This window comes from Clostridioides sp. ZZV14-6154, from assembly GCF_020657785.1.
GTDB lineage: Bacteria > Bacillota > Clostridia > Peptostreptococcales > Peptostreptococcaceae > Clostridioides.
In genome coordinates, this window is the sequence record NZ_JAGWCY010000001.1 from 634387 (window position 1) to 690780 (window position 56394).

Genomic DNA, 56394 nt, shown 5'->3' on the forward strand with positions numbered 1-56394 from the left:
TATAGTTCAGACTATATCTTTATCAAATTTAGAAATTCGATAGCTACTGTTCGTGGACATTTCAACATATAAAAATACTTTTACTTAGTATACTTTGTCTAGTCGTTACACGTTCTAGTCGTTTCCAAACTAGCTTCGCTCGGTATTCCCATATTAAAAAATTAACTTAGGGTTCACCGAATTAAATAGCTTTTACATGGGCAATACATTCACCCATGAGTTCAACACTTGTATTAGAATTAGTTATTGTTGCTGCCATTACGTCGACAAATTCAGTTGTATCATTTGCCGTTAAACCCAACGCAGTTAAACCATCCGTCACTATATCCATTCTGTTATACACTAAGCTCTTTATCTTAGCTTCTATATATTTCTATATAGTTCAGACTATTTCATCACCCTCGACTTTACGTTAGGGTGTGGGATTTCGTGGACTTTCATCATATCCATAAGGACTTAGATTACTAATCTAGTCGTTAAGCCTTTTACCTATTTCTAAATAAAGTGGCAATAGATTACCATATCCATTAAGGACTTAGGCTTCCCTATTTTAACCCCATATTTTTTACTATAAATCTCTCTATAGCTGTCCAATATACTTTAGACGTTAGTGCCAAATCTGTTCCTCCTGCTGCTGCCAAGTTAAGAACGTCAGGAATTGCTTTTATCATTTGACCAGACTTCCAGCCTGCCATCTTGCTTTATTATCTAAGCTCTTTATCTTAGAACTAAGGTTTCTCTTAGAGTTGGACTATCTCTTTACCCTCGTCTTTACGTTAGGGTAGTGGATTTCGTGGATATTTCAACATATAAAATTTAAATCTACTTAGCTTACTTTATCTAGTCTCTAAACCTTTTGTTTGTTTCCAAAACAAATTGGTAATTGATTAGCATATATAAATTTATATTTAGCTTTCCAATTTTAACCCACTATTTTTAACTATAGATTTCTCTATAGCTGAGCATGTTATATACCCATATAATAAAAAGCGTTCCCTGCGTCTGTTGCTGTAAATGAAGTTTCTCTCCCAAGTTGTCTAGCTTTTGCAGTTAAAGCTTCCATTTCTTTTCCTGTTGCTCCACTTACAGCTTGTGCATTTTTCATACTTTGTTCAAAAGTAGCAAATCCTTTTACAGCAGAACCTACACCAATTCCACCTATCAAAGCTCCTGCCACAGTAGCCAATTGAGCAAATTTACTAATAGCTCCACTCACAAAAGAGTTTATTTTCCCCGTAAGACCTCCAAGTGCTGAACTAGCTTCATCTCTAATCTTAACCACTGCTTCATATCTCTTGCCCACAAATTCTTGTAATTTATTTTTAGTTCGAGAAATAGTATTTATAGCTTCATCAGCTTGAGACTTTATTTTTATGATAGTATCAGCTTTTAAGTTCTGAATCTTAGCTTTCACTTTATCTATTATAGAACTAGTTTCGTCCTGCCCTCGAATTATCACGGGAGGTACAGGCTTAGCAACTTCTTTTATCTTATTATTAACTTTGTTAACAGTAGAACTCGCATTATCTGTAGCTTTCAACCTTGCTGTTACTGTCTTTCTAGCTTTATTAACATTATTACTAGCTCTATTGGCTACTGGACTCGCGTTATCTGTAGCTTTTATTCTAGCTGTAACAGTTTTTTTTGCTTTATTCATATTGTTATTAACTCTATTTACAACACTTGAAGCTTTATCTGTAGCTTTTATAGCAGGATTAACTTTTATTCTATTAAGTGTCTGCATCCTTTTTTCTGTCTGCTTCATGTATTTTTCCATAGCACTTAGTTTGCTTTTTGTTTCTCCGTCACCTTTTGCACTTATGACAACATCAATATGATACATTTCCTTTTTAGCTATTTCCCTCACCTACCTTTCTACACATATTTATTTTTTCATAGCTTTATTCTCTTGCTCTATTTCATTTTGAGTAAATACTTTCATTAAGCGTTGAGACATTAAATTTTTCTTAACATAAACATCTGGGGGAACATGATGTTTAACAAAGATGTTATTTAAAACAGTCAGTCGTCCCCCCATTTTTATTAGTTTTTTATATCATCATCACTTATCTCATCATAAAAGCCAGATAATTCCAATATTTGGTCGCTTATTTTGCTTAATTCTCCAGCTAAGAATTTTCTCTTTATAAATTCTCTAGCATTTGTTACTTTCATAGCATCAAGTAATTTTTGATTAGAAAAATTAGGTTTTACAGTTCCTTTTTCTATTAATGCTAGAGTAAACTCATCATCATTTAATTTTTCTTCTCTTCGCCCTTGGACCTTTACAATTTTAGTGCAATCTTTTCTTATTTTACTAATCTCTTTTTCTGTTAATGCTTTCAAAGTAATTGGTATTCCTAATCTATCTAAAAACACAGTTCTCTGAGGTACTGGTGAATCCTCCAATAGCTTTGCTATTATTTCATCCTCTTTCATCTTCAATCTATCTTCATTTGTTTCTTCTATTTCTTCATCTAAATCATTATCTTCTACTTCATTTTCTAACTCTCTTTTATATATCTCTGACATACTATTCCTCCAATATTTTTAATTTTAAAAAGCTACAAACAAAATTAATTGTTCATAGCTTTGAGTGCAGCACTGTTTTGTTTTAAAGCTCATTTAATAAATCATATCCTCTATAACTTCCTTCTAGCTCTATCTTTACATCTTCACCAGCTTTTGAATTTATAAGCGGTATTTTCTTTAATCTACAATTTTTTAATCTAATACTTTCATATCCCAGTGTTTGTGAGTTTGTTAATTTATATATTATTTCAAAAGATTTAAAACCTAACTTTGCGAATTTTGAGCTTACTTTATATCCACTTAAAGAGAATGAACCCTTAGTAGTCCCAACTCTTGATATTTCATTTTGACAACCTAACAGTTTGATACTTTGCTCATCTTGCTCAAAATCAGCTTTTATTTCTTCCATGTATAGCTCTTCTACACCATCAATAAGTATAACTACATCGGAACCATTCAGAAAACTGGCTTCTTCTATATAATCATCATTATACATAATTTATAACCTCCTTTATCCTAGGTATCCTGTACCATATATTTTTTTCATCACATCAACCTTAACAGCATCCCATTTCCAATAAAACTCATCAGCTTTGGCAGTTGCTTGAAGCTCTGTATCTATATCAACATTAAATTCAGATATAATACCTTGACTCATCAATTCTTCAAAATATTTCTTCAATGCACATATAACAGTTGTTTGACCTGTTGCATCATTAAATATCTTACCTACAAACTCTTTTCTTTTTAATGAAGTATCTTTATTTATAGTGTTAATAAACATGATATTAGAGATATATCCCATTGCTTCGTTTTTATCGTCTACATACTTTTTAAATGTGTTTACATCATCAACTATAATCACATCTCCATCATCAAAGTCTAAGATTAAAGTACCACTTTTCAAACACTCTTTAACTTCTGATTGACTTAATCTTGGTTCTACTTCTTCAAATATAGTCTTGGCATTACATATACTTCCTGTTATACCTTTGCTTACTGCCAATGCTCCTATATAAACAGCTACTTCACTAGGTGTATATTTTATTCCCTCATAATAAGCTGAACTTCCAATGTTAACTATATTTTCATCATTAAAACCTTTTGATTTATCATTTATCTGTTTTATATTATCCTCTTTTTTCCCACCTAGAAATAATAATATATCTTTTCCTAGCTCCTTATTTTTAGCTACCCACGCCTTTGTTGTTTCTTGCAAAGCTTCGTCAGCTACACCATCAAGTACAAAGCTATCAAAACTATATCTTTCAAATTCTTCTAGTGCTTTTAGATAAGACTCATTAGTAATAGATGTGCAACCATCATTACCACCTTCAAGTGCTACATTTACTAAGTTTGCTAGTGTTGTATCACTATCAGCTACTTTAGTTGCAATTACATATTCATTATCTAAGTTTGAATTTATTTCCAGCACTATTTCATCTATAGTACCTTTAATACTTGAACTGAATAACTGTTTAGTATTTTCAAAGAATATAAAGTCTTTCTTATCTGCATCAACTAAATTAGATTTTATTGTTACATTAAAGTTTCTAGCTGTTGGATACTTAGTTTCTAGCTTAATTACATCTTTTGCACTATTCTCTGTAGCATCTTTTAGTGTTAATGTACCCTTCTTTTGATTTCCATCTACAAGCCTATACAACAAGAGTTCCTTTACATTCCCTAACAAAGCTAATTTACCTAATTTGTAGGCTGAATAACTCATATCATCACCAAATAGAGTTTTAAGCTGTCTCAAATCATTTTTTATTGTTACAACCTTGCCAACTTCTCCCCAATTAGCCCTAATAGGCATTGCTAATCTACCCTTTAAACCTGTGTTTGTAGACTTTTCTGCTTGTGTTTTAAAGCGATTGTAAAAACCAGGTATTTCTTTTTTCTCTTTTTCATTCCATGTTCCAGTTGCCATATACTATTTCACCTCTCTTTCTAAAAACTCTTTTATTGCTTTCTCAAACTCTGATTTTGTAAGTTCTTCTTTCTTACAATTAAATAAAGCACCTGCAACTACTTCTTTCTTGTAGCCAAGTGCTTCACTATTTTTTAAGAAATCATTTTTCAAATATTTTTCTTCTTGCTTACTTACATTAATCTTTTTATTATTTGTTTCAGCCAATCCTTACACCTCCTATTTTAAATTTCCATTACTATAAATTTTATCCATAATAGGACCTTCTCTTTTTATCTTACCTATCATTTTGAACACAACTGTTAATTGTCCTGTTGTAAACATGTCTGATTCCCTATCCTCAACTACGCTAACAAGAGTTAAATACATATTCTTATCTTCTCTAAGCCTTACTCTCTTATCTATTATTAACTTAGTCTCTAATTCTTCAAGAAGCTTAACTATTTCATCTTTATTTTTACTTACAACATGACATTTCATAGTTTTAGTAATCTCAATCAAATGATAATTTATTCTTTTGTTTTCAACATTTATAGTTCGCCATAATGCGCATGGAGCTATAAAGTTTTTCTTCCAATTATCTTTGTAACTCTCGATTTCTAATAAATCTTTTGTGTACTTAGATAGAGCTTCTACCCATCTATCATTAGTTATATCCTCTTTATCATCTAAAGCTATTACACTAAATCTCAGACACCTTATTATAGCTTCCCATTCTTCGTCTATAACATCTTGACCAACTGCACCCTCATAAATACAAGTAAATACCTCGTTAGATGTATTATCTGTTATAGTTTTAAAATCTAAAGTTTCTATGACTTCTTTTGTAAGTTCATCTAGTTTATTAAATGTAGTCCTTTTCTCATATAACCAAATATTTATAGTCCTTCTAAAACCTATAACATTGCCTTCATTGTCAGCATCTTCACCTTGGACAATTACAATATAAGGTTTTATAGTTTTTTTATTAGGGACAGTTGGTTCATAACAATCTTTAATTCTTGGTATGTTCTCAATTAAGGCTTTTCTTATTCCTGCTCTCATTTATTTACTCCAACGATTAAACATTTCACTAATTACTTTCTTTTCTATAGACTTATCAATATCTTTTTTTACTATAAAGTCACCATTTAATTTTATTTCGTCACAAACAAGTTCCACTTTTATTATTGGTATACTGCAACCCTCAAAATCTAAATGTACAGAAGTAGCCTTATTAGAGAAGTCTACACCATCAATAATAAGCTTTCCTATTCTTTTTTCTTCACAATAATCAAGAGTAACATTTGTTAATTTCATATCATCTAAATTATCTTTCAATTTTAATCACTCCAATGTTTTTCTAATGCTTTACCTATTTTAGATATATTCTTACTAACTGTAGACTCTAAAGAATGTGTACCTTTGACGCCAGGATGTTGTACTTGTTTTACAGGATGTGAAGCTCCATTCCAAAATAAAGCTTTAGCATTTCTTGGTTTTATAATATGAGGTGCTGAACCTTCCTCTAAAACATTTCCATAGTCAACACCATGACCTAGACGAACAATATATTGGTTACCTCCACCTAGACTAGTTCCTGTTATACCTTGTCTTGCATTCCCTGTCCTATCAGTCCATTTTGCACTATTCTTAGCTTCTCCTTCTAACATAAAAGCTATATTCATACACAAAATTGGCATTGTAGCCTTTTTCTTATCAATTTCATTTATAGCTTTAGTAAACACACTCATAATAAATCACCTCTAATCTAGCTTTTCAAGACCACATATATAACCACAGATTTCACCTTCAACTACAATAGGATTTACATAGTTTAGTTTCATAGTGCCTTCAATACATTTAAATGTTATATCACTTTCAGTATTCAATCTTAAATCAGCTTCTTTATCTGCAACCATACCAAAGTTTTTATTTTTATAAGCTGTACCAATAGTTTCACTACTTATTACTGTATCATTAGTTTTTTCGGGATATATAACTACTGTTAGTTCTTTTACTTCATTTGTAATATCAATAGCTCCATCCACTATTTGTTTAATTTCCTGCTCTATAGTTATTGTTTGAGGATTTAAAGCTATTCCTCTATTGATAGTCTTTATTATCTTATCAGCTCTTAACTTTCTCATTGTCCATCAGCTCTTGTCATAGATGTTTTATATCCTGTGTTAGTTGTTTCATTCTTTGATTTTTCTTCTAAATAGTCAGTTTCATATATATCTGCTAGAGTCAACCAATATGAGCTGTTGCTAGACTTAGTTTCAATAGGACCTATTTTTATTTCATCGTCTGTAGCACCTTTTAATAAACAACCTCTCCATGAAGCTTTTAAAACATTATTCTCATTAGATTCTAATAACATCACAAGTTGTTCATCTGTAAAATAAGGATACTCTTCTTCTTGCAAATTGAGTTTTAGTTTATCTAAATCAGTAATAGACATATCTACTCACCATCTTTATTAAGAAGCTCATTATTATTCTTTTCTTCAACTTCTCCTATAACTTCTATATATCTCTTTTCTTCCATAAGCTCTTGGTCAGCTTTTCTAATCTTAAATATATCATCTATTTTGTAACAGTCATTATCATATTTTAAGTAAACTAAAGCTTTTACTTGCATTAAATTCTCTTTCTTTTTAGCCATAATATCACTCCTTTTTAAGATGCTACTGTAGCAAAGAAACAATCATCTGCTCGTTCAAAACTTGGTATTCCTACCATAGACACTTTTGTGTCGATTGCAACAGGATCTTCCTTAACCATAGTTGTAATCGCTATACCAGTTTTTACAACTTGTGTATCTAACTTTCCACTACCATATTGACTGTCAAATTCTTCTGGAGTAGTACCAAATATAGTTTTACCTATAGAACCTTTTGGAATCAAGGATACAAGATTATCTTCATAATAACTCATAGGATTACCTTTCTCATTTAAGAAAGTTCCATTTAGAATCGCTACTTCTAAATCTAACTTTTTCTTTAAAAATGAAATATAATCTTCATCAGTAATTATAATTTCTCCAAAGCTTCTAGTTTTCAAATCTTTTGTTATAGCTTCATTTTGAGTTATATATCCGAAGGTCTTTTCAGTTAATAACATTCTTGTTGGTTTTTCTAAGCCTTCATTAACAAATACTTTTTGCCATCTTTTTATATCTCCCACTATATCAGCTTTAGAATCACTCCACATTGCACTTCCTGTTAAAACTTCTTTGTGGTTAGTTGGTATATCATAATCAACAACAACATCTCCATCATCAGTTATCATTTCTATTTCACCTTTTTGCATCAATTGCGCTCTCATTCTTGTCATTTGTACTCCTGCTCCATCAACTAGATTCGCATAATTTTCAAAAACTGTTTTAGTCAAAAATTCTACTAAATTTTGATTGTTAGCTGTTTGATATATAGTTAATTGTCTTCTGTCATTTTCATCAATTCCAACAGCTTCTTTAAAGAATGGCATTTCTTTTTTCTCTATAGATACATCTGCTTTTAATGCTCTCACCTTTGCTGCTGAATTAAATGTACTCATTCTTAATGCAACTGGATTTTTCTTACTACCCTTCGCTATCTCTATCTCTGTAGATAGCTGCTTTGTTACTGGAAATAAAGCTTCATCAATAGTTACTCTTGGTGGTAAATTTTTAATATATAAAGCTATTTCCTTTGAATTTATAAAGTTTTTTAATTCCATTAGTATTTTCATCCTCCTATTATATAAATAATATTCTTCCTGCTACTGCTTTTTCAGCTTCAGCAGTTATTTCTTCATTTGTGTATTCTTTTAATCTAGCTTTATTAAGAAAGCCATGTACTAATATTGGTAATATTTCTGTTCCTTCTGAATCATTAAAATCAACTTCATTAAATAGCACACCATAAGTTGTTGCATCATTTGCAGGTAACCCAGCACTATTTACCAAAGTACCTGCTGGTAATACTCCATCAACTAATTTACTTTGTACATCAGTCTTTTTTACCTTGAAATTTAAATTGATATGATGTTCCCCTGCTATATCTCTAATGTCTTTTTTACCTACAGAAATGGTTTTTGAGCTTTGTCTCATCTTTTATTCCTCCTTATATTTTATTTAAAAAAGCTGTCTAGTTTTTCTGTAGCCTTACTTGCTTCTGCTTTTTCAGCCGCTAATCTTTCTCCTAGACTCTTTTTCTCACTTCCTTCTACACTTGATGTAGTAGAACCTAAGCTATCAAGTGGTTTACCATCTATTTTTATTTTTATATTTTCTTTATCTTTAAATAAATAACTATCACTTTCTTGATAAGCTTTTATCTGTTCATCTAATCCAATGAAATTACCATCAATTAATTTAACATTTTCTTTATTTATCAGTGCTGCCAAAGCTTTTGGATTTCGAGGGTTATAACTTTCAATCGCTCTTTCAAAAGCTGTATTAAACTTTAAAACCTCAATTTCTTTTTCTGCATTTTCTTTAATTTCTTTATTTGCATTTTTAAGACTTTCAATTTCATCTGATAACTCTTTGTTATCTTTAACTTTGCCTTGTAAATCATTTAGTTGCTTATCTCTATCCCCTATTTGCTTTTTATACTCTTTAATCTCTTTATTAGCATTTTCTAGTTCTGTCTTTTCAACGTATCTAGGACTTTTAATATTATCTAAAAGAAGCTTATTTTCTTTATCTTTAGATAATTTTTCATAAACTTTTTGTCCTTCTTCATCTCCAAGTAACTTTTTAAAATACTCTAACATTCAATTTCCTCCTTTAATGATTTTCGTAAACTTTTTACTACTTCATTTGTTACAAGATTTAAATCAAACATATTAGGTATTGATATTTCATCTGAAACAAGTTTTATTATATTTTCATTTATTATTAATGTATAATGAGAATTATAATTTTCTCTTAAAAAATCTACTACTGGATTACAAAGGGATTTCAATTTATATAACTCTAACTCTTTCCTTAAAACATTCTTTTCTTTCTTTTCATTATTTAACTTTCCTTGTAAACAGTTTATTTCTTTAGATTCTCTTACTAATGATTTTATTCTTTCTTCTTCTGACTCCATACTTTATACCCTCCTTATAATTAAGCATAATAAAAGCACTCATTAATATTTAATTAATAAGTGCTCACTTTATTTTTGTATCAATTCTTTTAACTTTTCTTTGTACTCAGCATAACTGTTGTATTCGTCATAGTTGAATCCAGGTGCATTTTTACCATACTTTTCTTTATATAATCGTCTCAACTCTAACAGCTTTTTATCTTTTCTCATTTCTTCAAGCAATCTAAATCCCTCCTAACAATTCGTTAAATATTTTATCTAAGCTATTTAAATGTTCTTTAATAAAACTATTTATTTCTTTATTATTCTGATATTTTAGTGTAAATAAATTAGCGAATATTTCTTTCTCTTTATTTCTGTTTTTACTCCAATACTTTTCGCTATGAGTTGCTAATAAATCCTCAAATTCATTATTGGATAATGCTCCTAGTATGTCACTAATAAATTCATTATTGTACAGCTCGTTAGAATTAGTATATATACTTTGCAAGTTTTCAATATTCTTCATAACATATATAGAGCTACTTTCAATAGCTTTTTGGAACTTAATATTATTATAACTCTTAATTTCTTTTATATCAATTCTATGTGCAAACTCATGAAGTAAAGCAGCTTCTTTATTATATGATTTAAATTCCCTGATGTTTGGATTAATACCAACTAAATCAACCTTAGTATAATAAATAAAAGGTATTTTTTGACTATTATCTATTATTATTCTGTTTGGATTTACATACTTATTGATATATTTTTGAACCTGTTTAGGTGCTTTCTTTGACTTATTCTTGATTGAATTAGTAATGTTCTTTTTAATTCTATCCTCTTTACTATTTGCAGTTATTTTATTCTTTTTATTTCTTTGTTTCTTAATGATTGGAGCGCTATTATTTTGATGTATTATACCATCAAACCAACTATCAAGAGTATCATTATCTCCACCCGTTGCCCAATCATTCATCATCTTAGAAGCTTCATTGATTGGTACAATTACTTGAACTGGATAACACAAACAATTAGGGTGTGGAATAGGATACTTTTCGGGTGGAAAAACTCCCTCACCTAACCCAAAACGATTTTGTTCTGCATACTCGTCACATTCATCCTCCCCCCTCCACTTTACTTGTCTAATATAATGTTGTGAGCTTAAATTCCATTTTAGTCCTACGCAGAAAGGATTCTTTATTGCATTTTGAACACTTGTTTCTACAAAGGCATGTGTTATAGAGGTTCTAGCAAGTCTTTGAGCTTGATAAGATATACTTTTATTCATTCCAACTTCTAGCGTTTTAGCTTCTGTTTTTCTAGCTGGATTAACATAATTATCTAAGTTCTTTGCTAAAGTCTTTGCATTAGCACCTCTTGCAACATTAGCTTTTATCAATCTATCAATATCTTTTCTATTTTTATTACTATAGCCCCAAATTCTACTATCTAATGACCTTTTGTCTTTATAAAAGTTACCTGCAACTATTTTTTCCACAACGTTAGTAGTTGTCTTTATACACATAACATCACATGCAAGGTTCATAGCTGTATTTGGAACTATTGATTGATAGTAATACATCTGCAATTCTTTAGATATATTAGAAGCTTCTATTACGCTTTTTTCTGTAATAGGTACTAGTCTTTGTTTTAACTCATTAATGTACTTCTCGATTGATTTATTTAGCTTTTTTAAGTATTTAGTACTTAGATTTAATTCTTTATTCTTAGCAATGTCATTTAAAATGATTTTACTAGCATCTTTGTAGACATTTAATATCTCTAATTGTACTTTTTCATCTAATAATAAAAGCTTTTTTCTAGCTTCAAGAACTTTTTTTGTATAAGAGTTGTCTTTCATATTAATACCTTGTTATTCTTCAGTATTCTTATTAGAATTTTTATTATTAGATTCATTATTTAATTCTTCATCAATATTATCAATCTCTATATCTGCGTCTTTTCTGAACTGGTCTTGCTCTACTGATTGTATTTTTTCAATATCTTCTAATACTTCATTAAAAGATGTTTCATAATCATCATCACTGCCAAAGTCTTTTATATAACTTCTATGACTTCTGACATTATTGTTAACTTCCTCCATTGCTAAACGCTTGTTGTCTTCCTCATCTTCGGGTATTGGGAATTTCTTTTCTAAAACTATTAAATAGTCTAGTTTAGTCCAAGTTTTATCATAGTTATTATAACAATTAAGTTTGTCACACGCTTCGATTATTAAACTAATCAATAATTTAATACCTGGTTCCCAATCATTCCACTTCTCGTAACATCTAGCTATTAAATCATAATAAATATACTTCAAAGCTTTTGCGCTAGGAATGTTAAGAAGCTGTTCGGGCTTTGGAATACTCAATTTATCTGACATACTATCTTCAAGCCTTTTTAAAAACATATTAATTGGTTCAGCACTAGGAAATGAACTTTCAACCCTTTTTGCTTGTGCTTGTTTACCATTTTCGCTTGAATCATTACTTTTTAGTGGCATCAATGCATTAGGAGCTATTTTGGTTTTATTTACAGTTTCCTCAGTAGCATCTATAATAGCAGTCTGACCAAACATTTGAAATCTTAGAGCGTCTGAAAAATCAGAAACCCTTCTGTTAAGTTGATTTTGAAGTTCTTTTAACTGTGTTATGTCACTTTGACCTCTTGTATTTATTAGGTCGCTTTCATTTAAAAATAAGATACATGGTATTTTTGTAAATATTGTATTGCATGTTTCAACACTAATAGGATTACTTAAATCTTTTTCTTTGAACTGTTCTATTTTAAACTTACATACATCATTTTCTAAATAATAAGTATATCTATTGTATAAATTATCATCATCCATTTTACTTATAAATCGAACCACTACAACTTTAGTTAGATTACCTTTCATATCAACTTCATAATTAAAGTCGCTTGAGTCATGATAATATAAACTAATTGGCTCTTTTTTGTTGGCTTCAACTCTCAAAAGTACCCTTTTAGTTACTGTTGCAATCCTAAAAGCTTTTAATGTTTCGCTCCAAAATTTATTATCATCTAATATATCATCAATAAAAATTCTTAAATTCTCACAATCTTCCTTGTCTTTTTTATCTCTAGCTTTAAATAACAAATTAGGTTCTTTTCCTAAAAAAAATCTTGCTTGTTTTTTAATTAATGGCTCTATTTTATTATCAATTAATTGTGTTGGAACATAGTCCAAATCATCATTTACAATCCAACTTTGACCTAACAAGCTTTTATCAAGTTTATTCTTATCTTCTTCACTAATTGCACCTTTGTAAAAAAAATAATCTTCTTTTATTCTTCTCATTTCTTTTTTTTGTTCAGATGTCAAACCAAGCAAAGTATTTTTTACACTATCCACTAGAATATAATTCCTCCTTTCTTATTATATTGATTTTGTATATTATTTTTCTTCAATCCTAAACCTTTGTTATAAATATCATTACTATATTTTAATTCTTTAATATCTGATACCTCATAACCATCAAGTGCATACCATATAGCACTAAATGTATGAGGGTCTATATTAAATTCATCATATATCAAGTTTCCATTTTTATCTGTAGCATATGTTAGGTTCTTTAACTCTTTTATTGTGTGTTTACACTCACTTGAGCAATAAATCTTTTTAAATCTCTTAATCTTCTTAGTATTTTGTAGTCTACTTCCAGCATATTTCTTAGCACCAAATATATTAAAACCTTGTTGTCTAAAATATTTTATAGTCTTAGGTTCAGCAACATCAGCTTTTATTAGTTCTTGAGTATCTTTAAATTCTTTAATATCTTTAACAGTCACATCATCTGTAGTTTGGTTCTTATAATACTCCCAGTAAATATATAGATATTTGTTCTCATGGTCTATAGCTAATCTTAAAAGTGCATTATATGATTTCTCAAATCCAAAATCGAATCCAACTTTATAATATCTTTGTGGTATATTGGATATTTTATTTATAACTTCTTGATGCTCCATAACTTCAAACTGTGGCAATACTTTAGTTCCGTTTACACCAAACCTTCCTTTCCTTGCTATTCTGTATAAGTCGTAGTCATATTCTTTCATTTCATCAAGCTGTTCAATATAACTTTCTGGCAGAAAAAAATTATCATCTGCAACTGAATGATGATAATATGTATTATTCTTTGTTACTATTCTATTTTTATATAACACAGTATCATCTAATACAAATCTGTCTTTTTCTTCATCTCTAAAAAAATGTTTATAGGTCCAGTTATCTTCGCCAATTGGGTTAGTTGAACAAATTATATGATTGGATAAACTGGGGTGTCTTAAACGTCCCAAAAGCTCTTTAAAACCAGTGTATTTAACTTCCGAACACTCTTCTAGCCATATTATAGATACACCATTTATTGATTTCAGTTTAGCTGGATTATCCATTCCTTTAAAAATTATCTTACTTCCATTAGGAAAAATAACTCTCATAGGACTTGTTTTAAATGATAATATATATCCTAAACCCATACTTTCTGCAACTTCTTCTAATAAAGAAAAACAACTATCTCTCATTGTGTCATATACTTCTCTTACCACTAAAGCTTTTCTTTTTTCTTCAAGAAGCTTAATGATTAATTTAGTTGCAACATGATAACTCTTTGAACTTCCATATCCTCCAACCAAAAAATAAAATTTGTAATCCCAGTTAAATATAAAATCATAAAAATGGTCATTAGATATAAATTTACTTTCCATTTTCTCCACTCGCTTTCATAACTCTTACAGTTATTTCTTTGTCTGTATCATCTTTATTTAGGTTATCAACTTCACATTTTAACTTCTCAACTCTAGCTTTCTGCTCCTCTGTAGCCAAATTCCAATCCTTATGAATCATTTCATCATATTGTTTAATTAAACTCCTAAGTTCACTCATAGCCCTACTCTGTGCATTAAGAAAAGATACTTGCCTATCCCATGCAAATTGGAATTCCCATTCATACTCTTCTTCCTGTGAATTAGTAGATGTCTTTTCTGTTTTTCTATCACTAGTTTTAACCTTAGACTTTTTAACTTCCTTAATCATTTCTTCTTTATCTTTAACATACATTATCTTCTGTGCTCTTATTATTGCTGCATATTGTATTGTTATCTGTTCCCAAAGAATATCAAATTTATCTTTGTTTTTTATCTCATTAATTAAGTCTTGGGTTTCTTCGGGTAAGTATTTTGAGAAGAAACCAAACTTTTCAGCATTTTTATTACCAGGTGGACCAGTGGCATTTTTATTACCTATAGGAGCACCTCTCTTTTTGGTTGCAACTTTTTTTGGTTGGTTGCAACCTTTTTGTTTCCAGTATCTAGTTGCCCATGATTTTACAGTTGATAAACTTACATTATGTTTTTCAGCTATTTCCTTGTATTTGAGTCCTTTTAAGTAATCTTCGTGGGCTAAATCTGCCTTTTCATTCATACCACCACCTCGTTTGTTTGTCGTTTTGGGAACAAAAAAAGAACTCCGGTTAGAGTTCTTTAGTTAATATAGTAATTAGTATAGTTACAATTATATTCCTTTTCTTTTTTTTCTATGATTTTTTCTATTTTTTCCTTTTTTACTGTATAATCATCTTTAAGTTCATTAAAACTTTTTTTAGTTGAATTTTTTAACACAAAGAATATTATTATATTTCCTATAGAAAACCCCAAAAATTTTATTATAGTGATATTTATACTTGAAACAGTCAAAAATTCAATTACGACAGCAAGTGCACATAAAAGAGCAAGCAAAATACAAAATACCATAAAAAATATAAAGAAAAAAATTTGAACAAAATCAGAAATACTAGATAATTTACCAAATTTTTTATTTATATTGTTCAAACTTGAATTATAATTCTTCCAGTAATCAACCATTAAAATTTTATGTAGTTTTAATGAATCCTCATTATCAATAATATAGAAGATATAGCTAGGTATATAGCAATTCATTAGGCTATTTTTATCATTTAGAAATTCAATAGAAGATATATTGTTATTTTTTCTATATTTATCAATATAAGGTAGCAATATTTCGTTAAAATACATTTCTTCATAGCTTTCTATCTTTTTCTGACTATTTTTATAAAATGTAATTATAAGTGTTATAGCTGTAGATAACCAACCTAATGATTTTGCAAGTTCTTGTATTTGCCCAAAGTCATCCATATTCATCCCCTCCAAAGTATAAAATTCAACTTCAAAGGTCAATATCCTTCAAAAAGTATTCGACAACTACAAAATAATCAAATTTTCACTTTTTAGAATTATTTTTTAGAGAGTGTATTCCATCCATTAATACTTTAGAATCTATTTTTAAATATTTAGAATACATCCAAACAATTGGACTACGAAGCCTACCTCTAGAGCAAGCAATTATTATCTTTTTACTATTGTTATCGCTAATAGATAGGAGCCTATCTTTTATTTTTTTATGATTTTTTATTAAACCATATAAGACAACAATTCCTGCAATGGGTTTATACCTGTGCAGGAAGTCATATTCTTTTTCATTAATAACAGAGATATTATGTTCTAATTTGGCTATACTACCATATTCTATCGATGTACGTACATCAACAACTACTTCATCAACGATTTCACTATGTTTTATTAGATATTGTGGACATAATTTTTTCATGTATACATCTAAAGTCTGCATAAGTATCTCTCCTTAATTCTTTGCATAATATATTAATTTATTATACTATAAAACAAGTCCACTCTTACAGTCGTTTATTAATATAAATTTATAATTATTCTAAAAATATTTTAAATATATCATAGGATTTATATCTTCTAAATTAAGATAAACTACTTCTCTTTTGTTCAATTTAAGACCTCCTGTTTGAATTTTGAATATAATAAAAGAGCCACCTACAAAGATGACTCTTTAAACTAAACACTCATATTTTTCTTTAAACTCTTTTACAGCTTCATTCCAAACTTCCTGTTCTGTTATTCCTTTTTCTCTTGAAATTCTCTGCGCTATATCTCTAATTAACTCAGCACCTTCTAATATCCCCATATTACCTCACATCCTTTTTTTATTAATTTATACGACAATTAAATTCATTTTCCTTCTTTTAAAAAATAAAAGGCTAAGTTTACCCTAACTCAGCCTTTTATGGGGGAGGTATATATTATGTTGCAAGTTCTAAGAATCGAACTTAGATTAAACACCAGTACCTGCATGTTGAGTGAGGTTACCAAGCCCCACTCCTTTAGACATTTGAATTAAATTCCGTTTTAATCCAGCATATCTACATATAGTGTATTAATACCTTTTGAACATAGTTAGAATTGAACTAACAGCGTCCTCACGCCCTGCCTAGTCTGTTCATATAAGCTAGAGTAATCCCTTAACCCTAGCCTAATATATATTTAGTTTTGAGAGAGAAATCTTTCATTTCCACAATACTATTATCTCATGTCTAAAATTAAAAAAACGGCACATTTTCGGCAATTAAAATCATAAGCTAATTTAGTTTGTAATCTAACATTTCAAATAGAGGTTCTTGCTCCACCATTGCCTTTTTTCCAAACAACGCTATTGATATTGAGTTAATAGCTTGATTAGCTCTTTCTCTTAATTGTCTTTCCTCTAAATATACCTTATCAACCATTAAACTCCATTCTAAACCTTCAACATACTTATAAGTTATAATTTGCTTGTGTATAGGTTTTAAATTCCTTATAGCCATATCTATTGTTGATTTAATTATCTCTATTTCGTACAATTCAATTTCTTTTTCTGTTATTAAGTCTGATATATTAACAATAGCATCCTCAATCATATTACTAGTTTTGTTTGTTTTTCCTGTTTTGACACTATCATAACTTACACCTTTCATTAAATCCCCAACTGAATTATCTTTTAACATTTGTATTTCTTTTTTTAGTTTTATTATATTTGCATTTAATTGTTTATAATTAGAAAGTTGTTTCTTAGTTGCATTAAAAAACTCTTTTTTAGTTTTAGACATACTCACACACTCCTATCAATTATTTATGTTATAATAATATTTGTATATAAAAGTTTTATATTTTTGACAAGTGGAGTGTGAAAGCACTCCTTTTCTCTTTTTAATTAACTATTTGAAGTTTTCCTCTTTAAAGATGAAAAGTCTACTCCTCCTTTAACTTACTATTGATAATTGACTATTTAATAATCTTATTTCTTCTTCAATAACTGTAGGTAACTTATAATTATCTACTATTTCCAGTACCTTATCTAACTGACAACGCTTTATAGCCTTATAACTTTCTACTCCAAATTCTCGCTTAATTTGATGGTATATATCACTATAAACTTTACCTCTTAGAGACTTATTTTTATAAGCCCTACTACCATGTCCACCAAGTGATTTTGTTGCTACTCTCTTAACTTCTTTAACAATACACTCACACTCAACGTTAAAAAGTGGTGCATCATCCATAAAATTCTCTAACTTCTCATTAACACTCTCTATTTTAGTCTCTAAGACTTCTTGTTTCTTATCTAGCATAAATATAGCCTTTAACTCTTTTGATGCACTTAAAAGAGGATTATTTAATTCCTTTCTCATAGAGAAATATCCATCAACTATTTTCTCGTATTGTTCCCAAGCCTTATCATCTTCCAATATCTTTAGTAGTTTTGAATAACCTCTTTCAGATAACAAGTAAATATTTCTTGACTGATTAAAAGATTGTTTACTATATCCAACATCCTCGTAACCTAATCCTTTTGAAGGATTAGCCTTTAAATCACCTAGTCGCTCAGAACGACTCACTTTCAAATCTATAATATCTACATTTGTTTTAAATCTCTTTATATTACTATTAATTAGCTCATTTACATGTTTAAGTTCTCTATTATGTATCTCAGCTATATCCTTTACTAGCATTGCTTTCTTGCCTTTTCCAAATCCACCCTCTATATCATGGAATTTCATTCCCTCAACTTCTAAAGTTCCAAGTACTGTTATTTCTTTATTTATATTTTCATTCATAATCTATCTCTCCTTTGTCATTTGATATATTCTTTATTTAGCTTTTTCACATTTTTATGAAAAACTAAATCTATACTCTAACGAACCGATTTTTTCGTTGGTTAAATAACATCCTCCAACTCAACCTCAACCCTTGGTTTATCACTATAATATTTCTTACTAACTACCTCTACAATTTGAGAATCGTCTTTATAGGCTATACCATTCAAACTATCAGCTACAGACTTGATTATATTATCTAAATCGGGCTTTTTACTTGGTCTTATTAACCCTTCTATCTTGTCTATAGCATCCTTGTAAGCTTTAGTGTTTACCTTATTTTTCTGTAGTGCTTCTCTATCTTTTTTAGTAATGTCAAAGTAACAAATAACTGTCATTTTCACATTTCCATCAAAGAAATGTTTTACTGTAGAGTTATACATGAGTCTAATCCAATTTTCATAAAGTACAGTTTGTTCGGTTGTGTATGCTTTACTAGTCGATGTACTCATTCTAGGACGTGCTTTTGCCTTTGGTTCTCCATCTATTGTAAAATTAACTTTCATTATCTCTCCTTATTTTTTTATTTTATTCCTAACTCAACATAACCATTTCCAAGCTTAATAAAATACTCAACCTCTTTGTTTACTTCAATTCCTGTAAATTTTTTATCCTTAAACGACTGTAATATAACTGTATCTCCAGCTTTAAAATCTGTTGTATATTCTACTTCGATTTGTTTTTTATTCTTGATTACATCTTTAAAAGTACTAGAAGATATTTGCAATTCATGTATCATATAATCACCCTCAAAGTTTATATTTTATTTCTTCTACTTGTATGTTTTCATCATCTGTAAACCATTCTCCAGCACAATCTAGTGATGCTTCTTTAACAGCTAATTTAACAGCATCTTCTTTATTTTCAGCCTTTACATCAACAAATATATCTCCTGTAAATGGTATCTTTACTTTATATTCTTTCATAATTTCCACTCCTTTTATAAGTCAAAGTAAGTCTATAAACTTCTAGTTTCATTCACAAACTTACCTTGACTACTTAAATTATTTAAACCTAGACTATTTGTTTCCTTCACTTTCCATTTTAATTAATAATTCTTTTATTTCAGTAGCTTCTTCTTTTATACATTTAATAGCTAGTTTAATTTCTTCTTTTAAGCGAATATTTAATTCTTTATTTGTAAAAGTAAGCGGTATTTTAGTACCATTTTTTCTTACAATTGATATATTTATTTTTTTACACTCTTCTATTTCCTTTAAATATTCTCTTAATTCTTTTTCATCTTCTTTCGCTCTCTTTATAGCCTCAAGTATAGGAATAACAGCTACTTTATATCCTTCTGGAATATCATTTAAATTTATTTTCATTTTTAAATCTCCTTTTCTAACCAATTTTTATATGTTGTATCACAATCTTTGCTTTCGCAATCTACCTTATCATTTATGCAACTACCACAAATCTCTTTCCCAAATTTCTTATACACTTCTCTTTCATCAAGATTTTTTGACTTGCACATTTCTTTATTAGTCATGTGCTCACCTTCTCTGTTTGAAAGAAACTTATCTGTCTTTCATTTTCTATATCTTCATTACTAAATCGCTTTTCTAAGTCATGCACTGTAGTTCCATTAGCTTTAAAAGTCGTTGGGCTATCTTTGTCTAGTTTAAGCATACCCCCCCACAAATCTGGATAATATCTTCTTAGAGTTCTAAGGCTCTCTAAGCTTTGTTTAGGGCATAAGTAACAACCAGTTCGTTTAAATCTATGATGAATCTCATAGTAAAAACCTTTTTCTTCTAAATACTTTAAGCAATCTTTTTCAGTCATTTTCTCATTGTAAAGTGGTGCTATAAAGTTTTTTTCTAGTCTTTTATATCTATTAGGTTCATCATAAGCAATCCCAATGTACCTCTTATGCTCTCCTAATTTATTAAAATATTTATTAGCAGGAGCAATCTTTAATCTACTATTACACCATGCCCCTAGAGTATATGGAAAACCCCATATCTGCCCCTTACGCTTGCCTTTTTCATTTACTGTATAAAAGTATTCTTCAAAGGTTTTTTCTGCTTTAATTCTTGTTATTTTAAAGTTTATTCTTTTTTCAAAATCATCTATTATGTCATAGATTTCTTTAAATTCTAGTCCTGTGTCTATGAAAACAATCTCATTTAATGGAAGCTTTTTTTCTAATATTAGAAGGAGCATTGCAGCAGAATCTTTTCCTCCACTAAAACTTGCGATATACTTCATAAAATCACTCCTTGCACTCTCTAAATGATTCAACTACCATTTTAGTCTCTCCACTAGTATCTTCTGTAAAATCTATTTGTCTCCCATTAAATTCTCTTATATAATCTGCTATATCATATATTCTTTGGCATTTATGTTCTATACAATCGCAAACATCTTTTATATTTGTTTGTTTTGGTATTTCAACTATAACCTCATGTTCCAAAGTCACTTTTTCCTCAAATTTAATTTTATATTTTTTCATTTTAAATACTCCTTTATTTCAGTTTTGAGAGTCACAAAACACTTCAACAATAATTTATATTAAAAGACATTTTGCAACTCTCTAAACTGTTTCACTTAGATATTTTCTGTATATAAAAATCCTTTTAATCTTTCTATTTTTTTGCTTATTTCATCATTCCAAATTTTTATAGCTCTATCTCTATTTAAAGAAGCAACATAACCAGCACATTTGACATCGAGTCCACTTTTATTAATAACTCTTAAATATTGACTATTCCCTCCTACTTTGAATCTACCTTTTGTTTCTTCTAATATTTCAACTTCTTCTAGCCCTTTTGAGCTACATATATAAAGCTTATTCATTACTCTTCCACCTCATTTTCAACCCATTCTCTAATTCCTGCCCTGCATTTTTTTTCGTCATCAGAAACAAACATACAATCACAAGCACAACAGTCACAAATCTCATGTTCAAACAAAAAGTCTATTAATTTATCCTTAAATCTTTTAGCATTTTCTACTTTCTCTATTTTCCCTTTAATGAATTTTTCATAACAAGTTGGGCATATGTGTTTATCCATCCCAAGTACTCCTTTGCTACAATCCTTTTTGTATAGCTCAATACATTCTCCATTATATTTTTCAAATATTTGCTTACAGAAATCACATTGTATAACTTTACTCATTCTTAAACCCTCCTCTTTTTTATTTCAATAACAATTCATCCAAAAAGTCTAAATACACAGTCAATTCCTCATCTGTCATATTATCTAAGTCTGCTGAACCTGTTCCTATTTCTTTTTCTGCTTCAACAATAAACTCTCTATATGTTTGTGTATTGGGAAACTCAATCTCTACATCACATATTCTTTTATCTAAGTCCTCTTTACTCATTCTTAAACACCTCTTTTATTATCGCAATTTTCACACTCTTTTAGATTCAATCTATACTCATAAACTCTTCCAACTATAAAGCTACTTATTATGAGCACAATACTAGCTAAGATATTCACTTTTCAACATCCTCTCCATCTATATAATGCTTTCTTCTTCTCTTTAAAATGTTTTTGTAACACTTTTTATCACATGTATCAATTTCTTTTGAACAATACTCACACAAATCGTTAGACTGTATAAATTCCATGATACTTTCACATTCTTCACAGTTTTTAGTTCTCAGATGATTCTCATAAACTCTACCAGCTATAAAACTTCCTATTAGTAGTAAAATAGTCGTTGAAATATGCATTATATCTCATCCTTTCTATCATCAATTAATATATTGAACCCACAAGAACATTCTCTATAATATGTGTGTTCTTCAACTATTAATTTACCTTCATTGTTTCCTATCTTGTCATTACCACAATTAGGACAATAGTAATACTTTTCTCCAAGTTTTATAATATCTTTTAATTTCATTTCCTATTTTCTCCTTATTTTCTAAGAATTTTTATAATTTAAGTTCTAATGGATTCTTAAAGTCTAATCTATAGTCATAAAGTGAAAAACCATCTTTATCTTTTGATAATGGATTAAAATCTTCATCTAAGAAGCATGAATTAGTAAAACCATCCCCAATCATATATCCACTTTCAACCTTTGAATTTTCTTCTCTTTTAAACTGTATTCTTGCTAAATACAACATAATCAAGCCTCCTTAATTAAAATTATTTTCCTAATTTAATCTTCAACATCCCCTCATATTCGTATCTACTTAATATTTTTATAGCTGTATCAATAGCTTTATTAACAGAACATTTTTTCTTATTTAATATCTTTTCAGCTAACTTAATTACTTGTTCCACATTTGCCAATACCATCTGTCACCTCTTGAATATATCTAGCTTTCCATCCATTTTTAGAAACCTTACCTGTTCTTGCTAAATGAGCAATATAAACATCTGTAAAATATACGTATTTACTTGCTTCAACAGCAGTATTAAATACTTTAGTTTCTCCAGTCACAATATTAAAACACTCTACTTTTTTACCTTTTCTTCCTTGCCCCTCATCATTTACACGCAAATCAATTACATTTGCTTTTTTATTTCTATCCCTTACTTTTCTTAGATTAAATTCAAACATATCTTCTATATCCTTAGTTCTTTCTAAAAATGTTCCAGCATCTACCCAAATTTTAGCCATATTCTACCACTCCAAATCTTTAAATATTATTTCATAGCTGCACTCACCAGCTTCAATAAATATACCTCTACTATCTTGATAAATATTTTCTACTCCAATAATTCTTAATTCTGAATTCTCAAAGAATAATTTACACATATTGCCTTCTCTTAAATCTCCAAAATCTATAAGACATTCTTTACCTGTTAAAAATGAAAATTCTTTTTCTCTTGTTTCAAAGTTAAAAACACTCACTAATTCCATAACTCTTAACCCTATTCCACAAATCTTACAATATCTAGCATCTTCGCTTATATCTTCATTTCTACATTGATAACAAACACTAATATTGTTTTTTCCTGTCTTTCCCAACATTTCAGCTCTCCTCATTTTAAAATACCTAACATTTTATATTGCATTATTTTTGCTACACCTGCTGATAAATGCAATATCTTAAGCCACAACATTTCTCTTTGTAGATACTCCCATCCAGATACTATTTCAAAAGTCCCTTCATATTTTACTCGCTCAAACGGATTGTCTATTTCTGTACTCTCGAACGTTACTTCTTCAGTTCTTGTACCATTTATCTCAAAACTTCCCTTATCAAATTCTAAGAAGGCTTTCTCACACTCATATTTCACTCTTAGACCTCCAATATTTTAACTTCTAGGAAGTTAATAGTTATATTAACTCCCTAATAATTTTTGTATTTTTAATCACAGAAAGTTCTACTGCAATGTGGGCATCCAGTTATAAGTTCTTTACCAGCTATATTAGCATATCCTTTTGAGTTTCTAGTTTCTTTAAAAAACCTTATCTCATAGTTTTGATAAATATTTCTTCCACATCTACAGCAAATCCCATCCTTTGGCGCAAAATGAGGGTAATCTTTTTTCTTTGCAAATCCTTTTTGTAACTTTATACATTTTGCTATTTCTTTATCCGTTATTTTTACTAATTCATTCATATTATTTACCTCCAATATTTTTTAACTTCTAGGAAGTAATATTGTATAGTTACTCCCTAGACTATTTAACTTAATTAAAAAGGTATATCATCATCGTCTATCGCTTGAAAACCTTGTGGGTCTAATCCTGGTGGTACATATTCTTGTTTAGCATTATTATCATTTTTACTAGAAAGTAGTTCTAAAGCATTTACATTAACCTTAGTAATAGATTTCCAGCAACCATTTTCATCTTTGTAATTATCTATATTTAATTCTCCAAAAGCGTATATCTGTTTACCTTTTGTAAGATACTGTACAAGATTTTCCACATGTTTTCCTAACTGTTCACAAGGTATAAAATCAACTTTCTTTTTTCCTTCTCTATCTTTGTATTTTCTATCTACCGCTACCCTAAATAAAATTTTAGGTGTACCCGAGTTTGGAAGATATTTCAGCTCAGCATCTGCAGCCAATCTCCCAACTAAAGTTATTGTATTCATTTTAATAGCCCCCTTTTTATTTTTCTTCCTGCTCTTCTGTGTACTCAACAAAGTAAGTGTAAGTTGTCTTGCTATTTTGTTTCTCCTTACCTATTCTCACTGTATATCCAGCCTTACCAAGTAATTTCAATAATTCTAATCTATCTTGAATATCTAAACTCCCACATTTCTGTGCATATATTCTTGCCATTTTATACCTCCCCTTTCTAGGAAGTGATAATATAGTATTTACTTCCTAGAAGTTTAATTTTATTTAAATTTTTCCTTCTGACTTTTCTTAATAATGTCGTCTAGCTCATCACTTGTATACTTAGTAAATGTTTCATCAAAATTATGAAAGTTAGTTTTTTTAATTTTACTAGGAGCATTAACAACCTTATTACTAGACTGTTTCTTTTCCTGTTTACTCTTTTTCTTCCTCTCAAATTCATTTTGATACTCTGTAAGTTCTAAACTAGTTTTTACACCTGCTTCTATCCAGTTATTTAATATTGTTTTAATGTATTTATAATTCTTAACTCCACTGCCTACAGCTTCATCAACAGCTCTTATGATAACCTCAGCTTCCATTCCGTCATCTAAATAAGTCATTAGTTGAAGAAAATTATTTGGAGTAATTACACCTATATAAGATTCGTAATATCTTTTTATGTAGACAGTTTTATCTTGTTGAGATTGTTCATCAATAACAGTAGTAATAACATCATTTTCTTTTAAACCTATTTTCTTTTTAATACTATTTTCTTTTATGTTGCCGATTTCCCGACCTCGGTTTTGCCGGCTTCCGGTTTCACCGACTTCGGTTTTACCAGCTTCCGGTTTTACCGGAGTCGGGAAAACGGCACACGGTTGAGATTCAGCATTTTCAACACTTTCAGAATTTACATTTTGAGATGTATCAAAAATATCATATCTATAGCCTTTCATTTGACCTTTTTCATTCTTTATTTGTGTCCTAGTAACAAAACCTTCTTGTATAAGTTCTTTTAAGGCATTGCTTACCTTTGTCTTGCTATCTTTTCTATAGCTTATTAATGATTTTGCATAAACTTTATGACTACCCGACCTTTGAAACCTTAACATTTGAGTGACTACCCCTATAGCTGAATAAGAAAGATTTTCATTGTCGAGTATTGTATTAGGTACTCTTGTAAATGGGTCATCAAAATTTATATGAAAGTATGTTTCGTTGTTAAAATTCAATATATCACCTACTCTTGATTTTGCTTTTCATAAGCATTACAAATTGTGTCATACTCTTGTTTTGTTAAATCTTTTATCTCTTTTCCAAATCTCTTAAATACTTTTTCTTTTAAACTTTCTTTATCAACATTTGCATTACTTGCTATTGCATATAACCTGCTTAACTGTTTGTCGGTTAATATTCTATTACCTTGCTGGGTATTATTAGAATTATTTTTAACTTCATTTTTTCCACTTACTGCGTCAAAACTATCATTCTCAGTTATGTTAAGTAACTGAATGTACAAATATCTAGTCTGATAGGTTTCTATCCCTCCTAGTGCTTGTAATTCATTAGAACCTTTAAGTTGCAAGTCTCGCATTGGAGAAGTGAATACAATCTGTTCTGTGGGGTTTTCTCCATTTATTAATGTTAGTGTTGCGTAGTCATTTGTAAAGGTTATTATAGGGCATAATTTAACTTCTTCAAGTAGTTCAGTTGCTTGTGGTAAAAAGTCTGCTAACTCAAAATATTTAAAGTTAGAGTACTTATTCTCTCCGCTTTTCTTTAATTTCAATTTACTTAATTTGACTCTAACATCCATCAATTTAATATAAATATTATTCACTTCCAACAAGTTCACCCTCCATGTCTCTTATGTTTCTTTTTAAAACTCCTTCCCATCCATCTATATAATCTCCATATAATCCATCTGATTTTTGTTCTTCTAAATCTTTTTTAAACTGCTCTATTGTCCAATTTTCTTTATGCCTTTTTATACAATATTCTAATCCTGCAATACTTCCTAAAGCTTGCTCTGCTTCAATTCCTTCAAATCTAGTAAACTTTAATAAAAATAATCTATCTTCTAAATCTTTAATTATCTCATTTCTTGTTTTCATTTCTTCCCCCTTATGCTATAATATATAATTATTAAATTTATTTTTTGTTTTTTGATTAGAGCCTCACCCTAGGCTCTTTTCTTATATCTGAACATCTATAGGTATATCTCTTTCAATCTCTTCTAAAAACAATTCAAATCTCTTGTAATCCTCGCTTTCCTTATGTTCTTTTGTTTCAATCTCTGTATTTATACCGCCTAGAATATTTTCAACAGCATACTTTACTCTTTGCCATGCAACTATTTCTCCTAGATATTCTCTCATGTGCATATCATCTATTAAATCTCTCTCCTTACTTCTAAGTTCCTCATAAAGCTTACTATTTTTGCTTATCTCTAATTCAGCTAAATCTAATTGGTTTTGCACCATTTTTTTTACTTTTTTTAAACTTTCCATAACAAAGCCTCCTAGTTTAAATTTTCAACTTCATAATCATTATCTTTAATATCTTCCAATGTTAATGCTTGATACTCCATACAACCTTTTTCTTTATCAAAGTACGCTAAATTCAACTCATTTTCTGTTGCTACTACTACAATGCAATCAATTTCAAAACCGAATCTTTTGCAATTTACTTTTACTGCATTTCCTGCTTTGATTCTATCTAAATCAAATTTATCTACTGAACTATTCATTATTAATTCCTCCCTAAAGTTCAAATCTTCTTTGCTTACATTCTTCCATATAAGTTACACGCTCTATGTAAAACCTTGGTGTAGGCACTTTCTTATGTTTTTTTACAAAATCTTAGAAACCATCTTAGAGTCAACTAAATCACCCCCTTTCTCTTTTTCATTACATTCCTATCTTTTAGTGCATTTTTCATTACATATTCTTCAAAAGAAATTAAATCTATCCTATATGAATTACCTATAGGAATTATAGTATATAGGTTTTGTGCTTCTGCTTCTTTTATCATATTTCTTGCAGTCGTGTCTGAAACTTTTAAGTACTCGCGAAATTCTTTTACTGTAACTAAATTCATCCTCTTAATTCCTTCTCTATCTAAAAACATCTTAATGATGTCTGTTGTATCGTCTCTTTGCATTAATTCTTGTACTAAGTCTTTTGTATCTATGAACTGTAATGCTGTACTCACTTTTATCTCACCCTTTCTATCTTCCAACTAGTTCATCTAATGTAATGTCTAGATAGTCAGCTAATTTTATCAATGTATCTATAGTTGGATTTTTATTTTCTCCTCTTAAAATTGCATATAAATTTCCTGAATCTACTCCTATTTCTTTCGCTAATTTCCACGCTTTTAAATTTCTATCTCTTAAAATTTTATTTATGTTGTCATTAATTGCCATTATTTTCCTCCTTTGATATACTATATTTGTAGGATAAATCCTATAAATATATTTAAAGGTGGTGATACCTATAGCTAAAAATACTAAACAAACGAGTAAAACTGTTGCTTCTAAGGCTAGCAAGATTCTTAAAGACGGAAGATATAGTGCTGCTTCCAAATCGGTTGCTGGTAGTGCTCTATCACAAACTAAGAAAGGCCCTAGAAAGTAGTCTTTCTTTTGACTTCTAATGATAATATGAACTCTTTATTTATTAGAAGTTCCTGCTTACCATCAATAACCTTTACCATATTTGATGGTAAGCATTCTCCTTTATTTTCAAATTCTTTGAGCTCTATGTTCTCGAATTCTTCACCTGTTGCTAGTACTAATTTTTTAATGTTCATTTAACCACCTCTTTTTGAATATTCTGTATTTAATTTTCAAAGTGCTAGTTTTATCTAGTTATCAAAACTACTTAAAGCTTTTTTTATAATAGGTATCACATTTTCATAATATCTAAAAGTTGTAACTTGTTTATTTGAATGTTTAGCCTTATCCCAAACCTTAATGCCATATTCATCTGTTTTCAAATTATAAGCATTTGCTAGACTTCCAACTTTATTAGCTGAAACTCCTAATATTTTACCTATTTCTGTAGCTGAATAAGTTTTTTCATTTGCTACAGGTAATGGTATTAATGCTTCTCCATACAGTTGTTCTGTTGCTTTAGAATACATAATCTGTTTATACTCTTTTATGTCTACATTTTCTGCTATCTCTAGATATATCTTTGCTTCCCTTGCCCTTGCATTTTTTAATCTAGCTTGAGCATTCATGTATTTTATTTCTGATTCATCTTTAGTATCCTTAGTTTTTCTACTATTGTATGTGCCTGTTTTACGAATAGATGGTAATACTTCATCAAATACCCAACTCTCAAATTTTTCTGCATTTGGTAATTCACTATTAGAAATAAGCCTATACATATCGCCTTCCGGTATAATATTTACCTTCAAAACTTTAGAATTACTTTGTGGATGAGGTATGTCGCATTTCGCTACCCACTTACAATGTTTCTTAACTGCATCTCTAGTGTTAGAGTAACCAAGAGCTTTTGCTATATCTGTTGCTACAAAATACGGTTTACCATCAATTTCAATAGTTCTTATCTCACCAAAATTGTAATTTTTAAATATTTGTAGATTATTCATACTTTCCATCCTCCTTATGACTATTTTTATATTCAGATAAATCAAACTCTTTCCATAAAATATCTATTATAAATGAGTTTTTAGTTAATCCTAAGTATTTTGATTTTCTTGTTATTTCTTCATTTAATTTTTCAGGCATCCTAACAGTTATTCTCTTTTTATTTGAGTTCATTTTGCCGTCAACTCCTTTCTTGTTTTAATAATAACACGCCGTCTTTATGCCGTCAATATAATTTATAGATTTTCTACAAATTATTTTTATGATATAATAATGACATCATTTAGACTTTAAAAAGGAGGTATTATTATGTCATCTACATTGCCTAAATACACTTTAAGAATAAATAAAATTTTACTTGAAAAAATTAAGTATATTGCTGAAAGTGAAGGTCGCTCTGCTAATAAAGAGATTGAACAACTAATAAAAAAACATATCGAAGATTATGAACAAAGAAAAGGAGAAATTAAAGTTAGTATTGAAGAATAAATTATATATGGTTGCTAATCACTAATAGTATGTACTCATTTACTGACATACCTTTTTGATTAGCTTTTTCTTTGCATTTATTATATAATTCTTCTGTAATACTCAAAGTATATTTCTTTTTATTATTCATGTAGTCGCTTCCTTTCTGAATATTCTGTATTTAATTTTCAAGGTGCTGTCATGATTTAACTTAACATTGATAATTGTTCTTCTTCTTCCTTTAATAATCTTTTTAGAATGTACTCTTGACCTTTTCCTGTAACTCTTGTTGTTCTATAAGTAAATACACCAGTTGATGTTTCTCTAGTACCTTCTACAGTTTCTAAATAACCTTTTTCCACTGCAAATTGTTTTGGTTCAGTTGAATTTTTAAATACCAAACCCCATATTCTTAATTTTTCATATAGCCTTTTTTCACCGATTATTATCCCGTTACTTTTAGAGATTACTTTTGCTACCTCTCTCACAAGTAGACTATTTTTTGAGGATGCTATTTGATTGATAAATCTATTTTTTTCTTCCAGTTCTCTATTTTTACTTTCTATTTTCCTTTGAGCTACTTGTAATGCTCTTGCCATGATTTCGTCATCTGACATATTATTTGTTGTATATATATATCCTCCTGTCTTTCTTATTGATGGTAGAACTTCATCTGTAACCCAATCTTGAAATCTCTCTGCTTCTTCTTTTCTTGATTTAAATATTAATTTATATACTCCACTTTCAGTAAGAAAATTTTCTCCCGCATTATTTAATTTTCGGATGTGACTATTAGTCACAACTGAATTAGTCAACTTAATCACTTGGTTCTCATTCATTCTAGTAATTGCTTTTCTAACTCCTTCATTACTAATTCCCAAGCAATTTCCACAATGGTATGGATTGAATAATATTTTTCCATTAAACTCAAATACTTCTACTTGCTTATCCTCGAACATCATTAAGTTACTCATATTTTTCAACTCCTTTTTTCTTTAATGTACTTTTAGTACAGTTACTTTTCAAAAAAATATACTCTATTGAAGTATTGAAATAAGCTGCTATTTTCACAGCTGTATTTAGAGACGGTACTCTTTCGCCATTCTCTAAGAAAGCTATATACCTACTTGTAAGACCTAATTCAGCTCCTAACTGATTTCTACTTAGTCCTTTTTGTATTCTAAAATCTTTTAGTTTATTCATTTTTTTCACCTTCTTTTACTTTATCTTATGTACTAATAGTACAGTACTATTAGTACATTGTCAATAGCTTTTTTAAAAAAAATGAGCTATAATTGATAATTAAGAACTAATAGTTCAATATAAATTAAAAAGGTGGCTAAATAACATGATTGGATATAGAATAAAGGAATTAAGAAAAGAAAAAGATATTACTCAAAAAGAACTTGCAACTTTTTTAGGTCTTACTCCTAAGATGATTTCTTTTTATGAGAAGGAAGAAAGATTTCCTCCACATGACATAATTTTAAAATTATCAGATTTTTTTAATGTATCTACAGATTACTTGCTTGGAAAGGTCAATGTAAAAAATATAGACAATCTTAGTGAGTTAGAGCTAATTGAAAATCTAAATTTCTCTGATGATATAAAAGAAGCTTTAAAACTAATTAGCGAATTAAGTCCTTCTAGTCAAGAAAAAATGTTCAAAATAGCAAAAGTATTTCTTGAAGAAGAACTTAATGAGAAAAAATAAGAAAGAGAAGAAAACTATTCTCTTTCTTTTTTATTTTCTTGTTTATAATATTCTTTTAATAATTCTATGTACTTTTCTAACTTCTCACTATTATTTTCTCTTAATTTGTTCAATGTATCCCCTGTGTCAATTAGTAGTTTTTTTGATTTTTCCACACGCCTTCCCCCTACTATCAGAACTTACGTTCTTATTTTTAGTCAAAATTCCCCAATGAATTTTAATAAAATATAACTATGTATTTTCATTTCTAGAAATGTTTTTTAATTATTCAGAATTGTGTTTAGATAATTATCTTACCTTTATAATAATACTTTTATTTTTTAAATGCAATAAAAAAAGCGTAATTGTAATAAAAAAATCGAAATTTGTAGAGAGTTGGAAGTTTTTTCCATTCTTATATATTATTAATCGTCTTTTTAATTATATTTTTTTGTATTTTCTTACTTATATAATATTTTTTATTATTTAATTTTAAAATCTTCGTTTTGCTTTTCATATCATATAAATATAGTATTTACTTTTTAATGCTATTTAATTACATATTTTTCCTAAATACATAGCATTTTTGTAGAAAATTTTATATACTTAAATTGTTATTATCATAAAGTAGAATACACTAGAAATTAATTAAATACAAAAGGAGTAATTTTTTATGAGCATTTTGAATCTATTTAGAAAAAATAAAAACAAAAATAATATTAATTTCAATGAAAAATCAAATAAATCAAAACAAACTTCTAATAACACTATGACATCTTCACAAGAATATAATCCTATTTCTATTCATAATGTAGAGGTAAAAAATGAAATTAACAAAGTATTGAATGTAAGTTATAATGACACAACAAATTTATATGAATTAGAAAAACAATCAAGAGAAAAATCAGATGCTTTATATAATATACATAATAATAGTGTTAATGAGTTTAACCCACAAAGCAATATATTAGAAACAGATACTAAACCACTTACATCAATAGAAAAATCTTTCTTAAAATACATAATTGGAGAAAATATATGTGAACCTTATATAGCAGCTTATTGGACATATGAATATAATATTAACTATTCATACTTAATTTCTAAGTTTTTCAATATGGATTATCTTAAGATTTCAAATTACATTGAAGACCTTACTAAATTAACAGTTTCTGAATTGAAAGAAATATTAAAATCTAATAACATTAAATCAACTGGTAAAAAGGCTGAATTAATAGAAAGGATAGAAAAAGAAATCTCACGCAAAGATTTATCTAATTTTTTTAATAGCTCCAACAAATATTATGCTTTAACAGATAAAGGAAAGGAACTGTTGAAAGATGTGCGTAAATCTGTTACTAAAAATACTGACCTAGAAGACCAGTGTTTAGAATTAATTTATATTGATAAATATGAGGAAGCATATGACTTAATTTGTAAATATGAATCCTCTAAAAATATCCAAAGAGGAATTAATATAAACTGGGAAAATCATAAAATTACACCTATGCAAATTGAGTCTTACAAAGCCATAAAGGAATTAGATATAAATTTAAAAGACACACTTTTAGATAACATAATTAAATCATCCTATATACTTTGTGATATGTTAGGAAATAACTCCAAAACTTCTCTATTAGTAAAACGTTTGGTAAGAGAAAAAATTGATAATATCGAAATTAATAATGCTATAAATAGTATAAATGATGTAATATACAATCACTCTACTATAATATATAGTGAGACTGATAGTAGTAGTAATAAAAATTTACATTATATAGATGTTGTTAAAAATAACAAATCAATACCATTCGAAGTTAATAATAAAAATTACAACTTCAAAATTAACGAAAATGAAATCTACTTTTTTAATATACTTAAAATTAAAATGTACGAAAATGAATTAAAAAATAATTTTGTCTTTGATAGAATGTCAGATGGAGCATTTAATGTATTTGATGCTTCAGACAACTTCATTGGTGAAGTTAAATTGCAAGGCAGAAAAAAATGGATAATGTACATGAAAAATGAATTTGGTTCAGAACATATTTATGGCGAATTAATTCACTTAATCGATGGTATTGATGCTTGGATTAAATATTCAAAGGAATATCTAAAATAATAAAAGAGCTACTTAAAATGATTAAAACTAATTTTAGGTGGCTTTTCCTTATGCTCAAAATACTGATAATATACTTTTATAAGAATGTTATATTATTTTTCTAATTTCTGTTAACATACCTTTATAATCCAACTTCTTTTAAATAACTACCATTTTGTTTTATTTTTACGTTTTTTTGCAAATATATGGAAATTACACATAAAATTTTATATACTTAAATTATTATTATCATAAAGTAGAACAAAAAATAAAAAAGGAGTTTTGATATGAACAATGAAAATGAACAGTTAAAAAGTGATTTACTCATCAACGATGAAAAAATCAAAAATCTTAATTTCAAGATACCCTGGTATTATTCTTTATGGACTATATCCATACTAATTCTTTCTACATTTTCAACATACTCTATATCATTTATAGTTGCAATAATATTCTTATTTAAAAGAAATAAGATAATGAAAAAACATAAAGATAGCATTAGTATACTATTATCTGATGTCGAAAAAATCAATAATAAATATATTTTATTAAATGATGAAATTAAAATGAAAGAAAAACACTTTGAAGATTTATGTGAATCAAATGAAAATAAGTTAAAAGAATTATCCAATCTATTAGACAAAAAGAAAGTTGAAATTGATAAATTTGATTCAGAAAACCAAGATAAATTTAAACTTATCGAAGAACTAAAAATAGAAAAAGAAAGACTTGATAATCTTATAAAAGATAAAAATATACTTAAAGATAATATTAATACTTTAAATTCTCATTTAGAAGAATTAAAAAATGAAAGGGAAGAGCTTAGAGATATAAACACAACTTTAAAAAATAAAAAAGAAGAGCTAAAAAGATTATCAGAAGAATTAATACAGACTGAAGATGAGGTTCTGCTTCAATCATTTGGATTATATAATCCAAAATATGATTTTGAAAACTCTGATGAGTATATGGAAAAATTAAAAGAAATAAGAGAAATGCAAAAACTATTAATAAGAAATAAAACAGGTGTAAAATATTCTGATTCTTGGACTGTTGATGGAAGCATTCAAAAAGGTAGAACTATGACTAATCAAAATATTAAAACAGCTCTTAAGCTATTCAATAGTGAATGTGACATAGCTATGTCAAAAGTTAGTTTTAAAAATATTGATTCTATAGAAAAAAGAATACGAAAAGCATTTACTGATACAAATAAATTAAATACTTCAAATAAGGTTTCTATAAAGGAAAATTATCTTAATTTAAAAATAGATGAGCTTTATTTATATTATGAATACCTTCAAATGAAGGAAGAAGAAAAAGAAGAACAAAGAGCTTTGAGAGAACAAATGAAAGAAGAAGCTCTTGTTCAAAAAGAAATAGAAAATCAAAAAAGAAAACTAAAAAAAGAAGAATTACAATTCAAAAATGAATTACTTAGACTAAAATCAACTATCCCAGAAGATGAAAATGATAAATTAGAATGGGAACAAAAAATTAATTCTATAGAAGAAAAATTAGCTTTATTATCAAAAGATTTAGATGATGTATTAAATAGAGAACAAAATACAAGGGCAGGACATGTATACATAATCTCTAATATTGGTAGTTTTGGAGAAAATGTATATAAAATAGGAGTAACTAGAAGGCTAGACCCAACCGAGAGAATAAATGAATTAAGTAGTGCATCAGTTCCTTTTAAATATGATATACATGCGACTATATTTAGTGAAGATGCACCTAAGCTAGAGTCAGCTTTACATAAAGCTTTTGATAATAAGAGAGTTAATAAGGTAAATAATAGAAAAGAATTCTTCGAAGTTACTCTTGATGAAATAAGAGCAGAAGTTGAGAAAAATTTTGATAAGACTGTGGAATATACAAAACTAGCGGAAGCACAAGAATATAGACAAACGTTAAAAATACAAGAATTAAATAATAAATTAGCTTAAATATATTCAAACAATTATAATTTAATAAAATATTATTTTTGAATATCTGTATCAATTTGTGGTATAATAAAAGCAAGAAGAACTACAATCTATTTATGGTAGAGTGGAGTTCGTAATTTGAAAATTACTTAGTTTTATGGAATCTGATTTTTAAATCAAATTCCCAACCACTCTTAGTGCCAGCTTTGAGTGGTTTTTTACGTTTTTTAAGTAAATTGCTAACTAGACAAACTATTAAACTAACAGATAGTCTTTCTAGTACACTTTGTAAAAAATTATCCATGTATATTCACCTCCCTTCTTAGCGTTGGGAGGATAATTTTTGATACATGAACTCCACTCTATAAATTGTAGGTTGCATCTTCTTGCTAAAAATATTATAACATATAATTCTTACATATTTTACCTATATATTACATTTAAATTTCTATTTTAGCTTATTCTTCTTATTTACACGTATATAAGTACGTTTTATAATATAATTGTAAGGAGTTGATAAAATGAAAAAAGATATATATGTATATCCAGCTATATTTAGCTATGATGAAGATGGTATTTCTGTAGAATTTCCTGATTTACCAGGTTGTTTTACATGTGGAGATACAACAGAAGAAGCCTTAAAAATGGCTAAAGAAGCTCTAGGACTACATCTGTATGGTATGGAAGAAGATAACAATACAATACCAAGTGCAACAACTATAGATAAATTAAACTTAGAGAAAAATCAAATACCTACTTTAATAGAAATATATATGCCGATTCACAGAAAAGCTATAGAAAATTACTCTGTTAAAAAGACTCTTACTATTCCGCAATGGCTTAACAGAGAAGCTGAGAAACATAAGGTTAATTTTTCTCAAATACTTCAAGAAGCTTTAAAAAATCATCTTAACATTCATTAGATATAATTAGAGCAGTTTAACTGCTCTTTTATATAAAACATATAAACTTATAAAGGGAGCGTACATATATGAATATCAAATCAGCTTTTATAAGAAAAAGGGGAGAAAAATTTCATGTATATGTGGAGTATATGGAAGAAGAAACTGGTAAAAAGAAACAGAAAAGTTATGGAAGTTACGAAAAGAAAAAGGATGCTGAGAAACATTTAATTGAAATAAAATCTACTATAAACAATAATAAATTTGTTGCTCCAAGCAATATTACTGTAGTTGATAGATGCGTCAAATATTTAGAAGATAAAAAAATAAATTTCTCTCCTAATACGTTAAAAAACCGAAGAGATATAATAAAAAATCAAATTCAGCCATTTTTTGATGAAATGAAATTAACAGATATTACACCTTCTATATTACAGACTTATATAAACACTATATATAATAAAACTGCATTAAACTCTGCAAAAAATATAGTAGGTTTTTTAAAAGCTGTATTAAAAGAAGCATATAGACTGAAAGAAATACAAGAAAATATATGCGAATTTATAATAACACCAAATAAAAGGGATACTACGACACACAATTTTTACACTAAAGAAGAAGCTAAATCCTTATTAGAAAAATCTAAAGATACTATTTTATCTATCCCTATTTATCTAATGTTAACGCTTGGATTACGTTTTGGAGAAACTGTAGCTCTTAGATGGTCTGATATAGAACTTGATAAGAAAACTATACATGTAAATCAAATTTTAGTATATGTTGATAGTGTTGTAAGTTTTAAAGAACCTAAAACATCGAAATCAAAAAGAACATTATCAGCACCTGATGAATTAATAAGTTTATTAAAAGAAGAAAAGCTAAAACAAAACAAATTAAAATTACAAGGAATATTAAAAAATGAATTAGACCTAGTATGTCTAAACTCAAAATTTAAACCTTGGACTCAACCAAATTTTTGTATACCTTTCAAAAGACTATTAAAAAATAATAACCTTCGACACATAAAGATACATGAATTAAGACATACAAATGCAAGCTTACTTCTTCTAGCTGGAACTAATATAAAAATAATCTCTGAAAGATTAGGACATACAGATATAAAAATAACTATGAATAGATATTCTCATATTTTAGACGAAATGGATAAAGAAGCCTCTGAAAATATAAGTAATGTTCTCTTTAAATAATGTTCAGTTTTATGTCAGTTAAATGTCAGTAATCATCATATTTTTCTTAAATGTCAGTTAAATGTCAGTTATATATATAATAATACATAATAGTAAACAACCGTATTTCACTACTATTTACTATTATTTAATAGTATTTATAACTCAGATTTGATATAATACATATGGTAAAATTTTAATCAATAAAGCCTATATATTACTTATATATTAAAGTTAACAAATTTAAAACTAAGGAGAGCTATATGTTAAAAGCAATAAAAGGAAATATAATTTTTACAAAGACCTCAGATACTTTTACAGTATTTGAAAATAGCTACATTATACTAAACAAGGGCAAAGTAAAAGGTGTCTTTAAAGATATCCCTAAAGAATATAAAAATTTAGAAATCATAGACTACACTGATAAACTTATAATACCTGGTATGAACGACCTTCATTGTCATGCACCCCAATTTAGAAATTTAGGCATGGCTATGGATAAAGAACTTATACCATGGCTTGAAACTTATACATTCCCAGAAGAATCAAAGTATATAGATATAGAATATGCTACAAAGATGTATAAAAAATTTGTAAAAGAAGTCTGGAAAGCAGGTACTACTAGAATAGCTGTATTTGCAACAGTACATAAAAAAGCTTCTATGAAACTTATGGATATTTTTAAAGAAGTTGGTCTTGGAGCATATGTTGGTAAAGTAAATATGAACATGAATTGTCCTGACACTCTACTAGAAAATACGGAGGATTCTATCAACGATACAGAAGAAATAATAAGCAAATACAATGACATAAATTCTATTGTAAAACCAATTATAACGCCTAGATTTATACCTAGTTGTACAAGTAAACTTTTAAAAGAATTAGGCGATTTATGTTTAAAATATAATGTTCCTATACAATCACATTTATCTGAAAATCATGATGAAATTGAATGGGTTAAAAGTTTAGAACCTGAATCTAAATTTTATGGAGATGCCTATAATAGATACAATTTATTTGGTCAAACCCCTACATTAATGGCTCATTGTATTCACTGCTCTCAAGAAGAAATAGATTTAATGAAAGAAAATGAGGTTATGGCTGTTCATTGTCCTGCTTCTAATTTTAATGTTGGTAGTGGAGCTATGCCTATTAGAAAATTACTTGATAATAATATTAAACTAGCCCTTGGTTCTGATATAAGTGGTGGCCATACACTATCAATATTTAAGGCAATAGTATCTGCAATACAGTTATCAAAATTATACTGGGTAAATTCTAATAAGAAATGCAATTTTCTATCTTTATCTGAAGCCTTTTATATTGCAACTAAAGGTGGAGGAAGTTTTTTTGGAAATGTTGGTAGTTTTGAAGAAGACTACGATTTTGATGCATTAATTATTGATGATTCAGATTTAAATCATGACAATTATTCTATACCTGAAAGACTTGAAAGATTTATATATGTTGGTGATGACAGAAATATCATTCATAGATATGTATGTGGAAAATTAATTGAAGAACCTAATATAGAATTATAATAAAAATTTTGATTATATAGAATTTGTTTAATTTATATAACTATAACTAGTAAAAGAGTATATTTTGAACCTAAAAAACTATAGGTTAAAATATACTCTTTTTCTTTAATCTATTTATAACTTTAGTAATTATATCATATTTCCCTTAATATAATCCCCTATTCACATCTTAGATTATCTATATACATCCAAATATTAAAAAAATAATTATGATTTTATAGAACTAATCAATTTTTTCTTTGTAAGCATTTTTAAACTTTATTTTTACTTTTGTTGTATGCTTTACATACACTAACTATTAAGAGTATACCTATAACTCCAAGTGATATTCTACTGATTACAAATCCCTGTGGAATATTAAATGCAAGATTCCCCATCATATCTGCAACTTTACTCTCCAGTATAGAGTTTACTAGACTCTTACCAGATATAATAGATAGTGCACCAGAATTTGTTATAAGAAATATTATTGGAATAAAAATATATAGTAAATTTCCATTTATATTACCAATAAACATACCCATCCCTAATACAAATAATACAGATGGTATTAAAATAAGAAATATAGGCTGTACAAACTGACCAAAGTTATTGAATTGAAATACTCTATTGTAAAAAATAAAACTTATCGCAATTACAATTGCAACTGTTAGAAGATATCCAACTGCTATTGTAATACTTTTTAAGCAAAAATATGTTGTAGGCTTTATCTTAGTTGTCATAGTAATTGTCCTTACTGCTTCTTCTTTTTTTGAAAATATATATGTACAAAACATAAGAACTATAACTAGTAAAAATGGATTTACATCAAGTAAAAAACTTGAATAGCTCCACTCTGAAAATGGTGCTGTATCATTTAAACCATAGATTGTTTTTGTCTTAAGAACATTGTAGGAGAACCATCCTGTTATTAATAGTAAAACTAAATACACCTTAGAAAATAATAGTCTCTTCATTTCATATTTCATTATTTTTAAATTATTCAAGATTCAATTCCTCCCCTGTAAGATTACAAGCTTTTAAGAAATCATCATATTTTAATATATTGTACTTGTATTTATCATATAAACTTTTGAGAATAGTTTCAAATTTATCTTGACCTAAAATCTCTTCCGCCTTTAAAAGTTGTAGTGGCATTTTGTTGTAAAGAAGTCTCATAGAATTAGGTGATAAAATATTGAATACATAGTTCTCAGGTAACTTTTCTAGATATTGTGGATTATTCATATAGAAATTCCTATTAAGTTTATCATTTTCTTTTTTCCAATTATCTATAGTTTTTTTACTATACTCTTTTCCATATTCATACTCCATAAACTTATTAGTCGCATAATTTGTTATACCTTCTGCTGACCAAGGTGATACCATTGGATCAACTTGTACTATAATTCCCCACCATTGATGACATATTTCATGTGCCAAAACTTCAGCCCCATTACTACCTTCTCCTATACTATTTTCAAATACACCTGGGTTGAAAATACTTTCATCCATATAACTTATATTCTCATATGCTTTTCCTCCAGTCCCAATGCTTGATGTAGCTCCTCCTTCTACTAACTTAAGTGGAATAACTTTATAACGCTCTAATTCTCCATATTGCTTCATATAAAAAGCAATAGAATCTTTTATAATTTTCTCTGCATTCATTTTGTTTATCTTGTCTTCATTCTTTCTATTATAATAAAACTGTACCTTAATCCCACCTGCTTGTATATCTTTTTTTACATAGTCCGCAGCTATTATAGTTAATTTAGTTCCTTGTGTATTGAATTTCCATGTACATTCATTATTCTTTTTATCAACTTTTAGCTTTTCTGTACTTATTCCACTTATTACAGGTGTTATACCTGTAGGTAAAGTGATGTTACCGTGAATCATTGATTCCATTGTATTCATAACATCAATTTTAGGTTCTGGGTATATTGAGCTACCAACTATCTTAATATTCTCTTCACTTATTATATATCCTGAAAGAATTTCTTCTAGCAATTGATTATTTATTAATTTACCTCCATACTCAATTTCAATTTTAAGATTTTTTTCTTTAGTTGTATCTAAACTAATTCGTCCTTCTGGTTGCTTCTTTTTAGAGATATCAAATTTAGCTTTTTTACCATTTATCTTGATATCTTTAACATTGTATCCAGGATTTAAATCAAATTTCAATTTTTGTTCTTTACCACTATTATTTTCCATAGTATATTCTATTTTCCCATCCAAGCTTGCCTTCTTAGGATTTATTTTTATATCAAGATTTGAATCAATTAATTTTATATCCTTATTTAACTTTTCATCCTCTTTAGTAGCCATAACTACACCTGAACCAGATTTCTTATCTACTACATTCTCCATTTTAGTTGGAGGACTATCATCATAATACGGTTCTAATGCATATATACTATAAGAACTAGCAATTAACACTACAGTTAAAATTGATATTGATACTTTCTTCATATTAAACATCATAGATGAAAAGATATTTTTTTCATATTTTCTTGTGCATATTACACCCATTAAATAAGTTGATATTGACACGAAACTCCAAAGCAGTCTATTCCAATATAAAGCTCTTAATTGCAAGGCATTTCCAAAACTAGAAGAGTAAATAGTTACCTTTGTCTGTACCCAATCAATAAGATAACTATCTTTTACATTTATAGATAAAAATATTAGTATAAGTAACATAATTATACTTAAATCAATGCGTCTTGTTATAGAGTAAAATCCAGCTGAAAGTAAAATACCAAATAATATAGCTGGTAACATTAAAACTAAGTAATTTATCAGATAAATATTTAAACTAAAATCCTCACTCATCTTAATGATAGAGTATGGTAGACAGATAATCATTGAAATTATTACAGATACTATAGCTGATACAAGAATAGAAATTACCTTAGCTAGATTTAAACTTTTGGCATCCATGATAGTTTCTATAATCCCATTAGTTTTGTTTCTGTAGACATTATCCATCTCATATATTGTAAACATCGAAAATAAGACTGTGCCTATTAAAGCCCCTAGTTTTGCTGGATTAAGTAAAACAGGTACACTCAAACTAAGCTCTTGTCCTAAATTACTTTGTAGTAATAATTCAGGCATTTCATACATTATTATTGATAAACCTGGTATCAATGCTATTACTAATATGAAAGTCCATGTAATCTTTGAACTAAAAAGCCTCTTTATCTCATCTTTGATAAATTTAATTGATTGCATTACTTTATCTCCTCCTCAGATATTAAAAACATATATGCATCCTCTAGGGATGGTTCTACAGATATTGCAAAATCTGGAAGTTTATGACTTACAATACGATATGAAGTTCCTGTTGTGGTAAGAATACTTGATGTAACTTTAAATTTGCTTTTTCCATTTTTATGTATTTCTCCATTTTTATCTTCATAAATACCAACATGTCCTTGTGCTTTTTTAATTAACTCTTCTGAGCTTCCATCAAACAGTACATTTCCTTTATTTATCACGATTAGTCTATTACATACTGACTGAACATCCTCTATAATATGTGTCGACAATATTACAATTTTATCTCTTGAATTTTTTGAAAATAAGTTACGGAAGTTTATTCTCTCCTCAGGGTCTAATCCAACTGTAGGTTCATCCAGTATTAATAGTCCTGGATTTCCCATTATTGCTTGGGCTATACCTACTCTCTGTTTTTGTCCCCCTGACAGGGTTTTAATTTTTGAGTTTCTTTTTTCTAATAAATTGGTCTGATTAATAACTTCTTCTATTATCTTTTTTGTGTTTTTATTAATACCTTTTAAAATTGACATATATTCGAGGAATTGATACACTGTCAATTCATCATATAATCCAAATTCTTGTGGTAAATATCCTAATTTACTTTTTAACTCTGTCTCACACTGTTGAAGAGGTTTCCCATTTACTAAAATCTGACCTGAAGTTTGTAATATTCTTGAAGTTAGTAGCTTCATTAAAGTGCTTTTTCCTGCTCCATTTGGACCCAATAAGCCTATAAAATTTGGACTTTCAAGACTCATATTTATATTTTTTAGTGCTTCCTTCCCTGCTTTATAAGTCATATTTAAATTTTTAACATCGATTTTCATATTTCACTCACCTTTCATATTTTTAGTTTCTTATTACATTTTTTATTATATAAATGAAGTATGTAGTTAATATGTTCTTACCTTGTTTTTTATATGGCACCTAAATACTTTTTAAATACATGTTTATAAATAAAATATTTACTGCAATGTATTTTTTAATGCGATAGGAAATATAGCTGTAAATTTTACACCCACTGATGTATTTTCAATTTTATATTTAACCTTGTGCATATCAAATATAATTTTAATAATATACAATCCTAAACCACTTCCGCCAGATTGTCTACTTCGTGACTTATCTACACGATAAAAAGGATTAAAAATATTTTCTATCTCAGATTCTTCTATAAATGTATTTGAATTCTCAACCTCAAAAACTCCACATTCATTATTCTTATACAATTTTATATTTACCAAAGCACCGTTTTTTGAGTGCTTAATTGAATTGTTAATAATATTAGAAATAGCTTTTTTCATCAATTTTATATCTACAAAAGAGTATAAATTTTTTTCTATATCACTAAGAATATCTATATTCTTATTTTCTGCTAATATTAAGTAATTTTGTATTGATTTTTGTATTAATGAACTCATATTGATTTCTACTGTATTTAATTTAAATCCAGATGACTCCATACGAGAAATATCAAGAATTTCACGTACCATTTCTTCCATGCTTTCCATTACCTTAAGTGAATGTCTTAAATAAGTATCTCTATCCTTATACATGCCAATATTATATATCATGCCTTCAAGTTGACCTTTTATAATCGTAATTGGCGTTTTTAGCTCATGAGATACCGCTGCAAAAAAAGCTCTTCTACTTATTTCGTTCTTTCTTTCCTTTTCAATATCTTCTTGAAGCTTTGAATTTGCATGTTCAAGATTATTAAGTGTAATTGATAAATTATGTGCAAGTTCATTTAAACTTAAAGCAAGAGAACCTATTTCATCGTGACTTTCTACATCACATCTAACATCTAAATTCATCTGTGCAATTTTTTTTGAGGTGTTACTTATCTTGACAACAGGTTTTGTAATTACTCTGGAATAAATAAATGCAGTAACTAGTGATATTATCAAAATCATTATTGCGACTACTGGTATCAATTTTAATAAAATTATAGAAGCTTCATCAACTACCATCAATTTTGGTACAACAGAGAGAATATATTTATCTGAACTATCTTTAAATGTAATCTCAGTGGATATAGCACTTACATAGCTACTTCCCGAAATTTGATTATTATTTAAGTACTTATATAAAAAATTATCTTCATTGAATATAGCTTTTTGCTTCTTATTTGATATAATATTTTCATCACCTAATTTACCATACTTTATATTAGATGGTATTTCTACTAATTTTCCATTTTTCACTAAATCAATAGACACATTATTTTCAATTATAAAATCATAAAATTTAGGTGCTGAATCCTCATATTTAGTATTCTCAATAACTTTAACAAATTCATCAAGATTTTTTTTGATATCATCGGTTAGGTATGATTTATATGTTTTGGGCATTGACATCATGATAAATATATAAATTAGCGTACAGGACAAAATAAGTATCAAGGTTGTACTTAAAAAAACTTTTCTATTTAGACTTTTCTTAATCCAATACATCAATCCTATATCCTACCCCTCTTATTGTTTCTATGTAATCCACATCAAGTTTTTTTCTAAGATTTTTTATATGTGTATCTACAACCCTTTCATCTCCTAAAAAATCATACTTCCACAGGCTATTTATTAAATTTTCTCTAGTAAGTACACGACCCTTGTGTTCTATTAATTCTTTTAGAACTTCAAATTCTCTAGCAGTCAATTCAATCTTTTTACCATTAACAAAAACTTTATATCCTTCAACATCAATATTGATATCTCTATATAATAAAAATTCCCTATCTTCATGATTTTCTTCTTTGTCACCGATTCTTCTTAATACTGCCTCTACTCTTTTTAGAAGAACAATTGTAGAAAAGGGCTTTGTAATATAATCATCCACTTTTAATTCAAATCCTTTTACTTGGTCTGTTTCTTCATCCAATGCTGTAAGTATAATAATTGGAATATTAGATTCATTTCTTATCATTTCACAAACTACAAAACCGTCTATCTTTGGCATCAAAATATCCAATAAAATCAAATCAAATTGTTGTTTTTTAAACTTCTCAATCCCATCAAGACCATCATTTGCTGTTATAATAGTATAACCTGCATTTTCTAAAAATGTTTTTATTATATTTTGGATATCTATATCGTCTTCTATGACCAATATTCTCTTTGACAAGTTTATCCTCTCTTTCTATAACTATAAACTTTAGGTTGTATAATATATATTTAGATTATACATTATCTTTATGTTTTTAATGTGTAGCATAAGGCAATTCTCATAAACTCCTCTCCTATTATATATTGGTAAAATTGTCAGTTCAATATAATATTTCTATGAAATTTTTACCATTTATTATTTTAAAGATATTCTCTTATTTTATTTTTATTAATTTTTTTTAGAAATACTAAATTTTATTTGTAAATATATAGTAATTTTTACATTATTCTTATATAATATATATGAATAAATAATTTTGGAGGACTTGTCTAATGAGTGAATTTAAAAATGTTAATGCAGTGAAAAAAGCAAACGTTTATTTTGATGGTAAGGTAAGTAGTAGAGTACTAATATTTCCTAATGGCGAAAGAAAAACTTTAGGATTGATGTTACCTGGAGAGTACACTTTTTCTACTAGAGAAGAAGAAATAATGGAAATGCTTGCTGGAAGCATGGATGTAAAACTGCCTGGAAGCAATGAGTTTGTAACATATACAGAAGGTCAAAAATTTAATGTTCCTTCTGATTCAAGCTTTGATTTAAAAGTAACTGAAGTTGTTGACTATTGCTGTTCATACATAGCTGATTAATAAATATACATGATATTCTTATATAAAATTTAATGTAAATAAAAAAAGAACAACTCTATTTAATATTAAGTTGCTCTTTTTTATATTATTCAAGTCAGTTTAAATCTGGAGCTATTGTGTCTAGTATCTCATCTAATACAAATAACATAACTTTTATCATAATTGGCATTAATACCGCTAATACCATAGTTATAAGGATTAGCTCTTTACTTAGAGCTACAAAGGAGAATAGTCCACCTAAAAATAGAATACCAATAACAAATGATATAGTCATGCTTACAATTAAAAATAATCTTTCTTTATTAAATGGCAAGCATTGCTGTCTTAATATCAAAAGACCACATATACCAGTTAATATAGCACACATTGTAGAAAATACACTTGAACTATAACCTAAATATTCGACTATATTGTAAACAATAATTACATTTAATGTTACACATAGTGCTCCTGGTAAAGCATTTTTTAATATATTAAGCAAGAAATTTCCTGAAATTCTACTTCTATTTGCCTCAAGAGCTAAAAAGAATGATGGTATACCTACTGTTACAGCTCCAATCAAGGATAATTGAATTGGTACAAATGGATATTGTCTACTAAAGAAAAATAATGTTAATAATGACAAGAAGAATGAAAATATTGTCTTTACTAAAAACAAAGAAGATGCTCTTTGAATATTATTGATTACCTTTCTTCCTTCCATAACAACCTTTGGCATGGATGCAAAGTTTGAATCTAATAAAACTAAATTAGAAACATTTTTGGTAGCATCACTTCCAGATGCCATAGCAATACTACAGTCAGCTTCTTTAAGTGCTAACACATCATTTACACCATCTCCTGTCATTGCTACTGTACGATTTTGTTGTTTTAATGCTATAATCATTTGTTTCTTTTGTTGTGGGCTTACTCTTCCAAAAACACTATATTTATCAACAGCATCATATATGTCTTTATCATTTTTAAATGTTGTTGCATCAATAAATCTATTAGCTGTTTTAAGACCTGCTTTTCTTGCTACTTCACTTACTGTTATAGGATTATCTCCAGATATAATTTTTATATCTACACCTTCATTATAAAAAAATTCTAAAGTTTCCTTGGCCTCATCCCTAATTTTATCTAATATCAGTATAAAAGCAAGCGGTTTTATATCTTCAGGTATATTATGCTCTTCCATATAAGAGTTACTATGAGCTAAAGCTATTACTCTATTTCCTGCTTTAGAATATTTTTCAATCTCTATTTTTAAGTCTTTATATCTATCTTTAAAAATAAACTCAAAAGCTCCTATTAAGTATGTACCTTCATTTTCAAAAACAACACCACTGTATTTTCTTGCTGATGAGAATGGAATTAAATTTTTTACTTTATATGTATCTGAAATATCATATTTATCTCTTATAGCATTTAATGTTGCATTGTCATCTTTAAGAGAATTACACAAATTTCCCATTATCTCGTTTATATCAACTTTTTCAAGCATTACTACATCATCAACTTGCATTTTACCCTCTGTAATTGTACCTGTTTTATCAAGACATAATGTGTCAACTCTAGCAAGAGTCTCTACACAATATAATTCTTGAACTAAAGTCTTGTGACTTGCAAGCTTTATTGTCCCAACAGCTAAAGCAATACTTGTAAGTAGCGTTAATCCTTCTGGTATCATTCCATTTACAGCTGCCACAGTACCTACTACAGATGTTGCTATAGAATCTCCATTTCCAAAATGTTGTTTTACAAACAATATAATTCCTAAAGGAATAATTATTACACCAACAACTTTTAATATTACATTTAATGAATTTCTAAGTTGAGAATTGTGTTTCTTGGAAATTTTAGCATCATTAGCTATCTTATTTGCATAGTTATCTTTTCCTATGTTTTCAACTTTTACAAATGCCTCTCCAGAAACTACAAAACTACCAGAATATAAAAAATCGCCTTTGTTTTTTACAATAATATCAGATTCTCCTGTGATTAGAGATTCATTTATCTCTAACTTTCCTTCTAAGACTTTTGAATCTGCACAGATTTGATTTCCTGTTTTTAAAATCATAATATCATCTAGCACTAATTCCTGAACATCAATCTCTCTTTTCTCTTTTTCCCTTATAACAGATACTTTGCTTGATACTATAACAGATAGATTGTCCAACAATCTTTTTGCTCTTATTTCTTGAATAACACCAATAATAGTATTAATTACAGCAATAAATATAAATAAGGTATTTTTAAAAGAGCCAACTGAAACTAGCAAACAAACTAAAACAATATTTATAAGATTAAAAAGTGTAAATATATTATCTTTAAAAATTTGCTTGTATGTTTTAGTTTTTCCATTGTCAAATACATTAATTAAATTATCATCTATTCTACTTTGAAGTTGTTCACTGTTTAATCCAACATTTATATCACAATTATATCTTTTTAGGTTAACTTTATCCATATTATACTCCTTTCAACTTAACTTTTTCTTTAACATTAATATCTATAAATATATTGTAAAATTCTAATTTAGTTTAATATATCTTATTATAGTTTATATAATAAAACATAAATCTAAAGATTTAAATATCATAATTCTTAAGATTTCCTAAATTTTTTATGAATTTCGATATATTTTTATTAAGTTTAAATTAAGTTAAAAGAATAAGTAGATTTATTATATCCTATAAAATAAAACTACTCTGTATATTCAGTTTCCAAATCTTCACATTTTTCTTTACCATATATAACCATTCCTATAATTGAAATTATTATAAGCACACTTCCTACAATACTATAAAGATTGAACTCTTCATTCAGTAGAAATACTCCTGCAAATATAGATACCACTGTAGCTATGTTTGATAATATTGATGATTTTACAGCCTCTAGTTTAGACCTTGAGTAGTTATTTAAAAACATAGCTAACAAAGAACACCCCATACCCAAATAAACTATTGGAAATACAATCTCCATATTAAATAATCCTTTTGCATATTCTATTAGACTCCCTGATATCAATTCACCACCAACAGATATTGATGTAAATGATATTGTTCCAATTAGTTGCATTGCTGCTGTTATTTCAATTGGTGTAAATTCGCTTTTAGATAATTTTCTTACATATACACCATATGCACCAGCACAAATTACTGCCCCAAGTATCATTATTCTTCCAAGCATGCTACTTGTTTGATTCCCTGTATTTTGTAAGTTTACTATTATAACTCCAAAAACTGCAATTGCGATGCACACTACTTGTTTCAAGTTCATTTTTTCATTTAAAAATATAATTCCCATAATTCCTGTAACTACTGGTATCATAGATATCATAACACCAACTTCTGATGTAGATGTATACTTAACTCCAAGTGTCTCAAGCATAAAATATAGAAATGGTTGAAACATACATAAAATCAAAAGTGATTTAATATCTTTACCTTTAAAGTTTAAGCTTATAAATTTAAACTTATATAATGCTATTACTGCTATCAATCCAATTGTAAATCTTAATGATAATACTGTAAAAACCTTATTGTCAACCAAATTTAATACTGTCTTAGTAAAATAAAAAGAAAAACCAAATAGAATATTTGCCAATACCCCTAAAGTATAACCTTTTGTTACATCACTTACCTTGTTCATAAATTTAACATCCTCACATTTTCTAATAATATATAAAAAACTTTAACAGTACATACCATGTATGTCAACATATACACAAAAAAGCTATCTAATTTAAGATAGTTTAGATAGCTTTTTAATACAAATATAAAATTTTTGTATATTTAAATTATTTATTATTTATCTTTGTGACCATGTTAATATAGGCTTTTTCACTGCTCTTGCATCATCAACTCTTTTAACTAAAGTATTATGTGGAGCAGTTTTTAGTAATTCTGGTTCTTCCTTAGCTTCTTTTGCGACATTCTTCATAGCTTCAATAAAACTATCTAATGTTTCTATACTCTCACTTTCTGTAGGCTCTATCATAAGCGCCTCATTTATAATAAGAGGGAAATACATTGTTGGAGGATGATATCCATAATCCAACAATCGCTTTGCTATGTCAATAGTTTTTATATTTGCTTCTCCTCTTGGTAATCCGCCTAATACAAACTCATGTTTACATAAAGTATCTATTGGTAAAATATAATCATCTTTTATACTTTCTTTTATATAATTAGCATTTAGAACTGCCATTTCACTAGTTTCTTTAAGTCCATCTCTTCCCATTGTTAATATATATGTGTAAGCTCTTACAAGGACACCAAAGTTTCCATAAAAATTTTTAATTTTTCCGATAGATTTTGGTCTGTCATAATTTAATACATATTTATCTTCTTGTTTTTCAATTACTGGAATTGGTAAAAAAGACACTAACTCTTTTTTTGCTCCAACAGGTCCAGCCCCTGGACCACCGCCACCATGAGGAGTTGAAAATGTCTTATGAAGATTAAGATGGACTACATCAAATCCCATATCTCCTGGTCTTGTTATTCCCATAATAGCATTCATGTTTGCACCATCATAATACAAAAGACCACCTGCTTCATGTACAAGGTCAGCTATTTCTTTTATATTTTTTTCAAATAGCCCAAGAGTGCTTGGATTTGTAAGCATAAGGGCTGCTACTTCATCATTTAAAACTTCTTTTAACGCATCTATATCTACAGCACCATTTTTATCAGATGTTATTTGAATTACATCAAAATTCGCCATAGCTGCACTTGCTGGATTTGTTCCATGTGCAGAATCTGGAATTATTACTTTAGTTCTTTTATAGTCTCCTCTATTTTCATGATACGCCTTTATCAGCATAAGACCTGTAAATTCACCATGTGAACCTGCTGAAGGTTGAAGTGTCACTTCATCCATACCTGTAATTTCTGCAAGCTTATTTGATAAATCATACATAAGAGCAAGAGACCCTTGTGCTGTATCTGGAGATTGATATGGATGTATTCCAGTAAAGTTTGGAAGTGCTGCCATATCTTCATTAATTTTAGGGTTATATTTCATTGTACAAGAACCTAAGGGATAAAAACCAGTATCAACACCAAAATTCTTATTTGACAATAAAGTATAATGTCTAACTAATTCTAATTCACCAACTTCTGGTAAGTTTAATTCATTTTGTCTAGCCATACTTGGGTCAATCATATCTTCTATTTTTATATCATCTATATCTAACTCTGGAATTGAGTATGCTTTTCTGCCTTTTTTAGATATATCTATCAACAAACTATTATATTCTTTCATTATAACCCCTCCATTATTCCAACTAACTTATCTATTTCATTTTTACTTCTTTTTTCAGTTACACAAAGTAAAGTTGAATTTTTTAATTCTGGATAATTGTGTTCTAAATTATAACCACCTAATATATTTTCTTCTAAAAGTTTATCGTTTATAGTATCTATATTATGATTTCCTTGTACTGCAAATTCTTTAAAAAATCGGCCTTTAAATATAGGTCTGTATTTTCCTGTTTGCACAAGTTTATTATAAGCATAGTGTGCTTTTTTCATTGATTGCATACCAACTTCTTTAAATCCTTCTTTACCCATAGTAGCCATGTATATTGATGCTACAAGAGCATTTAGAGCTTGATTGGAACATATATTAGAAGTTGCTTTTTCTCTTCTTACATGTTGCTCTCTAGTTTGTAAAGTTAATACATATGCAATTTTCCCTTCTGTATCTAAACTTTGCCCAACTATTCTTCCTGGCATTTTTCTTGTATATTTAGATTTACTAGCCAAAAATCCTACATAAGGACCTCCAAAATTAAGAGGATTTCCTAGTGATTGAGCTTCTCCAACAACAATATCTGCTCCTATTTCACCTGGTGTTTTTAAAACACCTAATGATATTGGGTCAACACTCATAATTAACATGGCTTTATTTTCATGAGTTATCTTTTCTATTCCTTCCATTTCTTCAATAATCCCAAAGAAGTTAGGAGTTTGTATAAGGACACATGCTGTATCTTTATCTACAGAAGCTCTTAATTTTTCTATATCTGTAGTTCCATATTCACTACAAAAATCAATTTCTACTATTTCACAATCTTTATATTGTAAATAAGTTCTTAGTACTGATAAAGTTTCTGGATGTGTAGTCTTTGATACTACTATTTTACTTTTTCTAGTTTGATTCATTGCCATTATACATGCTTCTATTGCAGCAGTAGCTCCATCATACATTGATGCATTTGCAATTTCCATACCAGTAATTTCTGCAATCATGGATTGAAACTCAAACACTACTTGCAAAGTTCCTTGACTTATTTCTGCTTGATATGGAGTATATGCTGTATAAAATTCTGACCTTGAAGTTATATGTTTTATAATTGATGGAATATAATGGTCATACGCACCAGCTCCAAGAAAACAAGTTAAATCTTCTAGACTTAAATTTTCCTCTGACAATCTTTTTACTATTTTACTAACTTCTAATTCAGATTTTCCACTGTCTAGATTTAAATCTCTTTTTAATTTTAGTTCATCTGGTACATCTGAAAATAATTCATCAACTGAGTTTAATCCAACTACTTTTAACATTTTTATCTTATCTTCATTTGTAGCAGGTATATATGAAAATTTATTTTCTTTATTTACTACAACATTATCTTTTTTATATTGTTTTTTATAAAAAGGCTTCTTAACTGTTATAGCAGGAACAACTTTTTTTCTAATGGCTATACCTATTTCAGTTCCTGCTTTTGCATATTCAGCATCTATAATTCCCATACCTAAGATTTTCCCTGTTGTTGGAGATGCACACCCAGTAGTTACAAAACCAACTGTTTTATCTCCAACTTTTATATCATATCCATTTCTAGGCATCCCTTTGCCTTGCATTTCAAATCCTACTAATTTTCTTTTAATCCCATTTTCTTTTTCTTCTGCTAAGATTGATTTGCCAATAAATGATTCCTTATTTACTTTTACAAAAATAGATAATCCTCCTTCAAGTGGAGATATGTGTTCATTTATTTCATGTCCATATAGAGGTAAGGCTGCTTCAAACCTTAAAGTATCTCTACAACCTAGACCAGCTGGACATATATCTTCTCCTCCAACTTTTAGGACTTCATCCCAAATTGCTTTTACATGTTCATTTTTGCAATATATTTCAAAACCATCTTCTCCAGTATATCCTGTTCTTGAAACTAAACAAGAGTATCCAGATACTTTTACTTCTGGCATTGACTTATAAAATTTTATTGATTCTAAATTTATGTCTGTGATTTTTTGAAGAATTTTTTCTGCTTTAGGTCCTTGAACTGCTAATTGACAAACTTCATTAGATATATTTTTTATATTTACTTTATATCCTTCACTTTGCTTGATTATCCAGGCAACATCTTTGTCTATATTTCCTGCATTTATTACTAACAAATAATCTTCTTCCCCAAACTTATATATTAATAAATCATCAACAACTCCACCATTTTCATAGCACATAGGTGTATATATGATGTCATTGACTTTTAATCCACTTATATCATTCGTAACTAGGTTTTGTATAAATTTTTCTGATTCTACTCCTTTTACTTCTACTTCTCCCATGTGAGATACATCAAATATACCTGCACTTTTTCTAACCATTTTATGCTCTTTGTTTATTCCTTCATATTCCAAAGGCATCTCCCAGCCAGCAAATTCAACAAGCTTTGCACCAAGCTCTTTGTGTGTATTATACAAAGGCACTCTTTTTAATTCATTCATATATAACCCTCCCCATAAAATTAAACCTATTATATTTAAGCAACTTCACCACTATGTCCTGTATTTTCTCATAAAAAAAATATATAAGCATAGAAAATAATCCTAGCCTATATATCCCTGTTTGTATACCTGAAAGATTTAATAATTTAATATTATTCTGCTTCTTCGGTGACTTATAGTATTTAACTTAAGTCTCTCCAGAGTCCCATCAATTAGCGATATTTTTGCCTGAAAGCTTCTCTAAGGATTGGCATTTCTTAAATTTCTTCTTCGGCGCCTTTTTGTATAAAGGTCTCTCTCGCTAATCTCACTTGGAAATATTTATTTTCAATTTTATTTTATGAATATTTAAATCAAATGTCAACACATTATATTTATTTTTTTTTATGTATTAATTTTTTTGTTAAGTTTTTATTATCAATCATTTCTCTTTTATATTATTCACTCTTCTGCAAAGATATTATATATTAATGCAAAATAACATTTTCACTTAATTTATTATTAAAATAACACACAAATAACCAAATGTAAATTTGTATTGAGATTTACTATAACATGTTAAAAGTATATTCATACACTTGATGAAATCGTTTACAATTTTAAACTTGTGAAAAATAAGATTTTTAAAATAGAATATTTTTAATAGAATTACAACTATTGAATGGTTATGTGATTTGAATATTTTTAAAATTTTAGTCATTTAAAAAAAGCACCTCATATTAAAGTGCCAATCTATCATATATTGATTTTTCTAGTATTTTTCATCGTATCAAGACTCATTCATAAGTAGTAAATTAATGGTAAAATAACTTCTTAAATCCTTTGTAACTGCTTATAATTTCAATTTTTCTGTGGATAATCTAACTTTTAGTTATTTTTTCGATTTAAAAAAAAAGTAGAAATGTTTGCATTATGTTTTAAGATAGTTATTTATCAAAAAATAAAAACGGGATAGCCCACTCCGAAAGCCAGCAACCCCAGTTTTTTTCAGCACAACTAAGTACTGTAAAGTGCGGATGAAGGGAGTCGAACCCCCACGCCAATGGCGCTAGATCCTAAGTCTAGTGCGTCTGCCAATTCCGCCACATCCGCTTATATCACTCTTTTATTTTACTATATTTCGCTATTATTTTCAATAACTTTTTTAAATTATCTAAAAATAAATAAAATAATGATAATAGAAGGTGAAATTCATTTACAGCCTTATTCTGCAAGTTCTACTTCTACTTCATCTACTTTCTTACCTATAATTTGAAGACCTACAAATACAGCTACTATAGCAACTGGCAATACTATATATATTGGCAATCCAAATCCAGCTGGTATATATCCAAATACAATAGTAATTACTGCTGTAAATATGGCATATGGCATTTGAGTATTAACATGGTCTATATGATTACATCCAGCTCCCATTGAAGAAAGTATTGTTGTATCTGAAATTGGGGAACAATGGTCTCCAAATATTGCACCTGTTAAAACTGCGCTTGTACTTACTATTACATAAGACATATCAGGATTTAGTGAATATGCAAGTGGTATTGCAAGTGGCATAAGTATACCCATTGTTCCATAAGCTGTTCCAGTAGCAAAAGATATTATTGCTCCTAATCCAAATATTAAGCTTGGTAGCAAGAATGGAGGCAATGAACCAGATAATAAATGTATCAAGAATTTAGCTGTACCTAACTCTTTTATTACTGAACTTAATGACCAAGCAAGTATTAATATTACACCAGTGATTACTAAACTTTTCATTCCATCTATCCAAACATCAATTGCTTCTGATACTGTAAAAATCTTTTTAACTACAGCCATTATAATAGCAACTAAACTTGCAACTAATGCAGATTGGAATAATGCTCTAGATGCATCAGATGCACTAAATGCTTCTTTTATTGCTTCAAAAGAATATGGTGAATTTGTAAATAATTGTATTAAAGTCTTATCTTCACCTCCCATTATAGATGTATATCCACTATAATAGAATGATGCTAGTGCAACTACTATCAATGTACCTATTGGAATTATAGCATTCCATACACTTAATTTTACTCCATCTTTTGGAGCTAAATCATCCAATTCTTCAACGCCTTCATCAAGGTCTGTGCCAATTTTTCTACTTCTAGATTTTATTTCAGCTTTTCTCATTGGTCCAAATTCTTTTAATAATAACGCTGAAATTACAATAAATGCTAATATTAATATGTTATAAAATCTAAATGGTATTGTATTTAAAAATATGCCAAACGCATCAACATCTACACTTATACTTTCAAAAGCATCATGTATTAAACCAACTTCAAGACCTATCCATGTAGATATTATGGCAAGCCCAGCAACTGGTGCTGCTGTAGCATCTATTATAAATGCTAATTTTTCTCTTGATATTTTCATTTTATCTGCAACAGGTCTCATCATAGGCCCTACAATTAATGAATTAGCATAATCATCAAAGAAAACTAAAAGACCTAAAAACCAAGTTATAATCTGTGTCCCTTTAGCTGATTTTGCTCTCTTTGCAAGTGCTTCAGCTATAGCCTTGGCACCACCCATCTTGGCAACAAGATTTATTACTCCCCCAATTGCTAAGACTTGTAGTATTATCCCCGCATTCCACGGGTCTGATAGAGATACTAAAGCTCTATCTACTAAGTCTAAA

80 protein-coding genes, 1 tRNA gene and 1 riboswitch (1 of these 82 only partly in view) are annotated in these 56394 nt (G+C 28.3%); of the genes, 9 read left to right on the forward strand and 72 right to left on the reverse strand.

Annotation, left to right across the window (positions count from 1 at the left end; genetic code table 11):
- Positions 1-545 precede the first annotated feature (545 nt).
- The 53 genes from KGF45_RS03120 to KGF45_RS03375 form a co-directional block, all read right to left on the reverse strand.
- Positions 546-695, reverse strand: a complete 150-nt coding sequence (locus KGF45_RS03120; protein ID WP_207670996.1) for a hypothetical protein — start codon at positions 693-695, stop codon at positions 546-548.
- Positions 696-967: 272 nt separating this feature from the next.
- Complete coding sequence (locus tag KGF45_RS03125) at positions 968-1843, reverse strand: hypothetical protein (RefSeq protein WP_227841807.1); 876 nt, start codon at positions 1841-1843, stop codon at positions 968-970.
- Positions 1844-2043: 200 nt separating this feature from the next.
- Entirely contained in the window at positions 2044-2532 is a 489-nt protein-coding gene (locus KGF45_RS03130) for a phage tail assembly chaperone (RefSeq protein WP_227841808.1), read from the reverse strand.
- A gap of 82 nt (positions 2533-2614) precedes the next feature.
- Complete coding sequence (locus KGF45_RS03135) at positions 2615-3028, reverse strand: phage tail tube protein (RefSeq protein WP_077726382.1); 414 nt, start codon at positions 3026-3028, stop codon at positions 2615-2617.
- Between the two features lie 15 nt (positions 3029-3043).
- A complete protein-coding gene (locus KGF45_RS03140) occupies positions 3044-4465 on the reverse strand; it encodes a phage tail sheath subtilisin-like domain-containing protein (protein ID WP_227841809.1) in 1422 nt (473 codons plus the stop codon).
- Between the two features lie 3 nt (positions 4466-4468).
- Positions 4469-4672: a hypothetical protein gene (locus tag KGF45_RS03145; RefSeq protein ID WP_227841810.1), complete on the reverse strand. Its 204-nt coding sequence runs from the start codon at positions 4670-4672 to the stop codon at positions 4469-4471.
- 12 nt (positions 4673-4684) lie between these two features.
- Positions 4685-5509 (reverse strand): hypothetical protein, encoded by an 825-nt coding sequence (locus KGF45_RS03150; protein WP_227841811.1) that lies wholly within the window; start codon positions 5507-5509, stop codon positions 4685-4687.
- The gene (locus tag KGF45_RS03155; protein WP_077707432.1) at positions 5510-5785 is read right to left on the reverse strand and encodes a hypothetical protein; all 276 of its coding nucleotides are present in this window, start codon (positions 5783-5785) and stop codon (positions 5510-5512) included.
- A 2-nt stretch (positions 5786-5787) separates the two neighbouring features.
- Positions 5788-6198 (reverse strand): hypothetical protein, encoded by a 411-nt coding sequence (locus KGF45_RS03160; RefSeq protein WP_227841812.1) that lies wholly within the window; start codon positions 6196-6198, stop codon positions 5788-5790.
- Between the two features lie 12 nt (positions 6199-6210).
- Positions 6211-6594 (reverse strand): hypothetical protein, encoded by a 384-nt coding sequence (locus KGF45_RS03165; protein ID WP_227841813.1) that lies wholly within the window; start codon positions 6592-6594, stop codon positions 6211-6213.
- The gene (locus KGF45_RS03170; RefSeq protein WP_227841814.1) at positions 6591-6908 is read right to left on the reverse strand and encodes a hypothetical protein; all 318 of its coding nucleotides are present in this window, start codon (positions 6906-6908) and stop codon (positions 6591-6593) included. The genes KGF45_RS03165 and KGF45_RS03170 overlap by 4 nt, the downstream gene beginning before the upstream one ends.
- Before the next feature lie 2 nt (positions 6909-6910).
- On the reverse strand, positions 6911-7111 hold the full coding sequence (locus tag KGF45_RS03175; protein WP_227841815.1) for a hypothetical protein: 201 nt from the start codon (positions 7109-7111) through the stop codon (positions 6911-6913).
- A gap of 14 nt (positions 7112-7125) precedes the next feature.
- Positions 7126-8178 carry a major capsid protein gene (locus KGF45_RS03180; RefSeq protein WP_227841816.1) on the reverse strand — a complete coding sequence of 351 codons (1053 nt, stop codon included), beginning with the start codon at positions 8176-8178 and terminating at the stop codon, positions 7126-7128.
- A 7-nt stretch (positions 8179-8185) separates the two neighbouring features.
- Complete coding sequence (locus tag KGF45_RS03185) at positions 8186-8539, reverse strand: hypothetical protein (RefSeq protein ID WP_227841817.1); 354 nt, start codon at positions 8537-8539, stop codon at positions 8186-8188.
- Between the two features lie 20 nt (positions 8540-8559).
- Positions 8560-9207 (reverse strand): phage scaffolding protein, encoded by a 648-nt coding sequence (locus tag KGF45_RS03190; protein WP_227841818.1) that lies wholly within the window; start codon positions 9205-9207, stop codon positions 8560-8562.
- On the reverse strand, positions 9201-9527 hold the full coding sequence (locus tag KGF45_RS03195) for a hypothetical protein (protein ID WP_227841819.1): 327 nt from the start codon (positions 9525-9527) through the stop codon (positions 9201-9203). Before KGF45_RS03195 ends, KGF45_RS03190 begins: the two co-directional genes overlap by 7 nt.
- Before the next feature lie 69 nt (positions 9528-9596).
- Positions 9597-9749: a hypothetical protein gene (locus tag KGF45_RS03200; protein WP_021370617.1), complete on the reverse strand. Its 153-nt coding sequence runs from the start codon at positions 9747-9749 to the stop codon at positions 9597-9599.
- Position 9750: 1 nt separating this feature from the next.
- The gene (locus KGF45_RS03205; RefSeq protein WP_227841820.1) at positions 9751-11370 is read right to left on the reverse strand and encodes a hypothetical protein; all 1620 of its coding nucleotides are present in this window, start codon (positions 11368-11370) and stop codon (positions 9751-9753) included.
- Positions 11371-11382: 12 nt separating this feature from the next.
- Positions 11383-12888, reverse strand: coding sequence for a phage portal protein (locus KGF45_RS03210; RefSeq protein WP_227841821.1), 1506 nt, complete (start codon positions 12886-12888; stop codon positions 11383-11385).
- On the reverse strand, positions 12888-14240 hold the full coding sequence (locus tag KGF45_RS03215; RefSeq protein ID WP_227841822.1) for a PBSX family phage terminase large subunit: 1353 nt from the start codon (positions 14238-14240) through the stop codon (positions 12888-12890). The genes KGF45_RS03210 and KGF45_RS03215 overlap by 1 nt, the downstream gene beginning before the upstream one ends.
- Positions 14230-14955 (reverse strand): phage terminase small subunit, encoded by a 726-nt coding sequence (terS, locus tag KGF45_RS03220; RefSeq protein ID WP_227841823.1) that lies wholly within the window; start codon positions 14953-14955, stop codon positions 14230-14232. The genes KGF45_RS03215 and terS overlap by 11 nt, the downstream gene beginning before the upstream one ends.
- Before the next feature lie 59 nt (positions 14956-15014).
- A complete protein-coding gene (locus tag KGF45_RS03225; protein WP_227841824.1) occupies positions 15015-15686 on the reverse strand; it encodes a hypothetical protein in 672 nt (223 codons plus the stop codon).
- 85 nt (positions 15687-15771) lie between these two features.
- On the reverse strand, positions 15772-16179 hold the full coding sequence (locus tag KGF45_RS03230) for a hypothetical protein (protein WP_227841825.1): 408 nt from the start codon (positions 16177-16179) through the stop codon (positions 15772-15774).
- Positions 16180-16410: 231 nt separating this feature from the next.
- Complete coding sequence (locus KGF45_RS20020; RefSeq protein ID WP_255615488.1) at positions 16411-16545, reverse strand: hypothetical protein; 135 nt, start codon at positions 16543-16545, stop codon at positions 16411-16413.
- Positions 16546-16996: 451 nt separating this feature from the next.
- The gene (locus KGF45_RS03235) at positions 16997-17503 is read right to left on the reverse strand and encodes a hypothetical protein (protein WP_227841826.1); all 507 of its coding nucleotides are present in this window, start codon (positions 17501-17503) and stop codon (positions 16997-16999) included.
- Positions 17504-17656: 153 nt separating this feature from the next.
- Positions 17657-18511: an ORF6C domain-containing protein gene (locus tag KGF45_RS03240; protein WP_227841827.1), complete on the reverse strand. Its 855-nt coding sequence runs from the start codon at positions 18509-18511 to the stop codon at positions 17657-17659.
- 101 nt (positions 18512-18612) lie between these two features.
- Entirely contained in the window at positions 18613-19056 is a 444-nt protein-coding gene (locus tag KGF45_RS03245; RefSeq protein ID WP_227841828.1) for a RusA family crossover junction endodeoxyribonuclease, read from the reverse strand.
- Between the two features lie 17 nt (positions 19057-19073).
- Positions 19074-19289 (reverse strand): DUF3850 domain-containing protein, encoded by a 216-nt coding sequence (locus tag KGF45_RS03250; protein ID WP_227841829.1) that lies wholly within the window; start codon positions 19287-19289, stop codon positions 19074-19076.
- 10 nt (positions 19290-19299) lie between these two features.
- Positions 19300-19476 (reverse strand): hypothetical protein, encoded by a 177-nt coding sequence (locus KGF45_RS03255; protein WP_227841830.1) that lies wholly within the window; start codon positions 19474-19476, stop codon positions 19300-19302.
- Positions 19477-19569: 93 nt separating this feature from the next.
- Entirely contained in the window at positions 19570-19878 is a 309-nt protein-coding gene (locus tag KGF45_RS03260; RefSeq protein ID WP_009894720.1) for a hypothetical protein, read from the reverse strand.
- A gap of 2 nt (positions 19879-19880) precedes the next feature.
- On the reverse strand, positions 19881-20042 hold the full coding sequence (locus KGF45_RS03265) for a hypothetical protein (protein ID WP_077726723.1): 162 nt from the start codon (positions 20040-20042) through the stop codon (positions 19881-19883).
- Positions 20039-20764, reverse strand: a complete 726-nt coding sequence (locus KGF45_RS03270) for a phosphoadenosine phosphosulfate reductase family protein (protein WP_227841831.1) — start codon at positions 20762-20764, stop codon at positions 20039-20041. Before KGF45_RS03270 ends, KGF45_RS03265 begins: the two co-directional genes overlap by 4 nt.
- A gap of 4 nt (positions 20765-20768) precedes the next feature.
- The gene (locus tag KGF45_RS03275; protein WP_227841832.1) at positions 20769-21008 is read right to left on the reverse strand and encodes a hypothetical protein; all 240 of its coding nucleotides are present in this window, start codon (positions 21006-21008) and stop codon (positions 20769-20771) included.
- 95 nt (positions 21009-21103) lie between these two features.
- Positions 21104-21352, reverse strand: a complete 249-nt coding sequence (locus KGF45_RS03280; protein WP_227841833.1) for a hypothetical protein — start codon at positions 21350-21352, stop codon at positions 21104-21106.
- Complete coding sequence (locus KGF45_RS03285; protein ID WP_227841834.1) at positions 21352-21675, reverse strand: hypothetical protein; 324 nt, start codon at positions 21673-21675, stop codon at positions 21352-21354. Before KGF45_RS03285 ends, KGF45_RS03280 begins: the two co-directional genes overlap by 1 nt.
- A gap of 19 nt (positions 21676-21694) precedes the next feature.
- Positions 21695-21883, reverse strand: a complete 189-nt coding sequence (locus tag KGF45_RS03290) for a hypothetical protein (protein WP_227841835.1) — start codon at positions 21881-21883, stop codon at positions 21695-21697.
- Positions 21884-21998: 115 nt separating this feature from the next.
- Complete coding sequence (locus KGF45_RS03295; RefSeq protein ID WP_227841836.1) at positions 21999-22238, reverse strand: hypothetical protein; 240 nt, start codon at positions 22236-22238, stop codon at positions 21999-22001.
- On the reverse strand, positions 22238-22411 hold the full coding sequence (locus KGF45_RS03300) for a DUF3797 domain-containing protein (protein WP_227841837.1): 174 nt from the start codon (positions 22409-22411) through the stop codon (positions 22238-22240). The genes KGF45_RS03295 and KGF45_RS03300 overlap by 1 nt, the downstream gene beginning before the upstream one ends.
- Positions 22412-22442: 31 nt before the next feature.
- Positions 22443-22637 carry a hypothetical protein gene (locus KGF45_RS03305; protein WP_021360304.1) on the reverse strand — a complete coding sequence of 65 codons (195 nt, stop codon included), beginning with the start codon at positions 22635-22637 and terminating at the stop codon, positions 22443-22445.
- A 22-nt stretch (positions 22638-22659) separates the two neighbouring features.
- Positions 22660-22812, reverse strand: coding sequence for a hypothetical protein (locus KGF45_RS03310; RefSeq protein ID WP_227841838.1), 153 nt, complete (start codon positions 22810-22812; stop codon positions 22660-22662).
- A complete protein-coding gene (locus KGF45_RS03315; RefSeq protein WP_227841839.1) occupies positions 22781-23137 on the reverse strand; it encodes a hypothetical protein in 357 nt (118 codons plus the stop codon). The genes KGF45_RS03310 and KGF45_RS03315 overlap by 32 nt, the downstream gene beginning before the upstream one ends.
- A 3-nt stretch (positions 23138-23140) precedes the next feature.
- Positions 23141-23491, reverse strand: coding sequence for a hypothetical protein (locus tag KGF45_RS03320; protein WP_227841840.1), 351 nt, complete (start codon positions 23489-23491; stop codon positions 23141-23143).
- An 11-nt stretch (positions 23492-23502) separates the two neighbouring features.
- A complete protein-coding gene (locus KGF45_RS03325; protein ID WP_227841841.1) occupies positions 23503-23760 on the reverse strand; it encodes a hypothetical protein in 258 nt (85 codons plus the stop codon).
- Between the two features lie 71 nt (positions 23761-23831).
- A complete protein-coding gene (locus KGF45_RS03330; protein WP_227841842.1) occupies positions 23832-24086 on the reverse strand; it encodes a hypothetical protein in 255 nt (84 codons plus the stop codon).
- A gap of 74 nt (positions 24087-24160) precedes the next feature.
- On the reverse strand, positions 24161-24568 hold the full coding sequence (locus KGF45_RS03335) for a single-stranded DNA-binding protein (protein ID WP_077745233.1): 408 nt from the start codon (positions 24566-24568) through the stop codon (positions 24161-24163).
- 16 nt (positions 24569-24584) lie between these two features.
- A complete protein-coding gene (locus KGF45_RS03340) occupies positions 24585-24758 on the reverse strand; it encodes a hypothetical protein (RefSeq protein ID WP_021369343.1) in 174 nt (57 codons plus the stop codon).
- A gap of 59 nt (positions 24759-24817) precedes the next feature.
- Positions 24818-25771, reverse strand: coding sequence for a DnaD domain protein (locus KGF45_RS03345; protein ID WP_227841843.1), 954 nt, complete (start codon positions 25769-25771; stop codon positions 24818-24820).
- Positions 25772-25779: 8 nt separating this feature from the next.
- Positions 25780-26379, reverse strand: a complete 600-nt coding sequence (locus KGF45_RS03350; protein ID WP_227842010.1) for an ERF family protein — start codon at positions 26377-26379, stop codon at positions 25780-25782.
- Positions 26372-26653 carry a hypothetical protein gene (locus KGF45_RS03355; protein WP_227841844.1) on the reverse strand — a complete coding sequence of 94 codons (282 nt, stop codon included), beginning with the start codon at positions 26651-26653 and terminating at the stop codon, positions 26372-26374. The genes KGF45_RS03350 and KGF45_RS03355 overlap by 8 nt, the downstream gene beginning before the upstream one ends.
- Before the next feature lie 81 nt (positions 26654-26734).
- Entirely contained in the window at positions 26735-27049 is a 315-nt protein-coding gene (locus tag KGF45_RS03360) for a hypothetical protein (protein WP_227841845.1), read from the reverse strand.
- Between the two features lie 11 nt (positions 27050-27060).
- Entirely contained in the window at positions 27061-27288 is a 228-nt protein-coding gene (locus tag KGF45_RS03365; protein WP_227841846.1) for a hypothetical protein, read from the reverse strand.
- A gap of 134 nt (positions 27289-27422) precedes the next feature.
- A complete protein-coding gene (locus KGF45_RS03370; protein ID WP_227841847.1) occupies positions 27423-27752 on the reverse strand; it encodes a helix-turn-helix domain-containing protein in 330 nt (109 codons plus the stop codon).
- A gap of 16 nt (positions 27753-27768) precedes the next feature.
- Entirely contained in the window at positions 27769-27966 is a 198-nt protein-coding gene (locus tag KGF45_RS03375) for a helix-turn-helix domain-containing protein (RefSeq protein WP_107571652.1), read from the reverse strand.
- A gap of 58 nt (positions 27967-28024) precedes the next feature.
- On the opposite strand from KGF45_RS03375, the gene KGF45_RS03380 reads away from it, so the two are divergent.
- Positions 28025-28177 (forward strand): hypothetical protein, encoded by a 153-nt coding sequence (locus KGF45_RS03380; RefSeq protein ID WP_227841848.1) that lies wholly within the window; start codon positions 28025-28027, stop codon positions 28175-28177.
- Here KGF45_RS03380 and KGF45_RS03385 read toward each other — a convergent pair.
- Genes KGF45_RS03385 through KGF45_RS03395 form a run of 3 tightly spaced genes read right to left on the reverse strand, consistent with a single transcriptional unit; the run spans position 28167 to position 29331 of the window.
- On the reverse strand, positions 28167-28352 hold the full coding sequence (locus tag KGF45_RS03385) for a hypothetical protein (RefSeq protein WP_077738295.1): 186 nt from the start codon (positions 28350-28352) through the stop codon (positions 28167-28169). The genes KGF45_RS03380 and KGF45_RS03385 overlap by 11 nt on opposite strands.
- Before the next feature lie 54 nt (positions 28353-28406).
- A complete protein-coding gene (locus KGF45_RS03390; RefSeq protein ID WP_227841849.1) occupies positions 28407-29159 on the reverse strand; it encodes a BRO family protein in 753 nt (250 codons plus the stop codon).
- Positions 29152-29331: a hypothetical protein gene (locus KGF45_RS03395; protein WP_227841850.1), complete on the reverse strand. Its 180-nt coding sequence runs from the start codon at positions 29329-29331 to the stop codon at positions 29152-29154. Before KGF45_RS03395 ends, KGF45_RS03390 begins: the two co-directional genes overlap by 8 nt.
- Before the next feature lie 135 nt (positions 29332-29466).
- Here KGF45_RS03395 and KGF45_RS03400 point away from each other — a divergent pair, with 135 nt between their 5' ends.
- On the forward strand, positions 29467-29646 hold the full coding sequence (locus tag KGF45_RS03400; protein WP_009901705.1) for an Arc family DNA-binding protein: 180 nt from the start codon (positions 29467-29469) through the stop codon (positions 29644-29646).
- Position 29647: 1 nt separating this feature from the next.
- On the opposite strand, the gene KGF45_RS20025 is transcribed toward KGF45_RS03400, so the two are convergent.
- The 3 genes from KGF45_RS20025 to KGF45_RS03410 are packed head-to-tail and all read right to left on the reverse strand — an operon-like array spanning position 29648 to position 30828.
- Entirely contained in the window at positions 29648-29776 is a 129-nt protein-coding gene (locus tag KGF45_RS20025; RefSeq protein WP_255618323.1) for a hypothetical protein, read from the reverse strand.
- A 55-nt stretch (positions 29777-29831) separates the two neighbouring features.
- A complete protein-coding gene (locus tag KGF45_RS03405; RefSeq protein WP_227841851.1) occupies positions 29832-30599 on the reverse strand; it encodes a phage antirepressor KilAC domain-containing protein in 768 nt (255 codons plus the stop codon).
- The gene (locus KGF45_RS03410) at positions 30592-30828 is read right to left on the reverse strand and encodes a helix-turn-helix transcriptional regulator (protein ID WP_066024923.1); all 237 of its coding nucleotides are present in this window, start codon (positions 30826-30828) and stop codon (positions 30592-30594) included. Before KGF45_RS03410 ends, KGF45_RS03405 begins: the two co-directional genes overlap by 8 nt.
- Positions 30829-30973: 145 nt before the next feature.
- Here KGF45_RS03410 and KGF45_RS03415 point away from each other — a divergent pair, with 145 nt between their 5' ends.
- Positions 30974-31339 (forward strand): helix-turn-helix domain-containing protein, encoded by a 366-nt coding sequence (locus KGF45_RS03415; RefSeq protein WP_009894674.1) that lies wholly within the window; start codon positions 30974-30976, stop codon positions 31337-31339.
- A 14-nt stretch (positions 31340-31353) separates the two neighbouring features.
- Here the strand turns inward: KGF45_RS03415 and KGF45_RS03420 are convergent, their stop codons facing one another.
- Entirely contained in the window at positions 31354-31494 is a 141-nt protein-coding gene (locus tag KGF45_RS03420; protein ID WP_009894673.1) for a hypothetical protein, read from the reverse strand.
- 497 nt (positions 31495-31991) lie between these two features.
- Here KGF45_RS03420 and KGF45_RS03425 point away from each other — a divergent pair, with 497 nt between their 5' ends.
- Entirely contained in the window at positions 31992-33440 is a 1449-nt protein-coding gene (locus KGF45_RS03425; RefSeq protein WP_227841852.1) for an SAP domain-containing protein, read from the forward strand.
- Positions 33441-33706: 266 nt separating this feature from the next.
- Positions 33707-35371 (forward strand): DUF4041 domain-containing protein, encoded by a 1665-nt coding sequence (locus KGF45_RS03430; protein ID WP_227838828.1) that lies wholly within the window; start codon positions 33707-33709, stop codon positions 35369-35371.
- Between the two features lie 124 nt (positions 35372-35495).
- On the opposite strand, the gene KGF45_RS03435 is transcribed toward KGF45_RS03430, so the two are convergent.
- Positions 35496-35654, reverse strand: coding sequence for a type I toxin-antitoxin system toxin (locus tag KGF45_RS03435; protein ID WP_227838829.1), 159 nt, complete (start codon positions 35652-35654; stop codon positions 35496-35498).
- 217 nt (positions 35655-35871) lie between these two features.
- Between KGF45_RS03435 and KGF45_RS03440 the strand changes: the two genes are divergently transcribed.
- The 3 genes from KGF45_RS03440 (at position 35872) to KGF45_RS03450 (ending at position 38980) form a co-directional block, all read left to right on the forward strand.
- Complete coding sequence (locus tag KGF45_RS03440; protein ID WP_227841853.1) at positions 35872-36273, forward strand: type II toxin-antitoxin system HicB family antitoxin; 402 nt, start codon at positions 35872-35874, stop codon at positions 36271-36273.
- A gap of 68 nt (positions 36274-36341) precedes the next feature.
- The gene (locus KGF45_RS03445; protein ID WP_227841854.1) at positions 36342-37460 is read left to right on the forward strand and encodes a site-specific integrase; all 1119 of its coding nucleotides are present in this window, start codon (positions 36342-36344) and stop codon (positions 37458-37460) included.
- A gap of 242 nt (positions 37461-37702) precedes the next feature.
- Positions 37703-38980: an amidohydrolase family protein gene (locus KGF45_RS03450; RefSeq protein ID WP_227829704.1), complete on the forward strand. Its 1278-nt coding sequence runs from the start codon at positions 37703-37705 to the stop codon at positions 38978-38980.
- A 251-nt stretch (positions 38981-39231) separates the two neighbouring features.
- Here KGF45_RS03450 and KGF45_RS03455 read toward each other — a convergent pair whose 3' ends face one another.
- The 5 genes from KGF45_RS03455 to KGF45_RS03475 form a co-directional block, all read right to left on the reverse strand.
- Positions 39232-39966 carry a hypothetical protein gene (locus KGF45_RS03455; protein WP_227829705.1) on the reverse strand — a complete coding sequence of 245 codons (735 nt, stop codon included), beginning with the start codon at positions 39964-39966 and terminating at the stop codon, positions 39232-39234.
- Positions 39959-42202 carry a M1 family aminopeptidase gene (locus KGF45_RS03460; RefSeq protein WP_227829706.1) on the reverse strand — a complete coding sequence of 748 codons (2244 nt, stop codon included), beginning with the start codon at positions 42200-42202 and terminating at the stop codon, positions 39959-39961. Before KGF45_RS03460 ends, KGF45_RS03455 begins: the two co-directional genes overlap by 8 nt.
- Positions 42202-43077 carry an ATP-binding cassette domain-containing protein gene (locus tag KGF45_RS03465; RefSeq protein ID WP_227829707.1) on the reverse strand — a complete coding sequence of 292 codons (876 nt, stop codon included), beginning with the start codon at positions 43075-43077 and terminating at the stop codon, positions 42202-42204. The genes KGF45_RS03460 and KGF45_RS03465 overlap by 1 nt, the downstream gene beginning before the upstream one ends.
- Before the next feature lie 138 nt (positions 43078-43215).
- Positions 43216-44613 carry a sensor histidine kinase gene (locus tag KGF45_RS03470; protein ID WP_227841855.1) on the reverse strand — a complete coding sequence of 466 codons (1398 nt, stop codon included), beginning with the start codon at positions 44611-44613 and terminating at the stop codon, positions 43216-43218.
- 79 nt (positions 44614-44692) lie between these two features.
- The gene (locus tag KGF45_RS03475) at positions 44693-45373 is read right to left on the reverse strand and encodes a response regulator transcription factor (RefSeq protein WP_227838836.1); all 681 of its coding nucleotides are present in this window, start codon (positions 45371-45373) and stop codon (positions 44693-44695) included.
- Positions 45374-45687: 314 nt separating this feature from the next.
- On the opposite strand from KGF45_RS03475, the gene KGF45_RS03480 reads away from it, so the two are divergent.
- Positions 45688-46005, forward strand: coding sequence for a pyrimidine/purine nucleoside phosphorylase (locus tag KGF45_RS03480; protein ID WP_227829710.1), 318 nt, complete (start codon positions 45688-45690; stop codon positions 46003-46005).
- A gap of 94 nt (positions 46006-46099) precedes the next feature.
- Here the strand turns inward: KGF45_RS03480 and KGF45_RS03485 are convergent, their stop codons facing one another.
- The 6 genes from KGF45_RS03485 to KGF45_RS03515 all read right to left on the reverse strand — a co-directional run.
- Positions 46100-48457: an HAD-IC family P-type ATPase gene (locus tag KGF45_RS03485; RefSeq protein ID WP_227841856.1), complete on the reverse strand. Its 2358-nt coding sequence runs from the start codon at positions 48455-48457 to the stop codon at positions 46100-46102.
- A gap of 236 nt (positions 48458-48693) precedes the next feature.
- Complete coding sequence (locus KGF45_RS03490) at positions 48694-49641, reverse strand: DMT family transporter (RefSeq protein WP_227841857.1); 948 nt, start codon at positions 49639-49641, stop codon at positions 48694-48696.
- 159 nt (positions 49642-49800) lie between these two features.
- The gene (gene gcvPB / locus KGF45_RS03495) at positions 49801-51258 is read right to left on the reverse strand and encodes an aminomethyl-transferring glycine dehydrogenase subunit GcvPB (RefSeq protein WP_227841858.1); all 1458 of its coding nucleotides are present in this window, start codon (positions 51256-51258) and stop codon (positions 49801-49803) included.
- On the reverse strand, positions 51258-53732 hold the full coding sequence (gene gcvPA / locus KGF45_RS20030) for an aminomethyl-transferring glycine dehydrogenase subunit GcvPA (RefSeq protein WP_255287808.1): 2475 nt from the start codon (positions 53730-53732) through the stop codon (positions 51258-51260). Before gcvPA ends, gcvPB begins: the two co-directional genes overlap by 1 nt.
- Before the next feature lie 206 nt (positions 53733-53938).
- Positions 53939-54043: riboswitch (glycine riboswitch) on the reverse strand.
- Positions 54044-54743: 700 nt separating this feature from the next.
- Positions 54744-54824: transfer RNA gene (locus KGF45_RS03510), tRNA-Leu, on the reverse strand.
- Between the two features lie 111 nt (positions 54825-54935).
- Positions 54936-56394 carry the 3' portion of a Na+/H+ antiporter NhaC family protein gene (locus tag KGF45_RS03515; RefSeq protein WP_227829714.1) on the reverse strand. Its footprint extends 272 nt past the window's final position, so 1459 of the gene's 1731 nt are visible here — the last part of the coding sequence; its start codon lies beyond the right edge, outside the window; its stop codon occupies positions 54936-54938.

Bases quoted from the DNA above. Each gene is read 5' to 3' on its own strand.
- KGF45_RS03120 (WP_207670996.1), bottom strand. From the start codon at position 695: ATGGCAGGCTGGAAGTCTGGTCAAATGATAAAAGCAATTCCTGACGTT.
- KGF45_RS03125 (WP_227841807.1), bottom strand. From the start codon at position 1,843: ATGTATCATATTGATGTTGTCATAAGTGCAAAAGGTGACGGAGAAACA.
- KGF45_RS03130 (WP_227841808.1), bottom strand. From the start codon at position 2,532: ATGTCAGAGATATATAAAAGAGAGTTAGAAAATGAAGTAGAAGATAAT.
- KGF45_RS03135 (WP_077726382.1), bottom strand. From the start codon at position 3,028: ATGTATAATGATGATTATATAGAAGAAGCCAGTTTTCTGAATGGTTCC.
- KGF45_RS03140 (WP_227841809.1), bottom strand. From the start codon at position 4,465: ATGGCAACTGGAACATGGAATGAAAAAGAGAAAAAAGAAATACCTGGT.
- KGF45_RS03150 (WP_227841811.1), bottom strand. From the start codon at position 5,509: ATGAGAGCAGGAATAAGAAAAGCCTTAATTGAGAACATACCAAGAATT.
- KGF45_RS03160 (WP_227841812.1), bottom strand. From the start codon at position 6,198: ATGAGTGTGTTTACTAAAGCTATAAATGAAATTGATAAGAAAAAGGCT.
- KGF45_RS03165 (WP_227841813.1), bottom strand. From the start codon at position 6,594: ATGAGAAAGTTAAGAGCTGATAAGATAATAAAGACTATCAATAGAGGA.
- KGF45_RS03170 (WP_227841814.1), bottom strand. From the start codon at position 6,908: ATGTCTATTACTGATTTAGATAAACTAAAACTCAATTTGCAAGAAGAA.
- KGF45_RS03175 (WP_227841815.1), bottom strand. From the start codon at position 7,111: ATGGCTAAAAAGAAAGAGAATTTAATGCAAGTAAAAGCTTTAGTTTAC.
- KGF45_RS03180 (WP_227841816.1), bottom strand. From the start codon at position 8,178: ATGAAAATACTAATGGAATTAAAAAACTTTATAAATTCAAAGGAAATA.
- KGF45_RS03185 (WP_227841817.1), bottom strand. From the start codon at position 8,539: ATGAGACAAAGCTCAAAAACCATTTCTGTAGGTAAAAAAGACATTAGA.
- KGF45_RS03190 (WP_227841818.1), bottom strand. From the start codon at position 9,207: ATGTTAGAGTATTTTAAAAAGTTACTTGGAGATGAAGAAGGACAAAAA.
- KGF45_RS03195 (WP_227841819.1), bottom strand. From the start codon at position 9,527: ATGGAGTCAGAAGAAGAAAGAATAAAATCATTAGTAAGAGAATCTAAA.
- KGF45_RS03205 (WP_227841820.1), bottom strand. From the start codon at position 11,370: ATGAAAGACAACTCTTATACAAAAAAAGTTCTTGAAGCTAGAAAAAAG.
- KGF45_RS03215 (WP_227841822.1), bottom strand. From the start codon at position 14,240: ATGGAAAGTAAATTTATATCTAATGACCATTTTTATGATTTTATATTT.
- terS (WP_227841823.1), bottom strand. From the start codon at position 14,955: ATGAATGAAAAGGCAGATTTAGCCCACGAAGATTACTTAAAAGGACTC.
- KGF45_RS03225 (WP_227841824.1), bottom strand. From the start codon at position 15,686: ATGGATGACTTTGGGCAAATACAAGAACTTGCAAAATCATTAGGTTGG.
- KGF45_RS03230 (WP_227841825.1), bottom strand. From the start codon at position 16,179: ATGCAGACTTTAGATGTATACATGAAAAAATTATGTCCACAATATCTA.
- KGF45_RS20020 (WP_255615488.1), bottom strand. From the start codon at position 16,545: ATGGGGATATTAGAAGGTGCTGAGTTAATTAGAGATATAGCGCAGAGA.
- KGF45_RS03235 (WP_227841826.1), bottom strand. From the start codon at position 17,503: ATGTCTAAAACTAAAAAAGAGTTTTTTAATGCAACTAAGAAACAACTT.
- KGF45_RS03240 (WP_227841827.1), bottom strand. From the start codon at position 18,511: ATGAATGAAAATATAAATAAAGAAATAACAGTACTTGGAACTTTAGAA.
- KGF45_RS03245 (WP_227841828.1), bottom strand. From the start codon at position 19,056: ATGAAAGTTAATTTTACAATAGATGGAGAACCAAAGGCAAAAGCACGT.
- KGF45_RS03250 (WP_227841829.1), bottom strand. From the start codon at position 19,289: ATGATACATGAATTGCAAATATCTTCTAGTACTTTTAAAGATGTAATC.
- KGF45_RS03255 (WP_227841830.1), bottom strand. From the start codon at position 19,476: ATGAAAGAATATAAAGTAAAGATACCATTTACAGGAGATATATTTGTT.
- KGF45_RS03260 (WP_009894720.1), bottom strand. From the start codon at position 19,878: ATGAAAATAAATTTAAATGATATTCCAGAAGGATATAAAGTAGCTGTT.
- KGF45_RS03265 (WP_077726723.1), bottom strand. From the start codon at position 20,042: ATGACTAATAAAGAAATGTGCAAGTCAAAAAATCTTGATGAAAGAGAA.
- KGF45_RS03270 (WP_227841831.1), bottom strand. From the start codon at position 20,764: ATGAAGTATATCGCAAGTTTTAGTGGAGGAAAAGATTCTGCTGCAATG.
- KGF45_RS03275 (WP_227841832.1), bottom strand. From the start codon at position 21,008: ATGAAAAAATATAAAATTAAATTTGAGGAAAAAGTGACTTTGGAACAT.
- KGF45_RS03280 (WP_227841833.1), bottom strand. From the start codon at position 21,352: ATGAATAAGCTTTATATATGTAGCTCAAAAGGGCTAGAAGAAGTTGAA.
- KGF45_RS03285 (WP_227841834.1), bottom strand. From the start codon at position 21,675: ATGAGTAAAGTTATACAATGTGATTTCTGTAAGCAAATATTTGAAAAA.
- KGF45_RS03290 (WP_227841835.1), bottom strand. From the start codon at position 21,883: ATGAGTAAAGAGGACTTAGATAAAAGAATATGTGATGTAGAGATTGAG.
- KGF45_RS03295 (WP_227841836.1), bottom strand. From the start codon at position 22,238: ATGCATATTTCAACGACTATTTTACTACTAATAGGAAGTTTTATAGCT.
- KGF45_RS03300 (WP_227841837.1), bottom strand. From the start codon at position 22,411: ATGAAATTAAAAGATATTATAAAACTTGGAGAAAAGTATTACTATTGT.
- KGF45_RS03305 (WP_021360304.1), bottom strand. From the start codon at position 22,637: ATGTTGTATTTAGCAAGAATACAGTTTAAAAGAGAAGAAAATTCAAAG.
- KGF45_RS03310 (WP_227841838.1), bottom strand. From the start codon at position 22,812: ATGGTATTGGCAAATGTGGAACAAGTAATTAAGTTAGCTGAAAAGATA.
- KGF45_RS03315 (WP_227841839.1), bottom strand. From the start codon at position 23,137: ATGGCTAAAATTTGGGTAGATGCTGGAACATTTTTAGAAAGAACTAAG.
- KGF45_RS03320 (WP_227841840.1), bottom strand. From the start codon at position 23,491: ATGTTGGGAAAGACAGGAAAAAACAATATTAGTGTTTGTTATCAATGT.
- KGF45_RS03330 (WP_227841842.1), bottom strand. From the start codon at position 24,086: ATGAATGAATTAGTAAAAATAACGGATAAAGAAATAGCAAAATGTATA.
- KGF45_RS03335 (WP_077745233.1), bottom strand. From the start codon at position 24,568: ATGAATACAATAACTTTAGTTGGGAGATTGGCTGCAGATGCTGAGCTG.
- KGF45_RS03340 (WP_021369343.1), bottom strand. From the start codon at position 24,758: ATGGCAAGAATATATGCACAGAAATGTGGGAGTTTAGATATTCAAGAT.
- KGF45_RS03355 (WP_227841844.1), bottom strand. From the start codon at position 26,653: ATGAAAACAAGAAATGAGATAATTAAAGATTTAGAAGATAGATTATTT.
- KGF45_RS03360 (WP_227841845.1), bottom strand. From the start codon at position 27,049: ATGGAAAGTTTAAAAAAAGTAAAAAAAATGGTGCAAAACCAATTAGAT.
- KGF45_RS03365 (WP_227841846.1), bottom strand. From the start codon at position 27,288: ATGAATAGTTCAGTAGATAAATTTGATTTAGATAGAATCAAAGCAGGA.
- KGF45_RS03375 (WP_107571652.1), bottom strand. From the start codon at position 27,966: ATGGCAATTAATGACAACATAAATAAAATTTTAAGAGATAGAAATTTA.
- KGF45_RS03385 (WP_077738295.1), bottom strand. From the start codon at position 28,352: ATGAACATTAAAAAATTAGTACTAGCAACAGGTGAAGAATTCGAGAAC.
- KGF45_RS03390 (WP_227841849.1), bottom strand. From the start codon at position 29,159: ATGAATAATCTACAAATATTTAAAAATTACAATTTTGGTGAGATAAGA.
- KGF45_RS03395 (WP_227841850.1), bottom strand. From the start codon at position 29,331: ATGAACTCAAATAAAAAGAGAATAACTGTTAGGATGCCTGAAAAATTA.
- KGF45_RS03400 (WP_009901705.1), top strand. From the start codon at position 29,467: ATGTCATCTACATTGCCTAAATACACTTTAAGAATAAATAAAATTTTA.
- KGF45_RS20025 (WP_255618323.1), bottom strand. From the start codon at position 29,776: ATGAATAATAAAAAGAAATATACTTTGAGTATTACAGAAGAATTATAT.
- KGF45_RS03405 (WP_227841851.1), bottom strand. From the start codon at position 30,599: ATGAGTAACTTAATGATGTTCGAGGATAAGCAAGTAGAAGTATTTGAG.
- KGF45_RS03410 (WP_066024923.1), bottom strand. From the start codon at position 30,828: ATGAATAAACTAAAAGATTTTAGAATACAAAAAGGACTAAGTAGAAAT.
- KGF45_RS03415 (WP_009894674.1), top strand. From the start codon at position 30,974: ATGATTGGATATAGAATAAAGGAATTAAGAAAAGAAAAAGATATTACT.
- KGF45_RS03425 (WP_227841852.1), top strand. From the start codon at position 31,992: ATGAGCATTTTGAATCTATTTAGAAAAAATAAAAACAAAAATAATATT.
- KGF45_RS03430 (WP_227838828.1), top strand. From the start codon at position 33,707: ATGAACAATGAAAATGAACAGTTAAAAAGTGATTTACTCATCAACGAT.
- KGF45_RS03435 (WP_227838829.1), bottom strand. From the start codon at position 35,654: ATGGATAATTTTTTACAAAGTGTACTAGAAAGACTATCTGTTAGTTTA.
- KGF45_RS03440 (WP_227841853.1), top strand. From the start codon at position 35,872: ATGAAAAAAGATATATATGTATATCCAGCTATATTTAGCTATGATGAA.
- KGF45_RS03445 (WP_227841854.1), top strand. From the start codon at position 36,342: ATGAATATCAAATCAGCTTTTATAAGAAAAAGGGGAGAAAAATTTCAT.
- KGF45_RS03450 (WP_227829704.1), top strand. From the start codon at position 37,703: ATGTTAAAAGCAATAAAAGGAAATATAATTTTTACAAAGACCTCAGAT.
- KGF45_RS03460 (WP_227829706.1), bottom strand. From the start codon at position 42,202: ATGCAATCAATTAAATTTATCAAAGATGAGATAAAGAGGCTTTTTAGT.
- KGF45_RS03465 (WP_227829707.1), bottom strand. From the start codon at position 43,077: ATGAAAATCGATGTTAAAAATTTAAATATGACTTATAAAGCAGGGAAG.
- KGF45_RS03470 (WP_227841855.1), bottom strand. From the start codon at position 44,613: ATGATGTCAATGCCCAAAACATATAAATCATACCTAACCGATGATATC.
- KGF45_RS03480 (WP_227829710.1), top strand. From the start codon at position 45,688: ATGAGTGAATTTAAAAATGTTAATGCAGTGAAAAAAGCAAACGTTTAT.
- KGF45_RS03485 (WP_227841856.1), bottom strand. From the start codon at position 48,457: ATGGATAAAGTTAACCTAAAAAGATATAATTGTGATATAAATGTTGGA.
- KGF45_RS03490 (WP_227841857.1), bottom strand. From the start codon at position 49,641: ATGAACAAGGTAAGTGATGTAACAAAAGGTTATACTTTAGGGGTATTG.
- gcvPB (WP_227841858.1), bottom strand. From the start codon at position 51,258: ATGAAAGAATATAATAGTTTGTTGATAGATATATCTAAAAAAGGCAGA.
- gcvPA (WP_255287808.1), bottom strand. From the start codon at position 53,732: ATGAATGAATTAAAAAGAGTGCCTTTGTATAATACACACAAAGAGCTT.